This window comes from Shewanella sp. Isolate13 (assembly GCF_022398325.1).
Taxonomy (GTDB): Bacteria; Pseudomonadota; Gammaproteobacteria; order Enterobacterales; family Shewanellaceae; genus Shewanella.
In genome coordinates this window covers 1-57,671 of record NZ_JAKEVD010000011.1, presented here as the reverse complement: position 1 = coordinate 57,671, position 57,671 = coordinate 1, and the positions used below count along the sequence as shown (strand labels likewise).

Below are 57,671 nucleotides of genomic sequence, written 5' to 3'. Positions count from 1 at the left end.
GGTGAGGCCGAGCTTGGTGCAACACTCACGACGGGTAATACCGAAACCTCTTCAGTGAAGGGGCGTTTGAATATGATGCAGGAGTTGGGTAACTGGGAGAATCAATACCTACTCGAAGGCTTATATAAAGAAGATACCGGTGAGGTCACGGCCAAGCGTTACTACGGTGGCGTTCAAGGGGATTACAAGTTCGATGAAAAGAACTACATGTATATCACTGGTAACTACGAAGTCGATCCGTTTACAGGTTATGACTATAAGGCGGTTGCTTCTGCCGGTTACGGTCATAAGTTTATCGACAGCGGCAAGATGTTTTTAAGTGCTGAGGTTGGTCCTGGTTACATCTATAAAAAACTGGATGATGAGCAAACTGCTCTGCTAGGTTATGATAGCGAAGATAGTGTTGTAGCCCACGGCGCGGTTAACTTCACCTATGAATTCAGTGAAACCTCAAAGTTTACTCAGCTATTTGTTGCCGATTACGGCGATAGTTTAGAGGGGCGTTCTGAGTCGGCAATTACAGCTAATATTGTTGGCGCATTGGCAATGAAGTTCGCTGTGATCGTACGTTACAATGACAGTCCATTAGATGACAAGGAAAGCACAGATACAGAGACAAACATGACTCTGTTATACGCTTTTTAAACCTGTTGACAAAAGGCTTATATAGCCTGTTAAAAATCGATTAGAATCGCTCAAATTGTAAATAATTGTCAGCAAAAGGCATCCAGAGGGTGCCTTTTTGTTTTGTTATTGATGTTGTTTTAGGCGTTGAAATATTTCGCTCTGTCTAGGTATTAACCTATTTTGTGTCTATGTATCTAAGTGTATCGTTTATTGCTTAAAAGACAGTAAAATTAGTGTGCTAGACCTCACGAAAGCTAAATCCATTACCCGTTTCAAGCGATTTTATCACGGACTCTCGGCGCGAATGTCAGTAAACTATTTGTCAGTGATTAAGTCAGAGTTGTTAACGTGTATATAGGTCCATACCGGTTTGACGTAGAGTTAAGGGAGTTGATTCATATTGGCCCTGAGAAAACTTCTGCGTTTAAATTATCTAACATTGAGTTTTTGGTACTCGATCAGCTGCTAGCGTGCAGAGGTAAAGTTGTATCTACTGAATCAATGTGTGATACGTTTTTGCCTGAGGTTGTGACCCACCAAGATATTGCGACAGCGGTACAAAATATTAAGCGCTTTCTCAGCGCGGAACACGCATCATGGATTGAGGTCATTGCAAAGCAGGGGTATCTGCTGCATATCCACGCCAAAGATAGGCCAATACTGAACCGTGCATTACATTCGGTTTCACTTAAGAATTATCTGCTGTGCCTTATTCTTGGGATTTTCTTAGTCATCTTTTTGGTCATGAACCTTACAACGACTTCTGACATTCGTTTATCTGTGCCCGATAAGATTGAGATTACCGGCAGTGGGTCTATCTTGGTTCCTATTTATGCCTCCGATGAAGACAGAGATAATTATCACAGCCGGGTCAAAGAGTTCGCTCAAAAACTGGCGAAGTGTGACAGGCAAAAGTGGCAACGAATTTATGTTGCTCCCTCGAGTAACGGTGATGTCTTGCAGTTTGTAATGAATAATATTGCCGATGACGGCAAGGCGTGTAGAAACCTAAAAGTCACAAACGTGAATGATGATTGGAATTTTATGGACTTAGCCTGGCTTAAAGAGGCTGGAGTTTGTGAATAAGTTAATGAATAAAAGTGCATTTTCGGGTTTTAAGTCTACACCAGTATTAGCAACCCTCACCTTTATCTGTGGTCTGTGTGTGTTTCTCGAACATACCGTCGATCCGGATATGAACTCGACGCTGACCTGTAACTCAGACATTTATCGTGTTGGAGAAGGGGACAAGGGCAGTCAGCAACTGATCCTGAAAAATACTGGTCGTGGCGTTGAGGTGGCGATGAACTTTTTTAAAGGGAAGAAGCTAACTAATAGCCTTGTTGCTACCGGAACGGTTAAGCAGCTTAAGGACTCAATTCTGACCTATGAAGTGAGTTTAGCAAACGGCCAATATTTAAGGTTGTTACAAACGGAAAAGAACCAGCTGCAGAAAGATGCCGTTAAGCTCGCGGAGCAGGTGTTAGGTGATGCCAAGCGTGAGACGTTTTTAGTTAAGGTGCTAGAGATGAACAAAGCTGCCAAAGTCGTCACTGTACAGGTGCAGCCCGGTAACGGTTTATGGACTTGCAAAATTAATTAGCAGCAGTCTGTCTCAATGACTCCATTCACTTTCGTTGCCAACAAGTGCTAGCTACAAATCGTAAAATATAGGTTAGACTAGAAAGGGTCTATCTAGGCTTTTGAGTCGGTATCTCATCACTCGTAATGGCAAGCTCGAGTGACTTAACCCAGTTGCAAGACATAGATATGCCCTAGAGGCTTCTCGCAGGGGAACCGCTGGTCTATAAACGATATTAGTGATCTAAGATCTTAGTTACCTCCAAAAGTCATTTACACATAAGCTAGTCTTATTCTCTGTCGTTATGGTTTTCTCGTACGTTTAAAAAGGTAGTCGTGTCTAAAGTAAAGATAAAACAGGAAGAGTCACTTTCGATTAAGTTTATCCATCAGATGGAGCTCGGTGATAACCGTCGCCTCGATCTGTACTTTTTTCTTCCTAAAGAAATGGGCATTAATCCACAGAGCCTCAATGAGGAGGAGTATTATCACTCCTCAATTACTGGCCGCCGCTCATATTACTCATCGGGTCTACACCTTCCGCTCGTTCAGAGCCGTTTTGTGAGCCAGAAGAAACGCACGGTTGATGAATTCAGGCTTTATCTGAACTTGTTTGCCTACCAGTTTGCCGTGGCGATTGAGACCGATAGTAAAGAGTTAGCTCAGGTTGAAGATCTTGAGACCTTTTATGGTTCTCTCTTTGAACTGAGTGAGCAGGTGGTGAACCTGCTTAAGCGATTTAGGCGTAACGAACCCAGTGATGAGAAGTGGAAGTCTTACTTTGAAAATGCCGATAATTATCTGTCTTGGTTATGTGAGCAGCGTCTACTCAAGCTTCTAGCCCATGCGCCAAGAAGCAGTGACTTCACCGAAATCACCGACAAGGTTGTCGCTCTGTGCCGTGCTGAAGCCCAGTATAGAGAAGACCACAACTATAACTCGACGCAAACCATCAAAGATCCTAACCGTATTGCTAATAAGATGTTGCTTCTGCGGCGTCTTATCCAGCAGGGTGTGGTACTTAAAGAGGAGCTAAAGACGCTAGGCGTTGGCCTTAAGAAGATGACGACAGGGATTGCAACTGGCATGGTGATGTTGGTGGTCTCGGCGTTAATAATTAAGGCTCAAGGCTTTTTCAGCGGCCTGACCATTGCCTTAGTGCTGACGCTGGCGGTGATTTATGGTTTCCGTGAGATCTTTAAAGACGATATTCGAAATGCGATGTGGCGTATTATTCAACGCGGCCGACCGCGCTGGAGTCGAATACTCCGTGATACCACCAGTAAAAATACTATCGCTCGCCAGTTGGTCTGGCTTGAGTTTATGCGCAAAAAAGAGTTGCCAGAGGCTGTGTCTAAGATCCTCACTAAGCGTCATAGCCAGAATAAGATCGATGCAGAGATCTTTCACTACGGTATCCATACTCGGGTTTCTCAGAAGGATTTCTTAGCGGGATACTCTAGGATCCAAGAGCAGGTCAACTTCAGTTTTGTACCTTTCGCACGTAATCTCGAGCGGGGGAAGGCCAAAATTTATAAGGAGCAGGATGGCAAGATCAGTAACGATTCGGTTGAGCGTCGTTATCAGGTGAATTTGATTGTTGCCTTGCGTGAGGGCAAGCAAGCCTCACAGTATGCGCGCTACAAGATCACCATGAACCGTTCTGCAATTATCGAGATCACCGAGAGTGACCTGCCTTCAGGCATTGAGAGCATGGAAGAGCTGCCTTTCCAAGAGGAGCTAAAGGTGAAAGAGGAGCTAAAAGCAACAAGCCCTCTTTCTGAGTGAGGGCTTGGGAGCTTAGGTTAGAGCTTAAATCAGCGCTTAGGTCATCTGCCGCGTGTAAGCCTGGCAGATATTTTGCTCTCCAGTCTGTTTAGCACGCTTAAGCGCGACTTCGGCATTAGCGATAAACTGCTCCAGATTTTGCCCCGCCTGGTAGGAGGCGATGCCAATATGAATACCTTCCCCAAGGCCATTATCATTGAGCTTATTGAGAGTCTCGATAGCAAAGTAATGAGCCTGATCAGAGTCGGTATCCGGTAACACTACGATGAGTTTTCCGAGCTGCCAATGGGACATCTGGTAACGGTGTGGAAGATCTCGCAACAGATGAACTTCCACCTCTTTCTGGCGTGACTCTAGTTGGCCCATATCACTCATATGACTCAACATACCTTCGGCGCTGATATCTATCATGAGCAAGCTAGAGAAGTCTTTACAGTGTTGAGTCAGGTTGTTGAAATACCTTTCTAAGTCGTCTTTATGGTTGAAGATGGTGCTTCTTTGTGGCACCAAGCCACTGCCTTTTCTATTTTCGGGCTTGAGTATGGCATGTTCAAAAGAGCAAAGAATATACTCCAGCTCACCGGCGCCGTCTAAATAGCCTTTTAGGGTTGCTTGCAAGCAGTTATCTTCGATATGGCTAGTATTAGCAAAGACCTGGCCCTTCCAAGAGCCTTGGATGATCAACTGTTGGGCAATCTGTGGCCAATGCTTACTAAAATCTTCACTCAGTAGATGGTTAACGTTTAACGCCTCATTATCTTCAATTTGCAGCAGAGCTTTGAAGGCGCTATTTGATTTAACCACAAGGCCTTTGGCATCTGTGAGCACATTGGCAACAGGACCATCGTTGAGTAAGGCGTTTAGCGTTGCTTCTTTCTGGCTCTGCTTTAACTCACTGATATCTTCAAAGGTGACCAGCATGTAGCGACGTTTTTTATCTATGCTCACTTCAATCCGCACTCGGATTTTCAGCCAAGTGTAGGGAGTCGTCTCGGTATTAAGTTCACTGTGCCAGTGCTGCTCAGTGTTCATCTTATGTAGAAACTCACTGTACTGATCATCATCTAAATTCAGAATACGCTGTAAGCTGCGGTCTGAGAGATCTTCGAGAGGCAGTGTCAGTAGCTGAGATGCGGCAGGGTTTGCGATGAGTACACGGCCGCTATCATTGGCAATGATACAGCCGACGTCACTATCGAATAAACGATTAGTCATGCCGATACTGAACTCACGGGAGCGCTGCACTAAGCGGTAAAGGTGAGTTAAGAAGATAACTATGCTGGCTAATAGGGTGAGTAAAATGGCTCCCCCAATGAGAATATTGCGCCATTGAGCGAACTTTGCGGCGATATCTTCATTCTTGATGTAAGACACTAAGAAGTATTCGCGGCGGGTTTCATATTGGGTTGTTAACTCAACCTTGAGGTACACGAAGGTCGCCACATCACCGTGAAATTGACCAAAGTTACTCATTGCCATCTTGCGCCATAGAGCGGGGTAGGATTGCTTTAAACTGCCGCCCATGGTTTCAGGTAAACGGCTAATGTCTGGCTTTGATTGCGCTCCCGCATAGAGTAAGCCTTGGGTATCTAACATCAGTAATGGTGCTTGCTTGCTAGAGTAGGCAGGCTTGATGCTTCTAAGCATTGTAGACATTGAGTTATAGGCAACAAGGTAGCCACGCACACTCTGGTTAGGGTTTTCAAGCCAGGCAAACTGATACATGTAGGGCTCGAGTTGGCCGTTAATCGGGGTAAACTCTAGCGGAGAAGTATAGATCTCATTGCCGCCCATATTGCGTGTGGGGCCGAGTAATGCGGCTGGTAGGTTATCCTTGCCAAAATCATTGCTGGTGGCAAACTGGTGTTGACCTTGGGGATCATACAGGGCAATACCTAACAGTTCTGGGATGTTATCTACCAGAATATCCCAGTTAGCAAGGAGCTTTTCTCGGTTCTCTTGGCTGGGGAGTGCTAGATAGTGCTTTAGCAGTTCAGACTTTGCAAACATCTGGGTGCGAAATTGCTGGAATGTCACTTTATCAGAGATCATAGCGCCAACGGCCTGAAGCTCGCTATAGCGTTGGGTGGCCCAGTCTTCCTGCAAGCGTCGCTCACCTAAGGTGATAATAATGTTAGTCAGGATAATCACAGTCACGAGCAGCATACAGAATTGACTGGCCGCAGCTAAAATGCGTTGTTGGGACCAATGGATCCCCTGAGCACTGATTAATAGAGATTGTTTGCGGGTCAGCATCGATTGATTTTTATTGCCGTTATTATGCGCTTTATATTAACACGAATTCATCCCTCAACCAGCGTTTGTTAAACTCATTAGAACAAGATTTTACAGTGTTCTCTCGTTCCCCACTAAACTTGAATATTAGCGAGCAATGGTTTGAGATTCACCCGTTAGACGCTGCTCACAGCTTACTCAACTTAAAGGTGGCGCCTGTGGCCTCGGCTATTGCTCAGATATTCTGAGATATATGAAGACGCTCGCTAGCCAACGATGTCTAGTTCCCTTTGCTTAAAGGTGGCGCCAGTGGCCTCGACTATTTCACGACAAGCCTGGATATCAACTCCTTCTAAGCCATTGATTGCCGATATTTGCACATCTTCAATATATTGCGGGGCGAGCTTAATAAACTCGAGCAAAGCCGGGTAAGCGCCCGCCAGCTTGGGACGGCAATGTTGCTGGTATAGCGCTTCTGTATTGGCATTGAGCGAAATCGACAGACTATCAACGCAGGCGGCGAGTTCCGGTAAAATATTGCGCCTGTGGAACAGGTTGCCTAGTCCATCGGTGTTGACTCTGACCTTGCCGCCACGGAGTTTGATCTCTTTGGCCACATCAAGCAGGGTGGTTAAATTGAGGGTGGGCTCGCCATAACCGCAGAACACATACTCGTCGAATTCAGACACTTCACCTAGCTGCTCAATCAGCTCGTCGGCCTGAGGTTGGCGACTCAGATCCAATTGATATTGGTGCACCTGTTTACTGCCATTATGTTTGGGGCAGAATTGACACCGCAAGGTACAGCGACCGGTAATATTGAGGTAGCGACTATCGCGAATATCGTAAACGAGTGTTGGCTGATTATCGGTCATAAGAGCATCTTGTTGAAAATAAGACCGCCAAGCATAACGGTTAAGTCGGTTGAAATCTGTTTGCTGGATCGAGTTCTGACGCCATTGCAGCCTTCGAAAATGCGTTGATGATATAAAAAGGGAGGCAAAATGCCTCCCTTTGTTAACTTGCTTTTTGACGCCGTGTCGTTGCTCTTCCTCGGGGTCATTTTAAGAGATTAGATCTGAGCTTGCTCCTGATCCGATTTTGGTTGCCACCACCAGTGGAAGAATCGGCTAAAGCCACGTCTGATATCATTTAAGATGATGTACAGAATTGGCACCAAGATTAAGGTCACTACGGTAGAGAATAAAATACCGAACGCTAAGGATGCTGCCATAGGGATTACAATCTGTGCCTGTAGGCTTCGCTCCAGCAGAATGGGGACTAAGCCGACAAAGGTGGTGAGCGAGGTCAGGATAATAGCCCTGAAACGGTAACAACCAGAATCAACCGCCGCCTTGACAATACTGTGTCCCTCGGCGCGAGCACGGTTAACGAAGTCAACCAAGATCAGGGAGTCATTAACCACCACACCCGCCAGTGCAACGATACCACAGAGGCTTAAGATACTCATATTCAGCCCAAGGATGAAGTGGCCAAATAGGGCCCCGATCATACCAAAGGGGATCACCGACATGATGATCAGTGGCTGGCTATAAGATTTCAGCGGAATCGCCATCAGGGCGTAGATGGTAAACAGCGCGAAGAAGAAGCCTTGTAATAAGCTAATTAGCGCGCTCTGCTCATCGGCACTGCCGCCATCGAGTGCGGTAGAGATATTTGGATATTTAGCCTGAAGTGCCGGGAGGAAGTCCTTTTGGATCTCACCGACCACTTTCGATGGCTCAACCTTATTAGTGTCTGCGTTAGCGATAATGGTTATCGCACGGCGACCATCGACACGGGTAATCGAAGAGTAGGAGTCACCCAGTTGCAGCTCGGCGACTGTCGAGAAGGGTACCGCCGCGCCACTCGGTGTGCGAATAAGCATGTTCTCAAGATGACCTACGGTGCGGCGCTGCTCTAGTGGGTAGCGTACCATCACCTTAACTTCCTCTTTATTACGCAAAATACGCTGAGCTTCATAACCATAGAAGCCATAACGCACTTGGCGGGCAAGATCGGACAATGTCAGGCCTAATGCTTCGGCTTCGGGGCGGATCTTTAGCTTGATCTCTTGGCTACCGGAGGAGAAGTTATCGGAAATATCGTACACCCCTTCGTAGCTGCGAAGCTTCTGCTTTAGCTCCTCTGAAGCCTTCGATAACTGCTCAAGGTTGTTCGATGTCAGTCTAAAGGAGATATCGCCGCCAGCGTCATTGGTGCTGGCATTGATATTCAACTTCTTAACCGCGACTAACTCGGGTAACTGTTTACGCCAAGCGCTAGCGATGGCTTCGCCATCGACATCACGATCTTCACCCTTAGTAAGTTCGGCAAACAGGAAGGCGGAGGTACGCGAGCTCATGTTGATAAAGCTGTGCTTGACCACGGGGTAGCCTAGCTCCTCTTCCATCTGAGTGTTCATCGCATATAGCGCCTCTTCCACCTCTTGCACGACTTTAAGGGTATTCTCTTCTGAGCTGCCCTCATCCATATCGAGACGAACCTGGATAAAGTCAGACGGGATATCGGGGAAGAAGACCCAGCGTACCTGACCACTGAGGACCAGCGCGATGGAAAGAATAAGGACTCCAACAAAAATGGCCACCGTGTTGTAACGCTGTACGATACAGCGCTCCAAGAACGGACGATACTGGTTATGGATAAAGTACTGCACCTTGTCATTCAACCCCGCCTTTAAGCGACCAAGTAAGCCTAGTTGCTCTCTTGGTTTGCGAGGTTTCATGTGGGCAAGGTGAGCGGGCAGGATAAGTTTTGACTCCACCAAGGAGAACAGCAGACACAAGATCACTATCATGCCGATGGACTTCCAGATAATCCCTTGTGGGCCAGATACCATCAGCATAGGCATAAAGGCCGCTATGGTGGTCAGGACTCCGAAGGTGGCTGGCATGGCGACCTTCTTGGCGCCCTTGACGACGTTTTCTAGGGAGTGCCCCTTCTCCTCTATTTCCGTATAGGCACTCTCGCCGATGACGATGGCGTCATCGACGACTATCCCCAGCACCAGTATGAAGGCAAACAGGGTCAGCATATTGATCGATAGCGAGAAGGGCTCTAGCGGCATAAACAGCATGGCTCCTAGGAAACAGACCGGCAGCCCCATCATCACCCAGAAGGCCAGCTTAATCTCTAGAAATAGCGCTAGGATAATGAATACCAACAAGGCACCGTAGAACATGTTCGACAGCATCATGTTCAATCGTCCCTTAAGGTAATGGGTGAGATCGCCCCAGGTATCAAGCTTAGCGCCGACCGGCAGGGCGTCACGTTTCTGCTCTATATACGCCTTAACTTGCTCGGAGATATCCAATGCATTTTGGTCGTCGACACTAAGCACTTCGATGATAGCCGCTGGCTGGCCATTAAAGCGGGTGTACTCGAGACGTTCTTCGAAGCTGTCATTAATGGTGGCGACCTGCGGTAGCATGACTCGGCTACCATCGGGACGAGTGCTGACGACTATCTGAGAGAAGTCTTCGCCGGTATAGGCTTGCCCCTTGGTGCGCAGCAAGATATCGCCATCTTTAGCACGAATCGAGCCGCCGGGTAGATCGATAGAGGAGTTTTGCACCGCCTGTGCCACCTGAGAAAAGGTCAGGCCATACTCCCTGAGTTTATCTTCGGACAGCTCTATTCCAATCTCGTATTCGCGTACGCCGGTGACTTGGGCGCGGGTTACCGCTGGAAGCAGGGCGACCTCATCGCGAATGGTCTTGGCTAACTCTTTCATCTCTTGCAGAGATTGATCACCGTAGACCGAAATCCAGATCACATTATTCTCTGGCTTTAGACGGAAAATATTGGGCTTCTCGATGTTGACCGGGAAGGTGGAGATAGCATCGATACGCAGTTTGGCTTCATCGAGAATATCTTGCGGATCATAGCTATCTTCGACCTCAATCGTGACGTTGCCCACCCCTTCGCTGGCAACGGAGGAGATCTTCTTGATGCCATTAATATCTTGGATCGCTTCCTCAATCTTAATGTTGATCCCCTCCTCAATCTCTTGAGGGGCGGCGCCTGGGTAGGCAACGGAGATCTGCAGGTAGTTCAGTTCAAACGAGGGGAAAACTTCCTTGTTGATGATCAAGGTGCTGAATAGGCCGCCTATGATTAAGATCCACATCAATAGGTTGGCTGCCACACTGTTGCGGGCAAACCAGGCGATAATCCCTTTCTGGGTGTCGTTTTGGCCGTTCATTATTGACCACCCGCACTAGCGAGCTGCTCTTCACTGCGCTTACTCTGAGACTCTTGATTAGAGCTGGAGTCTTCGCCGATAACCTTGACTATCTGGCCGTCCTCAGCATTGCTCAGGTTTGTCAGTGATACGCGCTCACCATCGTTGAGGCTGTCCTTGATGTAGACACTTTCCAGATCGGTGCGCACCACATTGACGCTGCGAAGTTCGATACTATTGTCGCTATTAACAATAGTGACTTTATTATCCCGTACTAAATGGCGTGGCAACTTGACGATACCGTCTACGGTGCGGCCCTTAATCACAGCGGTCACAAAGGTGCCGTATTTCAGTGGTAATTGGCCTTCGACTCGGTTATCACGTAGATAGGGATCTTTGACTTCGGCAACGAGGAAAACCATACGATTTTCGGCATCGATAACCCCTTCGCTACGCACAATCTGTCCCTGCCAAGTGATCACTCGACCAGCGAGATCGGCACTTAGGCTGACATCGGTGTCGGGATTGTCGACGGATTCGAGATAAGCCAGATCATTATTCGATAGCGGCAACCTAACCTCGGCGATGCGAGTGTCATACAGTTCACCCAAGTTAGTGCCAAGAGTGACATACTGGCCAAGATCGACGTTGCGAGCCTTGATAATGCCATCGAATGGGGCACGAATAACCGTACGCTCAAGGTTGCGCTGTGCCCGAGCAAGCGCTGCCTGTTGGAACTTAACATTGGCTTGTTCTTGCTTGAGCTGTGGGAGACGTAGGCCAAGTTCTGGTGGAATGCCGCCGTCATAACCTTTCCAGTCATTCTTTGCCACTTCCCCCTTGGCGCGCTCCTCCTCTAGGGCAGCCTTAGCTTTGGCCAGAGAGGCCTGCGCTTGCATCAGATCCGCCTCGTAATCAGATGGTTCAATAACGGCTAGCTCATCGCCTTTCTTTACCACGCCACCGGCTACAAAATTAGCTGAGATAGACAGCATGCGTCCCTGTACTTCGGTGACTAACTGCGTCTTATATTTTGGCGTTACCACTCCATAAGAGGGCAGGTTGAGTGACACGGTTTGGCGTTTTACTTCGGTGACATCAACAATAGGGACGGGCGCGGTATCGGCTTTCTGCTCAGGAGCTTCCTTGGTACTAATCAGAATTTGAGCGGCGATAATAAAGGCCAGAAGAATAAAGAGAGGAGTCATTCTCCTAAGTATTGTTTTAATTTTATTTATCATCTGATCTGCTTTTCCATGCATAGACTTTTCTAATTGCATAAATTACCAGAGTCAGAGTCAAGGTAACATCTTTATTTGTAAATAATATGTTTCAGTATGTGGCGTTAAGGTTGTTCTTAAGCTTTGCTTATCGAACGCAAGGAGATGGCGAGTTGCCGAGGGAATTGGTACAAACAGAAAAGGGTCACCTGATGTGACCCTTTTGGCTAAGAAAAACGAATCTTACTTCTTCTTTTTCTTCTTGCTTTTCTTACTAAAGTTTTTGCCTTCCGGACCCGCTTTCTTCTTTCCTGGTGGCTTAGCTTCTTTGTTCTTAGGGCGTAGATCTTTAATGAAACGACGCTTCAGAGGCTGACCAATATAGCGCTCAATTTTACCGACTACGCGAATATCGTGGGCTTCAACCAATGATATGGCAGTGCCTTTGGCGCCAGCGCGGCCCGTACGACCGATACGGTGCACGTAAGTGTCTGCAGAGCGTGGCATGTCATAGTTGATAACATGGGTAATACCGTCAATGTCGATACCGCGTGCAGCAACATCGGTTGCGAGTAAGATATTGACTTCACCTTTGGTGAAACGACCTAGCGCTTGGAAACGGGCTTTTTGCTCCATATCGCCACGCATAAACGCGCAAGCGATGCCTTCTTTCTGTAGCAGGCCTTCAAGGCTAGCAACCGCTTCACGGGTCTTAACGAAGACGATGGTGCGCTGAACTTCTTCTTGCTTTAAAAGTGCAGCCAGCAAAGCAAACTTATGGGCTTTGTCATCGGCTAGATGGATCCATTGATGGATCTTGGCTTTTTCGCTGCGTGGTGCTTCAGCTTCCAGTCTAACTGGGTTTGTTAGCAGCTGATGTGAGAAACGCCCTACGTCGCTGCCTTCAAGCGTTGCAGAGAACAGCATGGTTTGCTTACGGCCTACCGACTCGATTGCAATGCTTTCAACGACAGCCGAGAAGCCCATATCTAGCATGCGGTCGGCTTCATCGATCACCAGTATTTCAACGTCTTCGGCGTTGAAGTGACCCTTATCTAGGTACTCCATCAAACGGCCTGGCGTCGCCACTAAGATGTCAACGTTCTTCTGTAGCGCTTCCTCTTGAGGACCGTAAGGAACACCACCAGTAATGATGACGGTGTCTAGGCCTAGGCCTGTGGCAAGGTGACTGGCATAGCGATGAATTTGGCTAGCAAGTTCACGAGTAGGGGTCAGGATCAATACACGCGCTCGGCCGCCATATCGACGTGGAAAGTCGATCAGGTGCTGCAACGCAGGCAGAAGAAAGCTTGCAGTCTTACCCGTACCCGTTGGCGCACGCGCCAAGATATCCCTTTGCTCCATGGCAACTGGGATTGTTTGTTGTTGTATCGTAGTGGGCTTGTTGTGGCCCATTGCTTTTAATGACTCTAACAAACAAGGGTCAAGCTGGAGATCTTCAAATTGCATGCGTGGCATCTCAATAAATAATAGCCGGACATTATAAAGCTTATAGAAGCGACTTGAAACGATTAGATCGCCAGATCCTTAAAGCTTTAAATAAAAATCCCGGCTCAATAGGTTAAAGGCTTGGCTGTACTGGCCATTTTTCTGACGAATATAAAGTTGCTGCTCGTTAATCGCTTCAAGATTGCCTGCAACTCTTGGCTCGCTAGGGCTTTTCGGATCATCTGTATTGAGAAGAGCATGACGCAGCACTAATACTTGTCGATTTGCCGCTTTACCCTCAACGCTGGCGGCCAGCAACCTTTGGCTTAGCTTGAGCTTATATTGGCTCAACTTACTCTCAAATAGCTTGACCGACTCGATAGGCAAGATCAGACTCGCCGCTCCTTGTGGCGCCAGTAGCTGTTTAATGGCGCTCAGTAAGCTATCGAAGCTTAAGCTGTCAGTATGGCGCGCCGCCGCTCTTGAGGCATCGCTCGATTGCGGCCCATTGGCAAAATAGGGCGGATTACAGATGATATGCTCAAATTGTCGCTGTGGTTCATGTTGGCAGTAGGCCTGGATATCACAGCAGATAACCTCGAGGCGATCGAGCCAATGGCTGGCATCGAAGTTTTGCTGACAGTCTAGGGCGGCATTGCTGTCGAGCTCGATGGCGGTGATCTGAGCTTGGCTGCGTTGTGCGGCCATCAGGCTTAATAGGCCGCTGCCTGCGCCAATATCGAGTATGGTCTTGGCCTGCACTAATGGTGCCCAAGCGCCCAGAAGTACACCATCGGTGCTAACGGGCATGCCGCAGCGACTGTCATCGACATGAAATAGTTTGAAGGTAAATGGCATTGCAACAAGAGTTGATTTGAACTGTTAAGCTAATTGTACGCTAATCAAGTGTATAGCGTAATCTACTAATCTAAGTTTAATTGTTAATGCTTTAAGCAAGCTTTAGCGTTTTTGCATGTAAGTGGTTACTCACTTTGAACAGCATGCTGGCTATTAAAGCGGATGTGTCAGCTTGTGGGTGCTCATGGGGTGAATGTAAGTAATGGGAGTATTCTGTTACTTGCTTGTTGCGGTTTGTATCGAGATTGGCCGTTTTTCCGTATGCCTGCTTGTTTGTTTATAGCTACTCTGTTAATAGTATGCCCCTCTTTGTTGGGTAAAAGCTCAATTTTAGAGAAGGTAAACCAGTTTTAAAGCAATTGAAGCGTTACTTTTTCCGCTGCTGTTCAAAAACTCGCCAAGAATAGGCCCTATTTACCACGGAGCTGTGTAAAGTAAAGATTACACATTTTTTTGTCATCAACCTAAGTGGTGCCTTAGGAATGTGATGGCACGAAATAATTAACTAAATAAAATTATGATGGGGCAGTAAAGTGCAGAATAATCAAATGAGTATCACGGATACGATAGGCTTAGGTTTCATGACCTTCGCGTTCTTTTTGGGGGCGGGTAACTTAATTTTCCCTCCGTTAGCGGGTTTTTTAGCGGGCGAAAATATCACCCTAGCTATGTTTGGCTTCCTGATTACTGCGGTCGGCCTTCCTCTTATTACTCTTATTGCTGTCGCTAAAGCGAACGGTAAAATAATGCAATTGCTGCCTCCCATCGCTGCGACTGCATTAGCCGTCTCTATTTTCATCATTATAGGTCCTGCGTTCGCCGCACCAAGAACTGGACTGGTTGCTTATGAAGTGGGCTTTAAGCCGTTTCTAACTGACACCAGCGCGACCTTTATGATTGCGGGCCTAACGTTCAACATCGCACAGCTTATTTATACCTTAGGTTTCTTCGGTCTCTCTATGGTATTAGCTCTGTTCCCGGGTAAGCTACTCGACAGCGTAGGTAAAGTATTAACGCCTATCCTTATCTTATTATTAGTTGGCCTAGCGATCTCTGTTATCGTGATCCCAGGTAGCGATATCGGCGCCGCAGTGGGTGATTATCAAGCTAGCCCGCTAACTAAGGGGATCTTGGAAGGCTATAACACCATGGATACCTTAGCTTCATTGATCTTCGGTATGTTGATCATCGATATCTTACGTAAGAAAGGTGTTACTGAGCCAAAAGCACAGACTAACTATTTGATTAAAGCGGCTTTGATTGCGGCGGCAGGCTTGGCATTTGTTTATGTTTCACTGTTCTACTTAGGTGCTACGGCGGGCGATTTAGCGGTTGGCGCAGAGAATGGCGGTGTGATTTTAACTAACTATGTTACCGCTAAATTCGGCGCAAGCGGCATGGTTCTATTGTCATCGGTTGTGACACTAGCTTGTTTGACGACAGCAGTGGGTCTTATTAGTGCCTGTAGTGAGTACTTTAACGAGCTACTACCAAAGATCTCTTACCGTCGTTTCGTTGTAGTGGTGAGTGTTGTGTGTGCGACCATCGCTAACGTAGGTTTAGCTCAGCTAATCAGTATCAGCGTTCCAGTACTGATGACGGTTTACCCTGTGGCTATCGCCTTGGTTGCGGTGACATTCTTAACCGAACGTTTCGCTAACCCAACGGCGGCTCACCGTATCGTACTGAGTGTGGCGCTGTTTTTCGGCATCATCGACGGCATCAAGGCCGCAGGTGTTGACGTGAGTGTATTGAACTTTATGCCACTGCATAACGAAGGTATGGCTTGGTTACTACCAACGGCTATCGCAATTATCGCTTGTATGCTAGTTAAAAAGCCAAGCGAGCAGTTAGCGGTTAACTAAAGCTAACCGTTAAAGCGATTAGTTAAAGCTAATAGCTTAAGCCAGTTCGATGGCATAATATTGAGGCGATGCTCTATGAGCATCGCCTTTTTGTTTAAAAGCCGGGGAAGAGCCGGGAAAGCTAAGATGGAAAAGAAGGTGCTAGGTGCTAGGAAAAGCAGATCCTAGGAGAAGCCAAGACGATAAAAGATGCACGGCCTGCGGACTTACGAACGTGACTGCGTCACTTACGGAACGCTGCGCTTACGGAAAAGCAAAGGCTGAAAGATAAGAGCTGAGAGCGGTCTCTTGATTGTATAGCAGGACGAAGTCCGCTCTAGCCGCGAAGCGTCCTAGATTCTAGGCCCTTCTTGATTAAATCGTAGATAGGAATGAGAAGTGGCCGATAAGTACACGCCCAATAGTATTATTGATCTGTTTTTAGATGACCTATGGTCAACCAAGGGCTTAAGTGATAACACCTTAAGTGCCTATCGTACCGATCTGCGTCACCTCGACCGTTACCTGCAAAAGCAAGGTGACGACCTAGTGACTTGTTCTCAGTTCGACATTCGCAACTATTTGGCTGAGCGCTTCGATAAAGGGTTCGCTAAGACCAGTAGCGCGCGCATGATGAGCAGTCTCAGACGCTTCTACGGCTATCTTATCGTCAAGAAACAGATCGATACCGATCCGATGGCGCTCATTGAGTCGCCCAAACTGGCTCGTAAACTCCCAGACTCTCTCAGTGAAGAAGATATCGATCGCTTATTGGCGGAGCCAGAACAAGACGACCCGATTGAGTGTCGTGACAAGGCGATGCTGGAGCTACTATACGCTACGGGGCTACGTGTATCAGAGCTGGTGGGACTGACCATGGAGCAACTAAGTTTGCGCCAAGGCCTAGTGCGCATTACAGGTAAAGGCGGCAAGGAGCGTCTCGTGCCGCTGGGCGAGCTCGCCGTTACCGAGATTGAATCCTACCTGAAGTTTGCCAGAGCCGAGCTGCTTAACGGCAAGCAGAGTGATGTACTATTTCCCTCAAAACGGGCGCAGCAGATGACGCGGCAAACCTTCTGGCACCGCATCAAACTCTATGCGCTAAGAGCCGGGATTACTACAGAGCTTTCCCCTCACACCCTAAGGCATGCCTTTGCGACTCACTTGCTTAATCACGGCGCAGACTTGCGTGTGGTGCAATTACTGCTTGGACATAGCGATCTTTCGACCACTCAGATCTATACTCATGTTGCGACCGCAAGGCTGGCGACGCTACACAGTGAACATCACCCTCGAGGCTAGTGCAAACAAACAGGTTCAATTGCGTTTACGCTTTGAATGACGATTATTGAGTCGAGGCCTAATGACTATTAGGTTAGAATTTTGAGTGTATGTAGGCGAAATCGGAGCTGCAGAATAACTTTCAGTAGTTCGCTACTTAATTGAATTATATGATGAGTTTCACGTCTGTATGATTTAGTTACAGCAAATAATTTGCTTTAACTGAGTTGAGTCTGTAACTTTTCAGCTCCAGATAAGGTCTAATCATTTATATCTGTCAGTCTGACCCTTACAAAAGAGTAGGAAAACTAATGAAGTTCACTCGAACATTTTCTTTGATTGCTGCAATGCTGATTGCACCTGCAGCCCTAGCAGCATCAAACAGCACAGGCGATGATACTGCAGCGTTGAAGCAGAAGTTAAACCAAGCGTTAAACGTTGAAGTGCTTTCGATGAAGCCATCACCTATCCCAGATTTATATGAGGCCTTCACTAACCGTGGTGTGCTGTATATCAGCAAAGATGGTTCAAAACTGTTTCATGGTAATCTTTATGATCTTGATAAGGGCATGAAGAACTTAACCGAAGCGGCGATGGCGGGTCCTCGTGTGGATATGATGAAGCCACTGGAAGAGGACATGCTGGTTTACAAGGCTAAGAATGAAAAGTACGTTGTTACCGTGTTTACCGATGTGAGCTGTGGTTACTGCCGTAAGCTACATAACGAGATGCAAGAGTATAACGACCTTGGCATTACAGTGCGTTATCTTGCCTTCCCACGTGCAGGTGTACCATCGGCCAATGCCGATGAGATGGAGTCTGTATGGTGTGCAGCAGACCCGCTTAAAGCCATGGGCGATGCCAAAAACGGTAAAGCGGTTAAACAAGCCAAGTGTGATGCGAAGATCAAAGAGCAATATGACCTAGGTCAAACCTTTGGTATTAACGGTACACCAGCGATTATTCTAGCAGACGGTACCTTAATTCCTGGTTACCAGCCACCTAAGGCACTACTACGTACTTTAGAATCAGTACAGTAATTCAGTCCTGAATTGAGTCATTGATGAAAAAGGTGAGCCTAGGCTCACCTTTTTTGTGCCCCTTTTCCGGCAGTCTTTGCTATGCTGCTACTGTTTTTAGTTTTGAGGGTTTAATCCAACGTGATCCATAAGATAGTTCGCCGCCCCAGAGTCGATGATAGCCACCTTCCCGATACGCTTTCTCCCATTTTAAAACAGATCTATGCCAGCCGTGGCGTGATTGCTGACGATTGTGAGCTGAGCCTTGGTAAGTTACTGCGACCCAACACCATGGCTGGCCTAGAACAGGCGGCTAAGATCATTGCCGATGCCATCGAGGCGCAAAAGTCGATACTTATCATGGGTGACTTCGATGCCGATGGTGCTACCTCCACCAGTGTCTGTGTGTTGGCGCTAAGGATGATGGGCGCGCAAAAGGTGGATTACCTCATTCCGAACCGCTTCGATTATGGCTATGGCTTAAGCCCTGAAATTGTTGCCGTTGCCGCCAGCAAGCAAGCAGAATTGTTGATCACCGTCGATAACGGTATCTCATCCATTGAGGGGGTAGCGGCGGCAAAAGCCCACGGCATGACAGTGGTGATCACCGACCACCATCTTCCGGGCCATACCTTGCCGGACGCCGATGCGATTGTGAACCCCAATCAAGACGGCTGCGAGTTTGCCAGTAAGTCGATTGCGGGTGTAGGTGTGGCGTTTTATCTGATGTCGGCGCTTAGAGCCGAGCTTAGAAGCCGCAACTGGTATCAGCAGCAGGGCATTAGCGAACCTAACCTTGCGCAGTTACTGGATATCGTTGCCTTAGGCACGGTGGCCGACGTGGTATCGCTCGACACTAATAACCGTATTCTAGTGGAGGCGGGTCTGCAGCGAGTCAAAGCGGGTCGTTGCCGTGTGGGGATCACAGCCTTGCTAGAAGTCGCTAAACGCACCCCGTCACGTATCGTTGCCTCAGACTTTGGCTTTGCCGTTGGGCCACGACTTAACGCCGCGGGTCGCCTCGATGAGATGGCGCTTGGGGTAGAAACCTTGCTGTGTGAAGATATGATGCTGGCTCGGCGTATGGCCTCGGAACTCGATGGCCTCAATGCCGAGCGCCGCGATCTCGAAGCCGACATGCAGCAGGAGGCGCTCAAGAGCCTTGAGAGTATCGAGCTTAACGAAGCTGAACTGCCATGGGGCATTGCCATCTATCAGGCCGATTGGCATCAAGGTGTGATTGGTATCTTGGCCTCGCGCATTAAAGATAAGTATCACCGTCCAGTAATTGCCTTTGCCGAAGCGGGAGAGGGCGAGATTAAAGGCTCGGCGCGCTCGATTAAGGGTCTGCATATGCGCGACCTGTTAGAGTTAATCAACAGCCGTCACCCTGGGCTGATTTTAAAGTTTGGCGGTCACGCCATGGCCGCAGGCTTATCGATTCAAGCTGGGCAGTTTTCCCTGTTTGCCGATGCTTATGACAAGGCGGTGCGGGAAGTGTTAGCGCCAGAGTTATTAACTGGTGAGCTAGTGTCTGACGGCGAGCTAGTGCCTGAGCAGTTTAAGCTTGAGCTTGCCAGTGAGTTAAGAAGTGCAGGCCCTTGGGGGCAGTCATTCCCCGAACCGCTGTTTGATGGCTACTTTAGAGTGATCCAGCAGCGCATTGTCGGCGAGAAGCACTTAAAATTGATTTTAGAAACCGAATGTGGCCGCGTGATGCTCGATGCCATCGCCTTTAATGTGGACTTGAAGACCTGGCCCGATGCCACGATTCAATATGCACAGGTGGTGTATAAACTCGATGTAAACGAGTTTAGAGGCAACCAGAGTCTGCAACTGATGGTAGAGCAGATAGAGCCTAAATAAGCTTATGGCGGCAAGGTATTAAGAGAGAGGGATGCACTGGTTGCATCCCTTTTTTATCGGTTTAAATAAACTCGGAAGCGATGAGGGTTAATTAAGCAGGCTTTAATGGCAAAACCGTGCTGAATTTCAATGACTCCATGGCAAAAGTTGAAGTGACATTGGTGAGGCCTGCCACTTGATTAACCAAGCGCTTATAAAAGTGGTCAAAGGCCGCCATATCTTCCACCTGTACCCGCATCATATAGTCATATTCCCCCGCCATGCGATAAAACTCCATCACTTCCGGCATGGCGTAGACCGCTTCAATAAAGGTTTCATACCAAGCATGGGAGTGATCACAGGTCTTAACCTGCACGAATGCGGTGAAATCAACGCCAATTTTACTCGGGTTGAGTAGGGCGACTCGCTTGTTGATCACCCCTTCCTCTTCCAGTCGCTTTAAGCGTTTCCAGCAAGGCGTGGTCGTTAAATTTACGGCTTTAGCTAACTCATTGAGTGACAGCGTGACATCGTGCTGCAACATGGTGAGTAGTTGTCGGTCGACTTTATCTAGTTTTACTTTTTCAACCACAAGGTTCTTCCTAATGAGTTTGTCTACTGTTGCTTAATTAAGCATTTGCATGGTTTTTGATTGTATTTTAGTAGAAAAATATTCTCTTTAGTGTGTCAATTGTAGAAAAAATGGAAAAATATTTCTTTAGTCAATCCATTACAATGAAGCAAAGATTGCAATGACCTTATTCCAAATAGTGTCGATGACTAAAAGCGAGTAGAACGATGAAGCAACACCTATGGCCTTTATTCCTTGAAGCAGTTAAACGCGATGTAGTGCCAGCTCTTGGCTGCACTGAGCCGATTTCTGTAGCATTAGCGGCAGCGATTGCCATTGATGAGTTAGGTATGAGTAAGCAAGTACTGCCATCTGAGATAAAAATAGATGTTGCTGTGTCTGCTAACTTAATGAAAAACGGCATGGGTGTGGGTATTCCAGGTACAGGTATGGTTGGCTTACCTATTGCCGCCGCAATCGGTGCGGTAACAGGTGATCGTCATGCGGGTCTTGAAGTATTAAAAAACATCAAGGGTAGCGATGTTGAGGCTGCGAAGTTAATGCTGGCTAACGAGCAAGTGACAGTCGGGGTGGCCGATGTGGCTAATGTGCTATATGCCAAAGTCACGGTGTACCATCAGCAGCAAACGGTGAGCGTCACTATTGCCGATAGCCATACTAAGGTTATTGCGATTGCAAAAAATGGCGAGCAATGTTTAGTTGAGCCAGAAGCCAAGGTAGCGGGTGATAACGGCAGTAAAGTTAACCCATTTATAGAAGCAAAACTGCAAGATATTTATGATTTTGCCATTCATACCCCGTTAGCCGATATCAGCTTTATTATGCAGGCTAAAAGCCTAAATGATGCTCTATCCATTGAAGGCCTCAGTGGTAACTATGGTCTTAAAATTGGCGCGACTTTTGTTAAAAACCAACAAAGAGGTTTATTGTCAGGCGGCTTACTGACAGAAGTCTTGACCCGCACCGCTGGCGCGTCTGATGCGCGTATGGATGGCGCTATGATGCCAGCCATGAGTAATTCAGGCTCTGGTAACCAAGGTATTGCGGCAACCATGCCTGTGGTAGTCAGTGCCGATTTTCTTAAATCCAGCGAAGAGCAAACGATACGAGCATTGATGCTGTCGCACTTAACGGCTATCTATATTAAGAGCTACCAAAATAAGCTATCAGCCTTATGCGGCGCAACCACCGCAGCAATGGGCTCGGCTGCGGGCATCACTTATTTGCTTGAAGGTGAGATTGAGCAAGTCAGTGCTGCCATTTGTAGCATGATTGGCGATGTTAGCGGGGTGATATGCGATGGCGCAAAGACGGCTTGTGCCATGAAGGTGTCTTCATCGGCAGGCGCAGCGGTAAAAGCGGCCTTAATGGCGATTGATGGCATTCGAGTCACGGGGACGGAAGGTATTGTTGCAGATGATGTAGACCAAACCATTCGTAACCTTGCGACATTGGCAAATGGCGCGATGACACAAACGGATGTGCAGATCTTAGAAATTATGATGCACAAGTAAAATAGGATTTTGCTAAAGCCCAAGTAAAAGCCTAAGTAAAAGCCAAGTCATAGTGTTTATCAAAAAGCGTTAACCTACACCCCAAGCCGAGTCGTTTCTTAGTTTAGAATCGACTTGGCTTTTTCATTTATCCAGCCGAAATACTCCCTCTGCCTAGAATAGCTTTGCCAAGAAAGTCTGCTAGTCGATTGATTTTTATACCGATTGAGGTAGAAATTGGCTTGGTGACATTGCTCACGTATTGATTTTGTTTAGTTGTGGCCATCACTAAAACTTACGAAATGTGCGCCAAGCCTCTCCAAGTTGAAATCTAAAATGTTGAAATGAATCACGTTTTTGCGCGCTCATCAGTTGAAGATTAATGACTAATAAGGTGAAGGGCATCAAACTATTGCGCCGTTAAAAGTGATTAACTCTTGATTTGGATCAGTATGGAAAAACGATGTGAAAAAATCACTGAATCGAGAGCATGTTTTGCTAAATCTACGTCAATAGCGATGAATTTTAATAAAAAAATTCTCTCCATCCTTGAGTATGCTCAGGCCAAGCAAACGCGGTACCCCTGTTTTCTCATAAACATAATTATAATTTTTATCATATCAGTGGCTATAGCCAAATTTAATGGAATTGATATATGAGTGAAGTAGTTCAAGGCGCACCAACTGGTGTTAGCCAAGCAAAACCCCTGCACCAACGCGCCAATATGACACGAGCCGAATGGCAACAAGCAACCAAGTTTGACAGTGTCGATATTGGTTGGATCGTGATGAGTATTGGTATGGCCATCGGTGCGGGTATTGTATTTTTACCTGTGCAAGTTGGTGTGATGGGGCTATGGGTATTTTTACTGTCGTCTATCATTGGTTACCCAGCCATGTATCTGTTCCAAAAGTTATTTATCAATACATTAGCCGAATCAAAAAAGTGTACCGATTACCCAGGTGTGATTGAAAACTATCTTGGTAAAAACTGGGGCATCGCATTAGGTGTGCTGTACTTCTTGATGTTGGTGATTTGGGTATTGGTTTATTCGTTAGCCGTGACTAACGACAGCGCCTCTTACCTGCATTCATTCGGGGTGACAGAGGGCAAGCTAAGTGACAATGTATTCTACGGTTTAGGCTTAATCTGCCTATTGGCCTTTATCGGTTCAAAAGGCGAAAAGCTGCTATTTAAGTTGTCTGGTTTTATGGCGGTGACTGTATTGTCACTGGTGGCAGTAATGGGCGTGTTACTGATGGCTCGTTGGGATATGGCCAATATTCCAAGTATGGGGGAATTTGGCTCAATGCTAAAAAATGCCATTATCACGCTGCCATTTACCTTAACCTCGATTCTGTTTATTCAATCGTTAAGCCCAATGGTGATCTCCTATCGTTCACACGAAAAGTCGATTGAAGTGGCGCGCTTTAAAGCAGAGCGAGCGATGAAGATTGCCTTTGCCATCTTATTCGTGGTGGTGTTCTTCTTTGCGGTATCGTTCACTTTTGCCATTAGCCAAGAACAAGCAACCGATGCGATGAACCAGAACATCTCGGCGTTGGCAATTATTGCGCAGTACTTCCCAGGCAGCTGGGCAACGATTACTGGTATCGTGATTAACATCTTTGCGGTGGTCACCTCATTCTTTGGTGTGTTCTTAGCCTTCCAAGAAGCCTGCCGTGGCATTGCAATGAACATACTACTGCGTAGCCGTAAAGAGTCTGAAATTAATAAAGAGCTAGTGAATAAACTCATCACTGTGTTCATTATTTTACTGGCTTGGTCTGCCATTGCCTTAAATGCGCCAATCCTGTCGTTCACCTCTATCTGTAGCCCAATCTTTGGTTTGGTGGGGTGTTTGATCCCAGCTTATTTGGTGTACAAGGTGCCACACTTGAACAAATATAAGGGTTGGGCAACTAACCTGATTATTGTCACGGGTGTTTTGTTGTGTATCTCACCGTTGTTGGCATTTATGTAATTACTTTTTTCGCTGATTAGCGATTGGGTAATCAAGCTGGCGCTTGGGCTTTAGTAATCAAACTTCGTTTGATGAAAGTGATTAAGTTAGACTGCGTCTAACAGCTAAAGTCGTGGCGCTTCGCCCCACATTAGGGGCATCAGGCTGCGCCTGACCTTTAAGTTAGACTTCGTCTAACAACTAAAGTCGTGGCGCTTCGCCCACACCCGAGTCAAGGGGGAAAGCGCTTGTCCCCCTTAACGAACCCTCAGCGCCCCAGACGAAGTTACATGCGTTGTATACGGGCCTCATACTTATGGATAAATTACTAACGCTTCCGATGGGGCATCCTGCCCCGCGAAAGCTAGCCAGACATCCATGTCTGGACTCACGAAATTTATTCCAACGTACTTCAGCAACTTCGATGGGGAGTCGGTGTTTTCTGTTAGTGCCGTAACTCAGTTTTGCCCCAAAGTGAGTTAGCCTTCGAATGACGGCTTGATTACATTTTTCTCTAAGCAGTAGCTACGGGGAAGTGTGGTCTATGTTGTAGCTTCATAGCTATCAATCGCCTCCAGCGGGGTATGTGCAGACACTGCTGAAGCACGCCTCAAGTACATCCTTGTAGGCTCAACGAAAACATCCCTGTTTTCGAAGGCTTAAGCCGTATCTGCACTGGATAATTTTTTTCTTCGATTTGGGCTGAAGAGTTAGTTTTCTGGCTTAAAAATGCCCCAAAGTGAGTTAGCTTTGGAATGAAGGTTGGTTACATTATTTTTGTATCCTTGTTATGGGATAGCCTGTCTGAACTTGTAGTTTCGTCGCTATCAATCGCCTCCTGCGAGGTATGTGCAGACGCTGCTGAAGCTCGCCGCTAGTACGTCTGACCTCCATGGATGGAGGGAGTGCCAAATTCAGTATGGAACTGAATTGGCCGTGTAGGCTCAACGAAAACAAACAACATCCGTGTTTAAAGGCCAGTTCGGCATCCATGCCTCTCGTTCGAGAGCTTGATAACTTCGTTATCTCTCACCCTGTTTTCGACGGCTTCAGCCGTATCTGCACTGGATAATTTTCTTCTTCGATTTGGGCTGAAGAGTTAGTTTTCTGGCTTAAAAATGCCCCTTTATTGGTTTCAGGCGATAAGCTGCACAGATTAAGAAACAAGCCAGTAGACCTACTTTTACTAATCGATAAATGACAGTTACAGATTACTTTCGATAAGACATAAATATCAATGCTCACTTTTCAATTTTTCGATCTCGTTTATTCAACACTACTCTGCTAGAGTGCTGATAAATCAATGGCTTTGGTTTAGCAAGGCTTAAATAATAGATTAGTTAAATACGTATGCGAGCTGTACGGATGCTATGTATTTAGGAATGAGAATGGCAAATGTTGAAGGTTTAATCAGTACGTGCAAGAAGTACGTTCTTGATGATAGAAATGCGGTCGTAATCAGTGAGCCGTACATCCCCTATGTGCCTGAGAATTGGAACGGGATTTTGGTTCTTGCTGAAAGTCAAAACTTATCAGTTAGTAATAGTGACTATGTTCAATCACTCTCTAGCATGTCGGCTGATGATAGAATTCAAAGGCTAGGTTATTCCTCTGAGTTTGTAGGTGTTTACCCTTGGGATGATGGGTCAATTAAATTAGCAGTTGAAGCGGCTTTGAGTGTTAGTGCTTCACAAGTCGCAGTATCAAATGCGGTGTTGTGGTCGCAAAGAGGAGGAAATGAACAAAATGTTAATCCCGATCTCGACCTTCAAAGTTTATCTTCAAAAATATGGTCTGAGCTTTTATCCATCCTTAACCCTAAAGTGGTTGTTTGTTGTGGGAAGATTGCACAGAGTGTAGTTTCAAAATCTGGTTGGGAAGGGGAGAAGATTTTATTCCGCTTGCCAGCTAAAACTGCAATGTCGCGTGTATCTGGAATGTTTACCGAGGAGGATTTATTTGATCGTTTTCCAGAAGTAAAAAAAGTCGCTGATGAAAACCCCTTATGGTTAAGTGGAGGCTATAGACAAAATAAAATATTCTTTGCTTGTCATGCGGTTAGTGTAACCCCTAAATATTACAAAGCGTTTAAGACGGATTCCCAACACTTGGTATTTCCGATTTGATTCAGTTTTAGAGTTTACAGCACAATAGTTTAGGCTCGGTGGTATCGTTGCTCACCACTTAACGCGGCATTAAATGCAATTTAGTTCAACCATGGAGAATGACCGTTGGAATTACATATCAGAGACTTACTATCTCTAGAGTATCACGGTAATAAAGTTGCGAATGGGCAACTTCGAGCCAAAGATGTAGCAAAGTACATCTCTGCTATTGATGATTTTATGGCTATAACGACCAAGCATGCATATGGGAAAGATGCCGAGCTTACTTTTGATGTGTCGGGCTTTAGAAATCAGTCGTTTGATATTGATTTTGCACTTCAAGTCGTAAATCTAGGAGCTGCTGCAATGTTTTCTTCGGGCTCTCCAAAAGACCTGATTTTGCTAGCTACAGACTGCATAAAAGCATGTATACATCTTCAAGGGCTACAGCCTAAAGAAGTACAAAAAGATACCGTTGACAAGTCAGTTCATGTGACAAACCAGCACGGTGACACGCAAGTTTTTCATATCGAAACTATTAACGTTATAGCTGACGCTAAAGCTGCTAACTCTTTAGATTGTTTCATTCGTGAACCACTTGCTAAAGGTTTAGAGGCGGTCAAAGTAAGATCTTCGATCCATAAAATTGAGGCTAATGCCGCGGCAAACGAGTGCAACTATTTCAAGCCTATCGACTTTGAAACACCTTTATTCTCAAACTCAATTAAAACTGGTTTAGTCATTGAGTCACCATCATTTAAAGATGGTAATAAATGGAAGTTCAGTGATGGACAATCTAGTTTTTACGCCGAAATTATCGATGAACTTTTTCTAGACCGCGTGGACAATGGTGAGGAAAGATTCGGGAAAAATGACATATTGTTGGTAGAAATGGATGTCATTCAAACTCAAACACCAACATGCTTAAAAGTAGAAAAAATCATAACCAAAGTTATTGACCATCAGTACGCACAGAAGCAAAGCAGTATGTTCTAAAAATTGCTTTTAATAAATTGCTATGAGTGACATGGCATATTGGGTTTGAATCAGCTTTAGTGTCTACGGCACCATGGTTTAGGTTAGGTGTTCACGTCACTCACCTTAATGCGGTTACATGCGTTTTCGAATATGAATGAGTTAAGAGACAAAATGTTTAAGTCGATAGAGTATTTGGGTGATATCAACTACTTGTCTGAATGTGATATCGACCAGTCGAAATTATCGAGTGCATACCCTGAAGTTCGGGAGGCTCTCGCATATTATTGTCCGGCATCTAGCTTTTCTAAATTAATTATCAGTCAATTAGCAATGGTTACCAGTCACCAATGTGTAGAGCTTAGAGGTAAATTGTATCCGTATCTTTTGGCGGATCTACTGGAAAGAATGAGGCTAGTTGAAGTTAACAAACCGAAGTATAAACCATTCAGAAGTAAGTCATCCCCTCTGAAAGGTTATAGTCTGTATCATGTACATCACAGTTTAAACTTCGAAGTTATATTCAATTTTAAGCGCTATTTTATACATAAGTTTCCAGAGGACGCTTTAATACATGAAGCTGTCAATGAGCTAAAAAGATCTCAACCAAAAAGAAGCGATCACTGGGCTATTTTTATTAATTCACAGATCATCAAATCAATTGAATGGAGTGCACAAAATAAAACAGGAGAGTGGCTTATTTATCAAGTTATTAACGACCAAGTACATTTCATGGCACTTGCGCTCCATGAAACTAGCGATAAGGACTTGTTTGAACTGTTAGAGCCCCACCTAAAAGTACACACTTAAGAACAAGCGTTTAAGGTTTGAAGGTACTTTGTCTAATCTGGCTTAAGTCATTTAGAGCGATACTGATAAATGATTTCTGTCCAATAACGAGCTAGGGCTTTAGTCATAACTCCAAGTGGCAAAGATTATGCCTTTCTAACTCAGTGTAGATACGGCTGAGACCGTCGAAAACATGGATGTTTTCGTTGAGCTCACAAGGATGTGCTTGCAGCGAGTCTCAGAAGTGTCTGCACATACGCCTGCCGCAGGCAATTGGAACCACGTTTGTTGGATGCCACTCTCAGTTAAACATATATCGAGTCTTTGTGGGCTTTGTTATCAAACGAAGTTTGATTTGGCTTTAAGAGGTCGGTGAGCTGCAAGCTCCAGCAAACTTTTGTCCAAAAGTGAGGTAAGAGAGTTTTATCGCTTTAGCCATAACCTAAGAGCTAATAGATCATAACTGGCTGTCAGAAAACACTTATCCCCCATCGAAGTTGCCGAAGTGCGTTGGAATCAATCGTGTGACGCCGACAGGGATGTCGGCGTAGCTTTCGCGGGGCAGGCCCTTCCTTGGCATCCTGCCATCAGGGCATTTGTGAATCCATTCACATCAGAGTCCGATCGGAAGCGTTAGCGATTTATCCATAAGTATGAGGCCTGCATCTAATGCATGTAACTTCGTCGGGGCGTCATGGTGGATGCAAGGAGGATAAGGACGAGCAGTCCTCCTTGCCCGGGTGTGGGATGGAATCCCACGATGTTTATCAAGCGCAGCTTGATTGCTTAAGGTCAGGCGCAGCCTGATAGGTGGCAAAGCCACGACCTTTTATCAAACGAAGTTTGATTCACAGTTGTTAGACGGAGTCTAACCCTCAGCCAAACCGACTTGGTAAAAACGGCGTCAGATCCAAACAGGTTTGCTCTTGGTTGATTATCTCACTGACAAGCTTGCCGGTTATTGGGCCAAGACTTAGCCCCATCATGGCGTGCCCTGTCGCTAAGGTGAGGTTGGCGAACTTATCGGCTCTGCCGATAATCGGTAGTCCATCTGGGCTACAGGGGCGAAAGCCTGACCAAAACTCATTGGGATCAACTTGGCTAGTGTCAAAATCGGGTAGATAACGCGCTGCGGATTTGGTCAGTCCCTTGATTCGATTGTGGCTGATCCCCGATGATTCTTGGCTCGATAGCACGCCGAGCTCCATGGTGCCGCCAAAGCGAATGCCGTTATCTAACGGGCTGACTGCCACTTTGGCTTCACTTAAGATAAACGGGGTGCGGCACTCAAGCTTGGCGCCCTCTTTGACGGGTGGCTTGTCGAAGCTGACACAGATCCCTTTACCTGACTGGACAGGCAGGTTCACTCTTAATTGTTTGGCAAGTTTAGGTGACCAAGGGCCATTGGCGAGAACAAACTCTTTGGCATTAATTTCATCGGTTGCGGTTTTTGCGCCACTAATCTTGTTGTTGGCACTATCTGTGATGAACTCGCTGATTTCAGTATGCTGCCTAAACTCCACTCCTTGAGCGCTGAGGTAGTTTTTCACCGTCATAATAAACTCATAGGGAGCGATATGCGCATCTTCTGGGTAGAAGCTCGCACCCATCACATCAAGATTGATATTGGGCTCAAGTAGCTGCAGAGCTTCAGGGCTGAGAACTTTCGCTTTCAGGCCGAGTTTGTTGGCTTGGATCACTGTCGTGGCCTCATCGTTTAGGCCTTGCTCTGTGTTACACAACATCAAGAGGCCGTTTTGATGAAACTCAAAATCAAGCTCAGGCACTTGGTGTAGTGCTTTATATAGCTCAAGGGATTTAAGGTTGATATCTAAAATCGCCTGCTGATTAGCGAGGGTGTGTTGCGGTGTACATTTTCTAGCAAAGGATAATAACCATTTTAAGAAGTCGATATTGAGACTTGGGCGCACGTAGAAGGGGCTTTGCGGATTAAGCATCCACTTAAGGCCTTTTTGGATCATGCCCGGCGCGGCTAGCGGAATAAAGTGACTGGGGGTGATATAACCCGCGTTGCCAAAGGAACAGGCTTTACCTATCTCATCTTTATCGATAACCACCACAGACTTACCCGCTTTATGGAGGTAATAGGCGCTGCAAATTCCGATAATGCCGCCACCTATCACAGCCACATCTTTAGCAGCCTGTTCTTTAGCCGTGCGCTTTATCTGCGTATCCGTCATCTTCTTTCCTTGATGCTGATTTTAGTGGATAACCTACAGTGCCTAGCCGAATTTAGTTTGTTCTAAATCAAGTGTTGCTAAAAAAATCATGCTAGATGAATTCTTTTAATGATGGATAAATGCAGCCCTTACAGGAGCAAAGCGTCAAAGCTAATGGGGGATAGTATTACCAACAAGATCCTTACGCATCGGCATAGCCTCAACATCTTTAACCTGTTAGTTAATCTATTGGTAAGATAATAGACTTACGTAATGAGTTCGGACTCTTGCCAAAGCGTTTACGAAACACCTTGCACAGGTAGCTAACATCCGCAATTCCCACTTCATCTGCCAAGAATGACAAACTATGGTCGGAATTAACCAGGCGCCAATATAGATGTTGTAACCGCATCTCGGCCCAGTACTCACGCGCCGTCTGTCCAAAGCAGTCTTTAAACTGCCTATCAAGCTGACGTCGACTTATCGCCAGCCTATTTGCCAACTCATCGACCGTGTCAGAGCTTGCTAATAATTGACGCATTAGACTAATGGCTCGGCCAACATGGCGTCTAACCATGTTATTTATTTGAATATTGGCATCCAGCGATTTGAGTTGGTGGCGCTGCTCTCTTGCCTCATCAACCAGCATATCCGCTAGCCCCTTTAGGGCTCTTGTTCGGCCACAGTGGCGTGATAATAACTCTACAGCCAGATCGATGGCGGCGCTGCCTCCGGCGCAGCTGATCCTTTTTCCATCGATGCAGAACAGTTGATCGGTGCGAATGTCGATTCTGGGAAAGGCGGTTCGAAACTCTTGTACGTGACGCCAGTGAACCGCCACGCTATGGTGATTAAGTAACCCGGCTGCGGCAAAGAGAAAGCAGGCATTATCGATACTGACCAGTGTTACCCCCTGAGCCGATCCTAAACGCAATAGATCTTGGTATTGCTTGGGGAGCTCTTGGCAGCTTCGAGCACTACGGCCGCCAAAGACCACTAAGTAGTCATAATCGGTTAATTCAATCTCAGCGATAGTGGTAGTGACTTCCACAGCGACGCCACTACTGGATACGAGGTGACATGGCTCTACCCCGATAATTTGCCAAGTGCAATATTGCTGTTGACTGTAATCTTCCTCATCGGCAGATAAACGCAATTTATCGATGAAACCGCCGAACGGCAACATGCTAAATTCTGGTAAGGGCAGTAGTAGGAAGCGTACATCCGGAGCGCTAACTTGGCTGTTTGAGGCTGCATTTTCGATTGTTAAATGAGACATATGACTTTTCCGTAAAGCGATGTCTAAATATTACCTTACTTTGTCTTGATTGCATCAGAAAAGTCAGATGCTTCTCCCCTATAATCCGCTCATTAGTTAGAAACAATCGCTTCATCACAGGAAAAAGTATGGCATTAGACACTTGGTTGATTTATCTCGTTGCTATTATTGGTCTGTCGCTTGCCCCAGGTCCCAATGGCCTTCTGGCGCTTACACATGGGGTAATGTATGGGCATAAAAAGGCGTTATTTACCATTACAGGCGGTGTGTTAGGTTTCGTTGTGTTAATCGCTCTTGCCATGTTCGGCATAGGTGCATTACTGCTTGCCTCAACTGATTTTTTGCTCGTTTTTAAATGGATAGGTGGCATCTACCTTATTTGGTTGGGAGTGCGCATTTGGCGTTCTCCGGCAATGGAATTGCAGCCCATAGCAAAAGGCTGTGCAATGAGTCGTTTTGCGCTATTTAGGCAGGGGGCATTGGCGGCAATAACCAACCCTAAGGTGCTATTATTTTTCGGCGCTTTCTTGCCTCAATTTATCGACCCAGAACGGCCATTGTTAGCGCAGTTTGTCGTCATGGCTGCTACGTTTGCGGTAATTGAATTTGTTGTTGAATACATGATCGCTAGGGTCGCGACTAAGCTTAGACCATGGTTAAGCCGCACTGGCAAGCGCTTCAATCAGTGTTGTGGTGGGCTCTTCACTCTGATTGGAGCCAGCCTGCCGCTATACAACAATTAATTTTGATTACTTTTACGAGGGTGATTGCAGACTGTTTTTAGAAAATGCAATTTAGCTCAAAAAACAAAGCCACTCAAATGAGTGGCTTTAGCTATAGTGGAAGGCTCTTACATCGAAGAGCGAAAATCATAAAACAATTAATAAGTAATTGTCTTAACGCCGTCAGGAGTACCCACTAGCAATACGTCTGCACCGCGCATAGCGAATAGGCCGTTAGTCACCACACCAACGATTCCGTTGATCTGCTCTTCTAGTGCTTTCGGGTTCATGATCTTCATGTTGTACACGTCTAAGATGATGTTGCCGTTATCGGTCACACAACCTTCACGGTAAACAGGGTCGCCGCCAAGCTTAACAATCTGACGAGCCACGTATGAACGTGCCATTGGGATCACTTCGATAGGTAGCGGGAACTCACCTAAGATATCGACCTGCTTAGTATTATCGACAATACAGACAAACTTTTCGGCAACCGCTGCAACGATCTTCTCGCGTGTCAGTGCTGCACCGCCGCCTTTGATCATATCCATGTGAGCGTTGATCTCATCGGCACCATCAACATAGACAGATAGCTCGTTGACGCTGTTTAGATCAAAAACAGGAATACCTAGGGCCTTCATTTTTTCTGTTGATGCTTCAGAACTTGATACCGCGCCTTGGATATCGAACTTCATTGTGGCAAGGGCATCGATAAAGTGATTAACCGTTGAGCCTGTACCTACGCCAACAATGCTGTTTTCTTCTACGTACTGCAGAGCAGCCCATCCGGCAGCTTTTTTCATTTCATCTTGAGTCATCATGAAATCCTTTGTTAAAGATAAAGTTAAAGACAAGGTTAAAACTATTGCCGACAGTATACTCGTTTAACGTGGCAAGCGCGGCTGAATTTTGCTTTAAAAGTGACGCGCAAGGCGTATCATGTTTAGCTTAAGTCGAGTGGCGGTGCTTTTTCTGCTGTGGCTAACCATTTATTGCCATTAGCTTATTCACCAATGCCGCTAGAGTGCGAGTGCTATTTGTTTAGTTGATAGTTTGATAGTTAGTGTGACCGATTGTTAGATGGAATTTTGGCGCGAACACGCGCCACTCAGTGATAAAGGAGTCGATATGGCAGGGGCAAGCTTATTAACCTTGTTAGATGATATCGCGACAATTTTAGATGATGTCGCCGCGATGAGTAAAATTGCCGCCCGCAAAACGGCGGGGGTACTGGGTGATGATTTAGCCCTTAATGCCCAGCAGGTAACAGGCGTGAGCGCCGACAGAGAGTTACCGGTCGTTTGGGCGGTGGCCGTGGGCTCGTTTAAAAATAAGTGCATGTTAGTGCCTGCGGCTATGCTGATCAGCGCCTTTATTCCTTGGGCGGTGACGCCGCTGCTGATGTTTGGTGGTCTGTATCTTTGTTATGAAGGCTTCGAAAAGATTTACCATAGCTATCACGCTAAGAAGCATCATCAAATCGATGAAACTCAGGCGACCGAAGAGGAGATAGTCGATCTTAGGGAGTACGAGGCCAATAAGGTTAAAGGTGCGATCCGCACCGATTTTGTATTGTCAGCTGAAATTATTGCTATCACCTTAGGTATTGTCGCCGACAAGAGCTTGAGTACTCAGTTTTTTACTCTAAGTGTTATCGCGATTGTTATGACCATAGGCGTCTATGGTTTGGTCGCTGGTATTGTAAAGCTCGATGATGCCGGACTCTATTTAAGCCAGCGTCCAGGTGAGAGCTTATGGAGTCGCTTTAAGCGTCGTTTTGGTTTTATGTTGCTTAACTCGGCGCCTTACCTTATGAAGACTTTGTCAGTCGTCGGTACCATTGCCATGTTTATGGTGGGGGGCGGTATTTTAACTCACGGCTGGCATTGGGTGGGGGAACAGATAAGCCATGTGGCGAGCTGGATTGCTGCCTTTGAGTTTGTCGGTCCTGTGGTTGCCTTTATCACGCCGAGTATCTTAAACGCGATTTTCGGCGTGATAGCTGGCGCTGTCGCGGTATTGCTGATGGAGCTGTTTATGAAACTTAAAGGCAGTAAAGCCGAGCAAGGCTAATAGTGTATGGGGAGGAGAGGGTTGCCAGTGACTAGAGGTGGGGCTATTTATTAACAAGCGGAGCTGTCAGATGCAAGGTGATGCGTTCACCCTAAAGCTTGCGAGCTTTAACCTATTTAACTATATCGAGCCACCATTGGCCTATTATGATTTTGAGAATATCTACTCTCAGGAGCAGTGGCATAAGAAGCAGCGCTGGCTGGCAGATTTTTTGACGCAGCATCAGCCTGATGTGGTTGGCTTTCAAGAGATATTTTCAGCCGATGCCTTAGCGTTGCAAATGACAGAAGCGGGCTATGACCATTTTGCAGTAGTCGATACGCCGACTATTGTTGATGACTATATCTGCCGCGATCCTGTTGTTGGTCTTGCATCAAAGTATGCTTTTCAAGAGGTGGTGTCGATAGAGGTGGATAGTCGACTAGCTGTCGGTCTGGGCTTGAGTGAAGGCTTTGCTTATAGCCGTAAACCTCTGAGAGCAACGGTTAAGCTGCCTGAAATTGGCCTGTGTGATATTTACGTGGTGCACTTTAAATCTAAACGTCCGCATCAAGATGAACTGCCATCGCCCAAGATCGCAAATGCGCAAGGGGTGGTGAACTTCGGTGAGCTGCTTGGGCGCAATAGCTTAGGGCAATGGGCATCGAGTATTCAGAGGGGGAGTGAGGCTGCATTACTGTTTCACAGTATGATGCAAAGGCGCATTGAGACGGGACAGCCGATGATCTTGATGGGCGACTTTAACGAGGAGTTGACCAGCTCAGTATTGTCGATATTAACTAATCGTGAGCTACGCTTTGAGAAAGAGGGCTTAGGAGATCTTAATAGCTTTCCGTTAACCGATGGTTATATGCTGTTTGAGCAGGGGCTGGAAGCACTGTTTACTCCTAAGGTTACGAGAGCAGACTCCCTCGATATGGCGCCGCCATTTATAAGAGATGCAAGAGCGGCAAGGTCGCCAACTCATTACTATGGCGCTACAGGTTCTGTACTGGACTACATTTTGCTCTCGGCGGATTTCGATCCCAGTTATCACAAGAGTCTTGCCGAGGTGTGTGATTATCACACCGAAGACCGCCACTTAGTTAACCCCAGCTTTGAGCGTGATAGTCAAAGCAGCGACCATGCTCCAGTGATCTGCACCATCCGCAGCAGAAGTTAGATTTAAAGATTTTAAAGAAGGTCCTAGGAAAAGCAGGAATTAGGAGCTAGGAAAGCTGCATTGCTGCTTGCTTTTGCTAGAATCTAGAGCGCTCGTAAACTTGCTGCTAGGACGCTTCGTGGATAGAGCGGACTTCGTCCTGCTATAAGATCAAAAGAAAGCATGGATTTAGGCTTTGCTTTTCCTGCTTTATCCGTCTCTGCTTGCACCCTCTTTGCTTTCCCAGCCTTTACCGACCTCTACTGTCTTAGCTTTCCCTAGAACCTCCCCCTTCTTTTGCAGTTAACAAACTGTTTACATCTTTGTCTTTTTCATGTCATGGTGGTGCTTTAGTATTAAAGCTGATTAGACCTCGTACCACCGAATACTATTAATACACTGGAATATTAAGGGAATAATAACAATGAAACGACCTTTCACTCGTAGAGATTTTTTAGCCATGTCAGCTAAAGGCGTGGGCGCTGCAGTTGTATCTTATGGCCTGATGGGCTGTAGCAGTGACGATGATGACAATGGCATTTATGCCGAGTTCCTCCACGGCGTTGCCAGTGGGGATCCTAGTCATGATGCCGTCATACTTTGGACTCGTGTAAGTCCAGAGCGCGATGGGGAACTCAAGGTGTCGTGGGAGGTGGCAACCGATGCCGCATTCAGCCAGTTAGTGAGTAACGGTGAAACCATGACCAGCAGCGACAGAGACTATACGGTTAAGGTCGATGCCGTGGGGCTTGAGGCTGGCACTGTGTATTTTTATCGCTTTAAAACAGGCAACAAAACCTCTCAACCAGGGATGACAAAAACCCTGCCACAGGGGGCTATAGATAGTGCCAAATTTGCGGTGCTCTCCTGCGCGAATTTTCCTGCTGGGTATTTTAATGTGTATGAGATGGCGTCAAGAATGGATGACCTTGATGCGGTGATCCACTTAGGCGATTATATCTATGAGTACGCGCGCGGAGAGTATGCCAGCGAACGCGCCGCCGAGCTTGGGCGTGAAGTCTTGCCCGAGGGCGAGTTAATGAGCTTGGCTGATTATCGCACTCGTTATGGCCAATATCGCAGTGATATCAGCTTGCAGAAGCTTCATGGCAAGACTGCATTTATCAACGTGTGGGATGACCATGAGGTCGCCAATGATAGCTGGCGTGAAGGGGCGGAGAATCATAATGATGGCGAAGGGGACTTCGATGCCCGTAAAGAGGCGGCGTTGCAAGCTTACTTCGAGTGGCTCCCCATCCGTCCATGGCGTGAGGGCAACCATGAGGAGATCTATCGCTCATTCCAGTTTGGTGACTTGGTCGATCTGCATATGCTCGATACCCGTCTGCTTGGTCGAGATAAGCCGCTGGACTACGCCGAATATATTGATCCCGCAACGGGCGGGCTAGATAGCGCTCGTTTCATGGCGGATGTAACCGACACCAATAGAACCATGCTTGGTCAAGAGCAGCAGGCTTGGCTGCAGACGGCGTTACTCACCTCAACGGCAACTTGGCAAGTATTAGGGCAGCAGGTATTGATGGGGCAGATGATGTTGCCTGCGGCAATTGCTACTCAGCAGTTGTCGATCCCTGAGTTTGGTCAGTTGGCTGCACTCGCCCAATTTGCTGCGCGCAAAGCGGCAGGCGACCCAACGCTCACTGAAGATGAGCTTAAGTATCTATCCTTCTATGGGTATAAGTTGACGCCTGAAGCGATGGCTCTGCTGCAGCTGCCATCGATCCCGTATAACTTGGATGCTTGGGATGGTTATGCCTACGAGCGAGAGGTGATTTTGGCAACGGCTAAATCACAGGCGAAGAACCTAGTGGTGATTGCTGGTGATACCCATAACGCATGGGCGAATGAGCTAAAAGATGCGGCGGGGGACACAGTTGGAGTCGAATTTGCAACTAGCTCGGTGTCATCACCGGGTCTTGAGTATTACCTAGGTATCGATGCTAAAGATATCCCCGCAACGGAGGCAGCCATTATCGATCTGGTCGATAACCTTGCCTATGCGAACTTGATGAACCGTGGCTTGATGACACTCACCTTTAACCATCAAGAGGTGCGCAGTGACTGGCGCTATGTCGACACCATCTACACCCGTGACTTTAAAGAGGATATCGAGAGAAATTTCTCTATGACCACTAAGGTCGGTACTCCCTCTTTAAGCGCCGTCACTGAGTAGTGACAGGGCTGATTGAGCCGAGACTGGCTGAGAGTAAGCGATTGCATCGCTGCTTTTAGCTCAGGGTATTTTCATCGTTTAGATTTAATACCAAGGCAACCTAATGAGGTTGCCTTAATTTTTTTAGTGATGAGAAGGTAAGTTTTCGGCTTTTTTGCAGCAATCAGGGCTATTTTAGTATAAAATTCGCGACCAAAATCAGGTGGGTGGCTAGACTTTGAGCAGTGAATCGAAACTATCGATTTACTGAGAGCGACTCTAGATCTTGGACTCGATGCTATCACCTGCCTTTTTATCGCTATCGGCTTAACTGTTTTGATCTATTCTTAGGGAATAAGGATGGATAAGTTTAGTTCGAACTTTTTGCTAACAACTTGTTTTTAATCCCTATTAAAAACACTCCTCGTCAGGGTGCTCTTGAGGCAGACAAGCGATAGCGGTAAGACTTAATTCAGATATTAATAACAAGATGGGGACGGTCAGATGTCAGAGAAACGCTTTATTACCGCACAGGAGTTGCTAGAAGATTCTTTTCGTTTAGCGGCACAAGTTTATGAAAGTGGCTTCCGTCCACAGTTTATCGTTGGTATTTGGCGTGGTGGCGCTCCAATCGGCATCGCAGTACAGGAGTTTTTCGACTTTAAGAAAGTAGAAACAGACCATATCGCAGTGCGTACCTCGTCTTACTATGGGATTAACCAGCAGAGCAAGCAGATCAAGGTGCACGGCCTGCATTATATCGTAGAAAATGCTAACGCCGGTGATGGGCTATTGATTGTCGATGATGTGTTTGACTCTGGTCGCAGTATCCATGCGTTAATGGAAAACCTAAGCGATCTGATGCGCTTGAATATGCCAAAAGATGTACGTATTGCTTGCCCATACTACAAGCCACAAAATACTGCAGTGCCATTAAAGCCAGACTACTTCATCCATGAGTCTGATGAGTGGTTAGTATTCCCGCACGAAGTTTCAGGCTTGTCTGTCGAAGAGCTTGCCGAAGGCAAGGGCGATCTGAAAAACATTAAACACCTATTTGTTTAAGCTTGTTAAAGTATAAGCTCGTTGGAGCTTGAGCAAGCAGTAAAAAACCACCGTTCGGTGGTTTTTTTATTTTCAGTGCCTAGCCTCCTGTTTTCAAGAATCTAGAACACTCGCACACTCGCACACTCGCTGCAAGGACGCTTCGCGGCTAGAGCGGACTTCGTCCTGCTAGGAACAGCAAAAGGCGGCATTGTGTTTTTTAATGTAGGTTGGGCTTTAGCCCATCTAAGATGACGGCATAAATGCTGACCTACATTAAAAGAAGGCTCTAGGAAAAGCAGGTTATAGGAGCAAGAAAGGGCAAAAGTGTTATTTGCTGAGGAGGATCGGTGTCGTTTTGCTTTTCTTTTTTCCGGCTTATCCCATCTTTGCCTTTTCGGCCTTTGCCGTCTTAGTATTTCCTAGCACCTAGCACCTAGCACCTAGCACCTAGCACCTAGCACCTAGCACCTAGCACCTAGCACCTAGCACCTAGAGCTTATCTATCTCATCTTTTAGCTGGTAAGACTTATCTGTGACGAGTTGTTCAAGGGTGGCGACACGCTCTCTGAGTTTTTCTAGCTCGGCCTTAACACTCACTAGCTCATCGAGTTCGACCCGACCTTTGTGTTTGTTGTATTCCTTTAAAGCGGCGATAGTAAAAACGCCGATGATAGCCAGTGCGGCAACCGAGAAGGGCCCCATATGTCGCTCCTTGATGAGTAGAGTGCAACTCAATTATAGCGGCAAAACAGCAGCTAGGTTTGAAATAAGGAGCGAGGAAAAGCAGGTTGTAGGGAGAGCAAAGACGGTAACAGCGAACGGCCTGCGGCCTAGGGAACGTGACAGCGTCACTTACGGAACGCTGCGCTTACGGGAAAGATAGGAAAAGCAGGTTCTAGGGAGAACAAAGACGGTAACAGCGAACGGCCTGCGGCCTAGGGAACGTGACAGCGTCACTTACGGAACGCTGCGCTTACGGAAAAGATAGGAAAAGCGGGAAGCAAAGAAGTGGACATTACGATGCCTTGCTCTTCCTGCTTATCCGGTCTTGCCTTTCCGGCTTTTACCGTCTTAGCATTTCCTAGCACCTAGCACCTAGCACCTAGCACCTAGCACCTTCTTTTCCGTACTAATGCTTCATCTTAGATTTAATCAATAAGCACTTTTGTTCATGTTGCAGAGCCTCTTTAAGGGCTCGTAGGCTTGTATCTGATAATGGCTTTTGTGTCTGGTCTGACTCAACTGAACTAATGAGCTGTTGTAATCTATTCGCATTGCCATAGCTGCAATCAGTAGGGATCAGTGACGCGTTGTAGCTGCGCATAAAAACGGGGTTTTTACTCCTGTCTAACTCGGCAAGCGAATCGAGGCGCTGCTCGGCGGTTGCGGCGCTCAGCATTTTTTGCTCACTTGGGTAAAGGTTTTCCATCACGGTACGTACCTTAGCAAATGGCAGATGTGTTGGTTGTTGAATTCGCTTTAACCACCTGTCTTTATTCGATATTTCTGGGCGAATGACCTCTGCAGCCAATGCCGACTTTTGTCCGGCGTCAGAGTTATCCGTTGCGCGCTCTTTATTTAGCCAGTAACGGCCGTTGCGGTGATTAAAGCGATTGAGCTGGATTATCATCTTCCAGCGTAGTGCCTGGTCAATCTCAACGCCTTTTATGCTTGCGGTTTGCTTGAGGAGCGCATCGATATGATTGAGGGCATCGCTGCTTCTGGCAAACTCGATATAGACTGCAAACCAGCGACGCTGAATGTCGCGGTTGCCCTTGTTGACCATCACCTTTCTCAGGCTCATCTGCTCAATGGCTCTTATCGCTTTTTTAGCATAGTGTTGATTGATAGGTGCCATTTTATCTAAATAGATGCGTGCGTTAGATAAGCTGGTTAACACCTGATCTAAGATGGTGAGATCTCGCTCGCCGGGCAAGTTAACCAGTACTGTGCCCATGTAATCATTTAAGGATTGTTCACCGCTTTCAACGCTGTCCCACAGGCTTTGCCACAGCATGGAACGCAGTAGAGGGTCTTCAACGGAGGCTAGGTAGGTCCGTGCCGTGTTAAATGAAGTCGGGTCTAGGGTCACTTTAACAAAACCCCAGTCTTGGTAATTGGGGTAAACGAGTGCAGGGCAGTGTAGGCCGATAACTTGCTTCACTTCGGTGGTTGCACCGCTATAGGTTACCGGCACACTAATGTTGTGATACAAGCGGTTTCGGCCTTGGGTGAACAGGCCTAGTTGTACCTTTTGCTCTCGTAAGGTGGGTAAGCCCCTTGGTGCAGTTTGTTTTAGACTAAAGGCGCTAATACGGCCATTGCTGCAACTATATTCCGCTTGTAGTGTGTTGACGCCAGCATTATTCAGCCAGTCTTGGCTCCACTGGCTTAAGTCTCGTTTTGAGACCTGCTCAAGGCTGGTGATAAAGTCTTTTAGCTCGGCGTTCTGGTAGCTGTACTGAGTTAAGTAGTGTTGCACCCCCTTTTGAAAGGTTTTCTCGCCTAGAAGGTGATTGAGCTGTTTCAGCGTCGATGCGCCCTTGGAGTAGGTGATGGCATCGATGTTATCGAAGGCATTTTGGCTGCTCGCGACAGGAACCTCGATCGGGTGCGTGCTGGCTAAGCTGTCTTGATGATAAGCATCTTGTTTGTTTTTAGCGTAGAAACTGCGCCAAGCATGGCTAAATTCGTCGATCTGGCTGATAGCGAGTGTCCCCATAAAAGAAGCAAAGCTCTCATTTAACCACAGACCATTCCACCACTTCATGGTGACTAAGTTGCCGAACCATTGGTGCGCCATCTCATGCATGATAACGCTTGCCAGACGCTGTTTCTCGCTGGCTGTCATCTGAGTACTTGTCAGAAAGTGGCTCTCGCTAAAGGTGATAGCGGCCGCGTTCTCCATGGCGCCATAGAGAAAGTCAGGTACCAACACTTGATCGTACTTGTTAAATGGGTAGGGGATCCCAAAGTAGTTATCGAAGAAGGTTAACCCCTGTTGGGTGTAGTTAAACCAATCTTTTTCATCGACCTGCTTTGCCACAGACTGCCTAGCAAAGAGACGCAGTGGATATTTGCCAGAGTTGTCTTGCCACTCATGGTAGGGGCCTGCATGCATTGAGAAATTGTAGGGGCTCAGCTTAGGCGACTTAGGAAATACCCAGCGACGCTGCTCACCCTGCTCGGTTACCGAGGTTTCTCTCATGGCGCTGATCACTGTCCAGCCTTTTGGTGCGGTTACCGATAGGGTATACGTTGCCTTAAGGTCGGGCTGATCGAATAGGGCAAACATCTGCTGCGCGGCAGCGGGTTCAAAATGAGAGTAGAGATAGACCTTGTCATCGACCGGATCGACGAAGCGGTGTAGCCCTTCGCCATTGCTACTGTAGTTGCGAGTGAATTGCACCTCGATAGTGTTGCTGCCACGGTTTAATAGACGTGGATTGAGTGTGATATAGCTGTTGTTGTAGTTGGGGTAGACCTTCTTGCCGTTTATGGTGAAACTGTTAATTTGGACTTGATTGAGGTCTAAACTCAACGGCTGGCTGGTGTCACTGAGTTCGAAGCTGACAGTGCTGATGGCGCTAAACTGCTGCTCGGTCAGGGTAAAGTCGAGCTCATATTCCACATCAGAAATTCGCTCGGCGCGGGCAGCGGCTACTTGCTGGCTAATATAGGGAGTAGCATCACGCAGGGCACTCAACTCTTTACTACTGACATTGGTGGCGATCAAAGAAAAACATAGCGCGGCGGCAAAACCTGTGTGCAGCAACTTCAAAACAACTTCCTTAATATTAAACCCGGTGGGCTTTAGCCCTTATTATTCTATTTAAACGCTAGCCTGATTTCGGCCTGACACTGAATAGGTATGATGGCAACAACTATCAAGCCAAGGAACCATAGCACAAGCGGCATAAGTTACCTTATTTCGAGTTGTCGCAGAAGCAATAAAATGCGTCATTTTTGTCGCAATGTTAACGACTCAATGAGCGCATAAAAAAGCCAGCGTAATGCTGGCTTAGTTAATGGAGGGGCATTCTTTAGAGAATTATAGGCCTAAGAAAGACTTAGACTTAACCTTGCGGATCTCTTTTTCATCAGACCATTCGATTAGGCCTGTCTCTAGATCCATTAGGCGCATGGTCATCTTGTAGTAAACATCTTTGGTGCTGCCATCTTGCTTAACGATGCTAGAAAGGTTGCCGTATAACATGTACTGAGCACCGATCTGACGACCGAAGTTAATTGCTGTCGATGGGTCAACCATGCCTGAGTTGTTCTGGTAGTCTAGTTGCTTGCGCACAGCATCTACCTTAGTCATGTCGATAAAGCGGAACTTACCCGAGCGTAGTAGCTTGTTGCTGATCGAATCGGTTACCGATTCAGTATCGATATGCTCAGAAGTCTTGTTCTTAATTTTATCGACGAAGATGATTGGACGATCATTCGCTGTCATAGCAACAACTGGTGGGAAGGTCAGCATACTGTCGACCATCTTAGCGGCAATAGCCTGAAGGTCAGTTGAGCCGAAGTTTTCGTTAACGGTTTCCACTTCAGTGGCATCACCGTATTCGACTTTAGATTGGCAGGCAGATAAACCTATTACCGCTGCAAGGATAAAAACGACTTTTAAATGTTTCATAGTAAGTTCCATACAAGTGATTGCTAAATGATTATTGAATAAAAACGGGTGTAATTACCAGTGTCAATTACCCAGACTAAGGTTGTACGTCCACTCTTGACTTCGATGGGATCGGCTGGATTATTGTCTAGCATTAGTGAATAACTGCCGGGCTTTACATATGAGCGAGCGATCTGTGCCTGTTCAGGCAAGGTTAACCAGCTACGTCTATCAGCCTGCTCGCTAACCACATTAAAAATTTGCATGGCGATAGAGGCGTAATCGATATCATTATTGCGCTTCTTGGTCTCACTCTCGACGCTCTGAGCCATCTCTGACTTGGCATAGATCCGCGCGGCCTGCCTAACGAGTGCAGCCGGAAGCTCCTCTTTGAGGGCGGTAATGGCGAGGGCATCGATGTTGGCGATGGGCGCGGTTTTTAGCACAGTGCCTAGACCTTGCACCTGTCCCTGTCTCACAGGCTGTCTATTGGGGTAATAGGTGGCTAAGGAGGCTGTCTGCCAATTCCCCTTAAGGGTAAAAGGCACGGTGAAACTCTGTTTCTCAGGTACGAAGCCACGCTCCAGCATGATGATGACTTGACCATCACCTTTATTGGGTAAAACCGCATCGCCCCAACGCCGCTTAAACTCATCGTACTGTGGCATAGCAAGCTGCTTTGCTAACCTGACTAAGTCTTTTTGCAGATAAGGGTTATTAGGGGTGATCTGCGCTGCCTTTCGATAGTCGATAAAGGCATCATTGGGCTCGCCTAGGATCTCGTGCAACATTCCCGTTGTGTAATAGCTATAGGCATTTAAGAAGGAGCTGGTGGTTGTGCCGGCCGCTTTACTGAGTTTATCCATCTCAGCATCTATCGTGCCGTTTGCCATGGCTTGTACCGATTTATTCGACCTTTGATAGCGAGCCTGCTCTTGGCTTTGTAGCTCATTACTGCGGCGTACTTCTACTAGTGCGCCTTGAGGGTCGCCTGCAAATAGATAGTTTAGCGCCTGATATTGGTGCAACATGATGCGCTCGTAACCGGGGCCGCGATAGGGAATAACGTTATCGTTAACGAAAAGGCTACTGGCAGTCGCCCCTGCATCACTTAGGCTGATCTTGGCCTTGTCATCGAATGCTCGGTAGGCTGACATTGCTTGCTGATAGTAGTTTTTACTGGTTTCGAAATTACCAGCAATTTGGGCGCTTCTGCCCGCTTCTTGGGCGTAGAGTAGACCATCGGCACCATCAATTTTTTCCTCGACTAATTTGGCCGCATTTTGCGGCGTGGGCGAGTTGAGTTGAGCCTTTACTGGCGCAATTTGAGAGGGATAATTGATAAAGATACTGTTAAACGCGCAGCCGCTTAGGCTTAATATCATCACCGTTAGCAGTAGTAAACTTCTCATACCTGAGTCTCTTTGGTTTGCGCTAGTTGCATCGCCTTCCTTGATAACCGTGGGTTAGGCTGCTTAGGTTTAAGTCGACTTAGTTTGAAGCCTGCTTAGTTTTAAGCTTGGTTGAACTGATCAATTGCTTCCAATAATTATAAGAGGTGAAAGCTCATTTATTGCGTGTTTATAAAAACTTACAATATTTGATGTTTATATCAAGGCCTTTATAGCGCTTTAAAGCTGAACATAAGATGAATACTTTAAACTGATGCTTAAAAAGTACACGCTCTGTTGTACTCTTTTCGCTCGATTAAATCTACTCATCTTAATGATTGAGTGTATCAATAATGGGGAGGGGGCGTTTCTTCTGCCTGACTTGCCATATTGCTTGGTTCGACAGCCTGTAGCTTATTAATAAGCAGCTTTAGCTGCTCCTGCTGAGATGCCAGTAAATTGTTGAGCTTGATAACTTGCAGGTTGAGCTCTTCGATGGTGCCGTCTTGAAAGGCGATCTTCATCTCTAACTCTTCGACTCGATTTTCTAAATTATCCAAATTGACCTCTGATGGATAGGGCTTCATTGTCTCGGCTGCTCGATAGAGCGGTCAGAGATGCTTGTTTAGCTGATTATACAACGGCAAGTCATCTTTATGGAAATTTGCTCTGTAAAAGAATGACGAAGCAAGCGGACAATAAATGGTCAGAAAGCTGAATGAAACCTGATAAAAGCATTAACAGATGCACTCGTGAATGAACTCGCTTCGATTTCTGCTGTCTTTATGGTGACGATAGAGATAATCATTGCTAAGTTAATGGGCCTAAATCCTTATATTTGCACTGCAAGCGCAGATAACAGATACAAGTCTATATGGAAAAGAGTGGTCAATAATAGCCGAGCCGCTTTTAACCAATCAGATTGGAATAACCTATTTAACTAGTATAGAGTGGTTCGCCTAAATAAAAATAAAGGTTAGTTTAACCACGTAAAAATGCTGAGGAAGCTTTAATGAAATCGATTTATAAATATTCACTAGTGGCCCTAGCAGTAGTCGGCCTAACAGCGTGTAATCAAGAGCAGGCTGTAGCGGTAGATGCTCCTGTAGAATTAAAGACTGAAGCGCAAAAAGAAGCTTACAGCGTTGGTGCGTCAATCGGTACTTACATGGCTGGCCATATTAAAGAGCAAGAAGAACTTGGTCTAAAAGTGGATAGAAGCTTGATTGTTACTGGTTTTAGCGAAGGTCTAAACAGTGAGCTGAAACTGACTCAAGAAGAGATGCAAACTATTTTGCAAAGCCTTGATGAGAAGCTAAACGAGAAGCGTCAGGCGCAGGCTGCTGCATTGGCAGAAAAGAGCCTAGCTGAGAGCAAAGCATTCTTAGAAGCGAACAAGGCTAAAGAAGGCGTTGTGACTACTGATTCAGGTCTACAGTATGAAGTGATCACCGAAGGTACGGGTGATAAGCCGTCAGCTGAAGATACGGTTAAAGTTCACTATGTGGGTACACTAACTGACGGTACTGAATTTGATAGTTCAGTTGCACGTGGCGAGCCTGCTACTTTCCCACTTAACCGTGTTATTCCTGGTTGGACTGAAGGCGTTCAGTTGATGTCAGTGGGTTCTAAGTACAAGTTTGTGATCCCTGCAGAGCTTGCTTACGGCGACCGTGACACAGGTAGTATCCCAGCGAACTCTACACTGGTATTTGAAGTTGAGTTGCTTGATATTCAAAAGGCCGATGCGCCAACTGCCGATGCGGCTCACGCACACTAATTGAGTCGTTAACGACTGAACTAAAAAAAGGACGCACTATGCGTCCTTTTTTATTCGCTTGATTTTAGTATTAAAATGCGTAGGTAACGGCAAATCCAGCATAATCGAACTGCGCATCGTTATAGTAATCACCGGTGTCGGTAGTTTGATTGATCTGCCCTGCAAATAGGGAGGTCGCCCAACGCTTGTCTAACTGATAATTGAAGCTTATCCAGAGGCTTTCTTGATCGAAGTCGGACAATCCTGAGATACGATATCCTATGCTGGTCGAGAGGCTCTCGGTAAAATGATAACCCGCCTCTATGCTCGCAGCTGGCGTGATAAATAGATCGTCATGTTCACTTAAGTTCTCACCATTGATGTTATCTAAGCGAATCGATTGCCCTACAATACTGACCCCAGCGCCGACATCGAGAACCCAGTCGCTATCTCTGAGTAGCTTGTAGACATAATCTGTACTGAGCATCCAATTGCGATAGGCTGAAACGACTTCTGAGCCTGCTTGGTAATGCTTCCCACCAAAATTAATATCTTGTTTTAATGTGGTGGTGTCGCGTGCTTCCATTGGGGCAAACCCAAATGAGAGGTATTGAGATTGATCGAGTCCCCAACGTAACTGTGCGGCGGCATAGGTGTTAGGCTCCGATTCGCGGCTGAAGTCATAAAGATCGAAACTGTCTTGACCCACTTCGTTGATCTGGTTCTTCTCGGTATCAAAGCCTCCTATTAACAGCGAGTAGCTACGCGTTAGCTTCTGCTCTTTTTGACCCCATATTTCGGCATTTTGGTTCTGTTTTTTGCTTCTAGGGCCAGTCAATCCGGGCGTGTAGCTCATTGCTAAACCAAGTTGGTACTACCACACGTGGAATCTGGAAGATTTCTGTAAAGCCTTTAACAACAAGGCGTGTGTGTATTTTCCAGAAAAATGATTCTCATCGGTCACTTTTTCTAAAAATATAGATATCAGCATATCATTTTCCAGAGTGTTTATCATTAATGGTCTGTTGTTCTTAGTAGATCATTATTCTGAGCTTACAAAATTGATTATAAGGATTATATACCAATTTTGCTTTAGATCTTTAATAAGTCTAAGCTCTGAAACTTGTCAAACAGTGCTGTTAATGCTTCCATCTCTTTTTGAAATTCATCTACTTGTATTTGATTGCTTTTCCATCGTTTAAGGAGTGTTTTTTGCTTGCTTAATAACATGCTTTGAATATGAGTTGCTTTATTTTTAACTTCTCTACGCTTACGAATATATACACGGTTAGTTCGATTTAATAACATTTTACCAATCATGTACTTTATAGGGCCTTCATTGTTTTTACATTGAATCAATCCGTCACGATCAACTTCAAGATATTCTGTAATATCAACTTGAAAGCGGTCTAAATAACCTTTTTTATGTAAAAAAGTTGCACCGTTTTCCGTATCTTTGCAACCTTTCCAATCATTGGTCTTTAGTACATTGCATTTTTGGCATGATAAGTGCAGGTTGAATGGATGAGTTTTTAAAATTCCATTGAACTTTTCACCAAATACGTCCATAGGTCTAAAGTGATCCAATGAAAAGTGTTCCCCTCCACATTCATCTACATGTGCATCGCAATATACACACCTATGCTTGCAGTCTCGCGCAGTATTATCGTAATTTGTTTTACAGTTATATGTAGCGTAGAACTCACCTTCAGCTTTATAGTACTCTGATATGTCTCGCCTTTCTAAAGGCGGAAAATATAAGCTATTCATCATTATCCGTCTTTAAGTTATTGTAAATATCATCTAATTCATCTGAAGCAGCCTTTAACTCAGCCAGTGATTCTTCGCTAATTAGCCTCTCATCAACCAGTGCTTTACTACGGCCAATATTTAGAGCGTCAAACTCCTTTATTTCGTCATTTGACAAAGTAGAGAAAATAGATTTTTCAAAAAGTTCATCAAACCTTTTTGCCTGCGTAGACTTTATATCTGCATAAGTATTTATATGGCGTAAGAAACGTTTTTTAAGGTTTTCTTCTTCCTCATCTGAGTCCCAGTCATTCTTGTCAATAACAAACTCAACATCACCAAAGTATTGCTCAATTTCACCAGCATAACTTGTCAGCATATATATTGGGATTTTTGTATCAATAAACCTAATTTGCTCAACTAATTCACTTCCTGTATAGGTCGCAACACCTGAATGCTTGAGCTTTTCGTCGATTAGGTAAGTCACTTTATCTGGTATTGTATCTAAGGTAAGCATCATTTCTTTTAATGAAGGTTTTACATCTAAACATACGATTTCGAATAACTCTCCGAACATCATTTGCATTGACAGCTCGTAAGTCGCTCTTATATCGGTATCATCATCAATAAATACTATTTTGTTCATATTTAGTTATCCTGTAATACTTCAATGTAGAAACCAGCGCCACCAAGTTCAGAATATTGCTGTGCAGTAATTGCTCCTGAAGACATGTGGTCTTCTACTTGACCTTTAATTATTGATAAACCCATGCCTGTACCTATTGAGTTACCTTTATTATCAATTTTTCGACTGTGCATCGGTAAGAAAATAGTATCCTCTTGCCCCGCCTCCAATCCACAACCAGAGTCCATGAAGGCAAGCTTGAGTCTGGTTCCTCCTACACGTTCAAACAACACTTCAATTCTTCTCTCATCTCTCGGAGTGTCTTCTAATGCCCATGTAGAATTAGTTATTAAGTTAATAGCGATACTTTCCCAATCAATTGCATATGAACGGACATTGAAATCTTCTTTCTTAATTCTGACAAACTTAAAGCTCCACTGAAGCCCCATTTTTTCAAACGTCGCAGCCATCATGTCAAAAATATAGTTGAAAGTATCGGGGACATTTACTTTTGTGCGAGTACGTTTATCCGGCTTAATATTGTTAATCGCTAATTTAGAGAAAGTGTCAACATAATGTGCACCAATGACCATACGGTTAGTTATTTCTACTAGTTGCTTAAGATCTATGTCTTTACCTGTATCTTTTGCTATATCGATTACTTTTGTGAGTGCCCTAGCATTTTTTAGAGCTAAAGCTGAATGAGTGCGTATTTCGTGCCCAAAGCTCACAGTTAATACACCTAAGGAGGCAAGATTTGAAAGAGTATCTTTTTGCTCTTCTAACTTTTCGCGCTCTTTCTTCATGTACAAATAATATTCGTCGAGAGCAGTTTGATGCGCTACTTTAGCTCTTTCTAGATCTCGAAGTTTTTGATTTAGTACTTTAGCAGGGGGGGCTTTCTTCTTATTTTTGTTTTTCTTTTTTGAAAATGCTCTAACTTTATCTATAGCTTCGTTTAGTTCGGAATCTTTTTCTTTAACAACTTTTTCTAGCTCTGCCGCTAGGTCTATGTCGTCATTGTCTTGAGCATTTTTGTGCGCCAAAAATTCAAAAGTAGAAATGACTTTTAAAACGAACGTTCGTAACTGTAGGTATGCTTCGTTTTCAACGATACCCTCTCTGTTTGCTTGGTCATTTAAAATTGCGTTGGTTGTTTTGGAAATGCTAACCGCACCAATAATCTGACTTGGACCAATTCTCCAGCCACCCTGCTTTATACCACCTGGACTAGCTGCTTTTCTGTACCCCAAATCAAGCCAATCCCCCTTTCCTGTAGGTTCACCATATGGTCTTACTCGAAAGTCATCACGATAAATTCGCACCCCCCGGTTTAGCTCCATAAATTTCGACCAATTTCGGGCAGACATGTCAACTTTAGAAAAAAACTCCTTACTTCGCACCATGTAATGGAATTCAAAGCTTAATGGTCCAAATAAAGGTTTATCTCCTTGCTTTGATATCCAATTTCTCCATGGTGTCGGAACCTGTTCGATTTTTTCTCCTGTAGAATTATTCTTAAAGGATAGTTTAACCCTATTGTTATCATCTACAGCAGCTTTTACTTCCCAACTAGCGGCCTTCAGTAACTCTTGAGTATCAACAATCTCAGGAGGAAGCTGAGTATTATTAAGAGTTTGGTGAAGAATAACTGAGAAGTCATTAGCGGTACTATATGGTGAAATTAAAAGTCTAAGTTCTTGCTTTAAATCTTCAATAAAACCAGAAGTCCAATTGTCCTTAAGCCCAACTAGAACCATGTAGGTACCAGATTGTTCTGCCGAAGTAAAAATGTCACCATACTTCCCTGAAAGTGGCAAATCTTGCTCATAAATATCGTGTTGAATTTCTGATATCGAAGCATTGGTTTTTTCGTACTTTCTCCAGTCTACAACTAGCTGAATGATTGAATTGCTACCTTTTTTTTTCGTAAATAAGATAACTTTCTTACTTAGCCTATCAAGACCTAATCTCCCCAGCCCTTTAGCCCCGGTAAGAATTCGTTTTTTATTTATTGAAAGCTCTATGCCATTTTTAAAATCAGTCCCTATCTTTAACCAATGGTCAGCGATAGTCTCAGTATCCATTCCATTCCCATCATCCCTAATCACTAATGTTGATAGAGCCGGTGAGTCTCTTAAGTAAAATTCGACATGAACATCTTCAGCATCTGCGTCATAGCCATTTTTGATAAGCTCTGATACTGCTACTGTTGAGCTAGAAATGCTTTCACGACCAAGCTGCATAGGTACACGAGCTGACATATCAAACGGTTTTTTACCTAATTGTCTACGTGCCATTATCTTTCCTCTGAATATGGGATGTCTTTTATTACACCAACAGTTAGGTGGCGTAGCCTTATACGTTCATTTAAAAAGTCATTAGTTTGTTGGCATTGTAAGGTTCGGATGAGTCTTTTACATGTGTTGATTTTCCCATCTTTGGGTTTAACAACAATCATATGATTTTCGATTGCTACAGGCTCTCTAAGGTTAATAAAAGTAGCTGATGCTCGCACTTTATCTGATGGGCTTGATGTTCTCTTTATAACTACAAGTGGAGGCTTGAGAGCTTTTCCTAGAAATTTTCTTGTTTCAGTGACAGATGAGATAACTTCCCACTGAGGACAATTCTTGGGATAAAAATAAGGATACTCGGTTCCTTCTTTAGGATCTCGATAAGCAACCAGAGGGCCAGTTCGCACGTCAAAAAAATCAGCAATTGAAGATGTATTAATTTTAGGTTTATACCACTGTATCTCAGCGATGTTACTTTCTAAAAGTCCAGATAGAAGAAATACATCAACATCAGTCTTGTTATTGAAGCGCCCCCAAACCTCTGCTGTTGCTATCATTGAGCCAGAGACAAATTCACGAAACGCCTGATACCGACTACCGGAACGTAATACATCAGGTAACACGGCACTGATATTGCAGCCCTCTTGTAAAATCCTCAGGTACTTATCAAATATAATTCCTGCTGCGTTAACCTTTCCATCTTTCCAATAGTTTTCTTTAGGGGAGGTCCAGATTGTAAATGGAGGGTTCATGACGACGTGAGTTACAGTTTCAAGTTTTTCTTTACCAACAACCAAGGCATCTTGTACTTTTATATTGGGGAGTAGTCTAAAAGCGTCTTCTAATTCACAATCTTGTTTAACTCCTCGATTTAATGCTTCGATAATTAGCCTAAGTTTAGTGGCTTCAATGAAGTGGATATGAATATCAAAGCCCCATAGTACAGAGCCCCAAGCTCGCAATGTGGCTGAAAGAGTCGCCTCTACCCCGAGCTTTCTAGAAGCCTCAATTAGTAAATTACCTGCACCACAAGTTGGATCTAATACAACAGAACTAAAAGTAATCGGCGTTCGAAATGCTGATACTGTTTTTGAAGCAAGCTTCTGGCCTGTAAAAAAACTTCCCGCCTCACGCATTTCTTCTATCGTGAACAGCTTTCTTAAAATAGAGTCAATATTGTCAAGATCAACTAGCTGACGAAGCTGTTTTTCATTTGGTGATAGAAATATATCGCGCATTGCTGCGTTATGTGTGAAAAGTGGGCTCATATTACTAATATCTGCAGAAAACTGAAGTTGATTCTATCATCAAATTATAGAATGTCCTACTGTTGGGTTTCTGTAAGTTATTGATAGTGATTAAAATAAAACTTGATTAAAATCAATCATTCTGCAGGCTGTAATATGTTTTTTATAGTCAATTGAGTATATTGGCGACAGTATGAATTTAGACTTTGACTACCTACTTAAGGCATAAAAAAATGCAAGAAAGCTATAATAAGAACGTTCCGGATGTCTTGGATACAGCTCAGCTTACACGTATCGAATCAGTACACAGAGGATTCCTATATCAGCACTTGTATACGGTAGGTTGTTTACTTTTAGCGCAGGAGGCTGAGGTCGAGTCTATAATGGTTGAGCTTGATGAGGATATTGAACTTGTTACCGAGCAAGGGCGAATCTATGTGCAGGTTAAAACCCGTTCAAAGCCAATCATACCAAGCGAAATTTCTGGAGCATTAGAGCGTTTTAAAGATTTGCGAAAAGAGCATGATGAAGGACGGCGAAAAGGAAAGGCTTCATTTGTTTTCGTCGCGAATCAGTCGCCTAGTATTCAGCTCCAGAAGGTTATCAATGACAAGAAATTGCCTCCGGATGTTGTTTTCATTTGCCCTCAGTCTAATAGTGATAAATTCTCGGTACTTCCGCCAGCTTGGGAGTCGCTTACTGATGCTGTCGCATGGTGTATATCTTTGGCAGAGAAACTGAATTTTTCATTGTTGTCCCCTGAATCCCTGATATGGAAGCTAGCCGGACTGGCACAACTTGCAGCCACTGGGAATACAGCGGAAAAACAGCATGTATTTCACACTAAAGATCTGCCTACTTTATTTGAACAACTTATCGTTCAGTTACAGGATTTCCCTTCTCCACCTGTGTACTATTGGCCTCAAAAGCATGAGCCACCTCTGATATCAGACGAGCGAGTGCGTATTATTTGTGGTTTATCCGGTGCTGGAAAAACCACATGGGCTGCGCAGTCGGCTCAGCACTGCTTACAGTTATGCGCCTATTATGACACTGGTGACATTCCAGGACCGGCCTTAGCTAGCACGTTGGTTCGAGAGTTGGCGGCAAAGTTTGCAAAGCCTAATAGGGATGAACTGCGAAAAATTTTTCTGCCAGGTGTTAGTGGTTTTGAGGCGCTAAGAGCGTTCGACTCATTCTTGGGTCAGCAAGAGGCTACTCTAATACTTGTTTTAGATAATGCACATCGTATTCCTGTAGATAATCTACGAGATATTCTAAATGCAACTCAAAACCTTCGTTTTGTTCTTCTGTGTCAGCCACATGATAATGTCAGAGAGTTGGAGGCGATTATGGGGCTTCAACGTAAAACACTTTTCGGGTGGGATATTGATACTGTGGCCAAAGCTGTGGATGAGCTTGGTGGTTATGCCACTGCTCAAGGTTATGAGCAGTTACGTATTTATACTGGTGGCTTGCCCCTGTATGTTCAGAGTGCAGCAAAGGTTGCAATCTCAGAGTACGAAGGAAATGTAGATACATTGTGCGCTGAACTCCAGCAGCAGGAAAATAGCGTAGAGACTCCCCAGGAAGTTATTTTAAGTCGCGTTTATCAAGGGTTCGAGAAGTTAGTTCAAGATTCGCTGGCATTATTCAGCCTGGCAGATGTGGGATTGAGTCGTGATGAGGTTTCTGAGCTTCTTGTCAATTCACTAAAAGTATCTACAAAAGGTGCTGCCACAATTCTTAAAAAGATGCGAGCCACAGGAACTGTCGAAATTTTTGGTAACCAGATGCTAAAGGTACATGACGCCGTCAGAGCGTTGGGGTTGCAGCATTTAGAGCTTATGGAGACGGAGGTAAAAAATAATGCTTTACTGGCATTGAAAGAGTTGCTGGTAGTGAGCCTCCATAAAAATCGAGATACATCTAGATTTGCACTGCTGACGCAAATTTATATCAAGCTTAACGATATCAAGACACTTATCGACCTTTCTGGCGAAGAGCTTTTTTATGAAATGGGTATTAACGTTGACATACTGGCAAGTTTGGAACGTGCATTGACTGCAGATACGTTGAAACCTCTTGATAAGTTTTGGGCATTGGATGGAATCGCCTTCTATGAAATAAAGGTAGGCAAGCCTGAAAAGCTTATCCAGCGCTTTGAAGCCATGGAAGCTCTTCTTGTTGAGCATGAGTTTGGTTATGGAGAGCAAACCGCATATGTGATGAAGCGGATATTATTCTCGGCAGAAAATGGTGATGCACACGAGGTTAAGAGGCTTGTAGAAAAATTTAGTACCAATATCCCTAATGCAGATCATGAACGTATTTTTGATTATAACCATGCCATAGCCCTTTGGAGGTTAAAAAAATACAAAAAGGCTGACTCACTTTGTTTGAAAGTCATTGAGGGATATTACGACTTACTCGGTATCTCCTCTCAAGACGTTATAGGGAAAAATTCGGATGTACTATGGACTGTCATCGACCGACCTGAAAATGTTCATGAGTATCTAAAACATCTTGCTGATGCACTGGAGTTATACGCTACAAACCGTGAAGCATGGGGGAGACCAACTCCATTCGCCCGTATTCATTCGATGAAGTTTTATAATATGGTGGGTGCAGGAGATTCTATGGTTCGAGTAGGGCAGGATCTAGCTGACCAATTTGTTTCAATGAAAGACTTCACTGGGGCTAGGGAGGTCATGGAGCAGCATGTTCTACCAGTTGTGAATAAAGTTGGTTTGGTCGGTAAGCTTGTTCAGGTCAGAAGCCAATATGCGGTTATCTTAGCACTTGACGGGCAACATGAGGACGCCATTGCCGAAATGCGACGATTGGAGCCATATTTTGAGGGATTAACAGGCGATCAACGTCAAGAATTTGAAGAGCAATCAAAATATATTTCTCATATATCCGATGTGGGATCGAGGTCTACTACTAAACAGCTGTTTGGTAAAGTTGGAAGAAATGAAGAATGCCCTTGTGGTTCAGGACTGAAATATAAAAAATGTCATGGAGCCTGACCATCGATATTTTAAAGTTTCTCGGTCTAACTTAGACTTCAGAGATCTCAAGTTTAAATCTCATTTATGGTGGCACCATAAATGAGAACCCTAATTAGAAAGGTGAATTAAAAGTTGAAATAATCTTCTCTCTAAATCTGCCTAAGAGCTCTATTGATAAGTTGATTGAGCTGGTGAATTGAGCACCTTTAATCGTTATATTCGGTAATGAACAGGCCTGTTCATTACCGAAAGTATCCCCCATACTCAATGCCAAGCAATGAGGAAGATTGGGAAGGTGACTAGATTTTTGCTCATTGATTGACCCTATGAATTCTACACCGTCTTTAGGTTTTGAGTCTCTGAGTACAACATTGCTATTAGGGAGCTCCAATTCAATTCTATGTCCAAACTCGGCTAGTTTGGGTTCTGCAAAAATGAAGAGCCATGCTTGTTGGTCAATAGCCTCCGTTATTCGCAAAATACGACCTAGAATTTGCCTAAAATACAATTCAGTTTTTACTCGACTTAGGTGGCAGCACACCTGTAGCCTAGGAATATCAGTGCCTTCGCTTACCATTCCAACACTTACGATCCAGTGTGTATTATCATGCCTAAATTCGTTGATTATGTCTGATGGTTTAGTTTCTTGGTAAGTGACTATTGTCGCTGTTTGGTGGAATGTATTTGTGAGTATTTTTAAAATATAGGATGCATGTTCAATTGAGGATGCAACGACTAGCCCGGCAGCATCAGGGTTTAATTGCCTGATACTCTCTAGCTTATCTATTGCTAGGTTTAAAATGTGGTGAATCGCTAAATCATTTTTGATGACCGATTGATATGAAATTGAAGAACCTTTGAAAAGATCGTCAAAACAGCTGAAAGTTTGGATTTCATTATCTTGGCTTGTAATTGATAGTTCTTCGTTATCAATTAATACAATTTTTGGGTTCCGACAAACACCATCCCTCACGGCTTCTCTTAGGCCATAAATATAGTCACATTGAATTTGGTTATCAGGGTCTAGATATCGAGATAATACAATAGGGGCATGATCAGAGCGCCAAGGTGTACCTGTTAACGCTAAGGTATATTGCGCTTGATCTTGTATGTTGAGTAAGATCTCCTCTCCCCAAGCGTTGGCATCTTCAAGAGTACTACCAGAGCAATGATGGATCTCATCAAAGATTACCAATACACGGTTTCTTCTTAGCAGCTGCCAAAAATTTTCTTTGAAAGAGAGCATACCTTGGTAGGTATATGAACAGCCTACTGAACCAATTACACCATCGAAGCGGCATTCCAGTCGGTGTGAAAATGTTTTTTGAATACCTTGTGAGATGTTTACTGAAGGAGAAAAGCACAATACAAAATCAATAAGATCTTGCTCGAATAATTTTGCTGCTACCTCTGCCGCCATAATTGTCTTCCCCGCCCCTGGAGTAGCTAAGCAAAGGAAGTGTCTTTGATTGGCATGAAAGTGCTCTAGAGCGCGATTGACGCACTCTAATTGCCATTGTCTTAATTGCATTAGAGTGACTTCTGTTGGTGCGAAAGTACTGATTTAATAGCTTTGATTTGCCCAAGTAGCTTCGAGCTATTTTCTCTAGCCAGCATGTACTGCGACTCAAGGTGTTCCTTCATCTTTGGGAAGGATTTGTATAGCCGCATATATTCTTCAGACTCTCCAATGCTAGTCAGCAGATCGACTTCTGATTGCTGAAGGCGTTCTTTTAACTGCTGGACAGTACCTTGTTCAGTATTATCTAGCAATTTTTCTGGGTGCCGGTCATCGTTACTTCGTTCATTTATCACGAAGTTAGTTTGATAGAATTGCTGCGCCTTTTGATACGTTGCGTTTTTTGAGTCCTCGCTCTTATTCTTTTTTAAAACGCCTTTCTTAACGAGTCTATTGACCTGTCGATAGATAAATTTATATGCATCGCTAACACTCTGGTTGTTAGTCGAGGCTTCCAAAAATCTATCGCGTAACTGCACGACTTGGAAATTATTAAAGCTCTCGTCCTGGAGAATAGTATGCAACTTAGTGCATATTTTGATTGAAACTTTCGGCATGACTTTCTCACAAGGTGTTAATCACTAGCTCTAGGGAGTAAAAAAACATAACAAACTAAATACGGATTATAATCCGTGGCTTTATAAGCCGCAACTTTGGATAGTCTTTATCTTTAACGAGATGAAAAATGAAAGACTTAGCGATCCAATTTGGCTTGAATTTACGGAACAAACGCAAAGAGTTGGGGATATCTCAAGATAAATTGGCGCTTTTAGCGGAGATCGATCGCAGCTATGCAGGTCGAATTGAGCGCGGAGAAGTGAATATCACGCTCGAAAAAGCGTATCAGCTGGCAGAAGTTTTAGAATGTGATGTTAGAGTACTCTTGCCGTAGCTGAAGTTATGGTTGATCTGAAATTTTTCAATTAAATAATAAGATCGCTATTGAACTCCCCAGTTCTATTA

Annotated in this window: 43 protein-coding genes (1 of these 43 running past the window's edge); 21 read left to right on the top strand and 22 right to left on the bottom strand. The window is 45.2% G+C overall.

Features of this window, described 5'->3' with window-relative positions; translation table 11 throughout:
* From L1D44_RS09550 to L1D44_RS09535, 4 genes are all read left to right on the top strand, one after another.
* Positions 1–645, top strand: partial view of a DUF481 domain-containing protein gene (locus tag L1D44_RS09550; protein WP_239890138.1) — the 3' portion only. It extends 96 nt beyond the left edge of the window; 645 of the gene's 741 nt are visible here — the last part of the coding sequence; its start codon lies beyond the left edge, outside the window; it ends in the stop codon at positions 643–645.
* Positions 646–975: 330 nt separating this feature from the next.
* Positions 976–1,713 carry a CadC family transcriptional regulator gene (locus L1D44_RS09545; RefSeq protein WP_239890136.1) on the top strand — a complete coding sequence of 246 codons (738 nt, stop codon included), beginning with the start codon at positions 976–978 and terminating at the stop codon, positions 1,711–1,713.
* Entirely contained in the window at positions 1,706–2,230 is a 525-nt protein-coding gene (locus L1D44_RS09540; RefSeq protein WP_239890134.1) for a hypothetical protein, read from the top strand. Before L1D44_RS09545 ends, L1D44_RS09540 begins: the two co-directional genes overlap by 8 nt.
* Positions 2,231–2,544: 314 nt before the next feature.
* On the top strand, positions 2,545–3,996 hold the full coding sequence (locus L1D44_RS09535) for a hypothetical protein (protein WP_239890132.1): 1,452 nt from the start codon (positions 2,545–2,547) through the stop codon (positions 3,994–3,996).
* Positions 3,997–4,032: 36 nt separating this feature from the next.
* Here L1D44_RS09535 and L1D44_RS09530 read toward each other — a convergent pair whose 3' ends face one another.
* The 6 genes from L1D44_RS09530 to L1D44_RS09505 all read right to left on the bottom strand — a co-directional run bounded on the left by L1D44_RS09530 (position 4,033) and on the right by L1D44_RS09505 (position 13,962).
* The gene (locus L1D44_RS09530) at positions 4,033–6,252 is read right to left on the bottom strand and encodes a PAS domain-containing protein (protein WP_239890131.1); all 2,220 of its coding nucleotides are present in this window, start codon (positions 6,250–6,252) and stop codon (positions 4,033–4,035) included.
* A 245-nt stretch (positions 6,253–6,497) separates the two neighbouring features.
* A complete protein-coding gene (locus L1D44_RS09525; RefSeq protein WP_239890129.1) occupies positions 6,498–7,106 on the bottom strand; it encodes a TatD family nuclease-associated radical SAM protein in 609 nt (202 codons plus the stop codon).
* 197 nt (positions 7,107–7,303) lie between these two features.
* Positions 7,304–10,456 (bottom strand): efflux RND transporter permease subunit, encoded by a 3,153-nt coding sequence (locus L1D44_RS09520; RefSeq protein WP_239890127.1) that lies wholly within the window; start codon positions 10,454–10,456, stop codon positions 7,304–7,306.
* A complete protein-coding gene (locus L1D44_RS09515; protein ID WP_239890125.1) occupies positions 10,456–11,676 on the bottom strand; it encodes an efflux RND transporter periplasmic adaptor subunit in 1,221 nt (406 codons plus the stop codon). Before L1D44_RS09515 ends, L1D44_RS09520 begins: the two co-directional genes overlap by 1 nt.
* Positions 11,677–11,898: 222 nt before the next feature.
* Entirely contained in the window at positions 11,899–13,125 is a 1,227-nt protein-coding gene (gene srmB, locus L1D44_RS09510) for an ATP-dependent RNA helicase SrmB (RefSeq protein ID WP_220769487.1), read from the bottom strand.
* A gap of 78 nt (positions 13,126–13,203) precedes the next feature.
* On the bottom strand, positions 13,204–13,962 hold the full coding sequence (locus tag L1D44_RS09505) for a methyltransferase (protein ID WP_239890123.1): 759 nt from the start codon (positions 13,960–13,962) through the stop codon (positions 13,204–13,206).
* A 548-nt stretch (positions 13,963–14,510) separates the two neighbouring features.
* Between L1D44_RS09505 and brnQ the strand changes: the two genes are divergently transcribed.
* The 4 genes from brnQ to recJ all read left to right on the top strand — a co-directional run bounded on the left by brnQ (position 14,511) and on the right by recJ (position 19,972).
* A complete protein-coding gene (gene brnQ / locus L1D44_RS09500) occupies positions 14,511–15,827 on the top strand; it encodes a branched-chain amino acid transport system II carrier protein (protein WP_239890226.1) in 1,317 nt (438 codons plus the stop codon).
* A 378-nt stretch (positions 15,828–16,205) separates the two neighbouring features.
* Positions 16,206–17,108 (top strand): site-specific tyrosine recombinase XerD, encoded by a 903-nt coding sequence (xerD, locus tag L1D44_RS09495; RefSeq protein ID WP_239890121.1) that lies wholly within the window; start codon positions 16,206–16,208, stop codon positions 17,106–17,108.
* A gap of 290 nt (positions 17,109–17,398) precedes the next feature.
* Positions 17,399–18,127, top strand: a complete 729-nt coding sequence (dsbC, locus tag L1D44_RS09490) for a bifunctional protein-disulfide isomerase/oxidoreductase DsbC (RefSeq protein WP_239890119.1) — start codon at positions 17,399–17,401, stop codon at positions 18,125–18,127.
* Positions 18,128–18,247: 120 nt separating this feature from the next.
* Complete coding sequence (gene recJ, locus L1D44_RS09485; protein ID WP_239890118.1) at positions 18,248–19,972, top strand: single-stranded-DNA-specific exonuclease RecJ; 1,725 nt, start codon at positions 18,248–18,250, stop codon at positions 19,970–19,972.
* Positions 19,973–20,063: 91 nt separating this feature from the next.
* Here recJ and L1D44_RS09480 read toward each other — a convergent pair whose 3' ends face one another.
* Positions 20,064–20,543, bottom strand: a complete 480-nt coding sequence (locus L1D44_RS09480; RefSeq protein ID WP_345773631.1) for an Lrp/AsnC family transcriptional regulator — start codon at positions 20,541–20,543, stop codon at positions 20,064–20,066.
* Positions 20,544–20,749: 206 nt separating this feature from the next.
* Here L1D44_RS09480 and L1D44_RS09475 point away from each other — a divergent pair, with 206 nt between their 5' ends.
* From L1D44_RS09475 to L1D44_RS09455, 5 genes are all read left to right on the top strand, one after another.
* Positions 20,750–22,057 carry an L-serine ammonia-lyase, iron-sulfur-dependent, subunit alpha gene (locus L1D44_RS09475; protein ID WP_239890116.1) on the top strand — a complete coding sequence of 436 codons (1,308 nt, stop codon included), beginning with the start codon at positions 20,750–20,752 and terminating at the stop codon, positions 22,055–22,057.
* 703 nt (positions 22,058–22,760) lie between these two features.
* The gene (locus tag L1D44_RS09470; RefSeq protein WP_239890222.1) at positions 22,761–24,020 is read left to right on the top strand and encodes an amino acid permease; all 1,260 of its coding nucleotides are present in this window, start codon (positions 22,761–22,763) and stop codon (positions 24,018–24,020) included.
* Positions 24,021–25,387: 1,367 nt separating this feature from the next.
* Complete coding sequence (locus tag L1D44_RS09465; protein ID WP_239890114.1) at positions 25,388–26,125, top strand: hypothetical protein; 738 nt, start codon at positions 25,388–25,390, stop codon at positions 26,123–26,125.
* Between the two features lie 105 nt (positions 26,126–26,230).
* Positions 26,231–27,100: a hypothetical protein gene (locus tag L1D44_RS09460; RefSeq protein ID WP_239890113.1), complete on the top strand. Its 870-nt coding sequence runs from the start codon at positions 26,231–26,233 to the stop codon at positions 27,098–27,100.
* Positions 27,101–27,253: 153 nt separating this feature from the next.
* The gene (locus L1D44_RS09455; RefSeq protein WP_239890111.1) at positions 27,254–27,889 is read left to right on the top strand and encodes a hypothetical protein; all 636 of its coding nucleotides are present in this window, start codon (positions 27,254–27,256) and stop codon (positions 27,887–27,889) included.
* Between the two features lie 854 nt (positions 27,890–28,743).
* Here the strand turns inward: L1D44_RS09455 and L1D44_RS09450 are convergent.
* Together L1D44_RS09450 and L1D44_RS09445 are read right to left on the bottom strand one after the other, a co-directional pair.
* Complete coding sequence (locus tag L1D44_RS09450) at positions 28,744–30,069, bottom strand: FAD-dependent oxidoreductase (RefSeq protein WP_239890109.1); 1,326 nt, start codon at positions 30,067–30,069, stop codon at positions 28,744–28,746.
* A 220-nt stretch (positions 30,070–30,289) separates the two neighbouring features.
* The gene (locus L1D44_RS09445; RefSeq protein WP_239890108.1) at positions 30,290–31,327 is read right to left on the bottom strand and encodes a helix-turn-helix domain-containing protein; all 1,038 of its coding nucleotides are present in this window, start codon (positions 31,325–31,327) and stop codon (positions 30,290–30,292) included.
* Positions 31,328–31,455: 128 nt separating this feature from the next.
* Between L1D44_RS09445 and L1D44_RS09440 the strand changes: the two genes are divergently transcribed.
* Positions 31,456–32,070, top strand: coding sequence for a LysE family transporter (locus tag L1D44_RS09440; RefSeq protein WP_239890107.1), 615 nt, complete (start codon positions 31,456–31,458; stop codon positions 32,068–32,070).
* Between the two features lie 137 nt (positions 32,071–32,207).
* On the opposite strand, the gene rpiA is transcribed toward L1D44_RS09440, so the two are convergent.
* Entirely contained in the window at positions 32,208–32,867 is a 660-nt protein-coding gene (gene rpiA, locus L1D44_RS09435) for a ribose-5-phosphate isomerase RpiA (RefSeq protein WP_239890220.1), read from the bottom strand.
* A gap of 310 nt (positions 32,868–33,177) precedes the next feature.
* Here rpiA and L1D44_RS09430 point away from each other — a divergent pair, with 310 nt between their 5' ends.
* The 4 genes from L1D44_RS09430 to L1D44_RS09415 all read left to right on the top strand — a co-directional run bounded on the left by L1D44_RS09430 (position 33,178) and on the right by L1D44_RS09415 (position 38,501).
* On the top strand, positions 33,178–34,122 hold the full coding sequence (locus L1D44_RS09430; RefSeq protein WP_239890218.1) for a DUF808 domain-containing protein: 945 nt from the start codon (positions 33,178–33,180) through the stop codon (positions 34,120–34,122).
* A gap of 70 nt (positions 34,123–34,192) precedes the next feature.
* Positions 34,193–35,284 carry an endonuclease/exonuclease/phosphatase family protein gene (locus L1D44_RS09425; protein ID WP_239890105.1) on the top strand — a complete coding sequence of 364 codons (1,092 nt, stop codon included), beginning with the start codon at positions 34,193–34,195 and terminating at the stop codon, positions 35,282–35,284.
* Positions 35,285–35,687: 403 nt separating this feature from the next.
* On the top strand, positions 35,688–37,457 hold the full coding sequence (locus tag L1D44_RS09420) for an alkaline phosphatase D family protein (RefSeq protein WP_239890103.1): 1,770 nt from the start codon (positions 35,688–35,690) through the stop codon (positions 37,455–37,457).
* A gap of 483 nt (positions 37,458–37,940) precedes the next feature.
* Positions 37,941–38,501, top strand: a complete 561-nt coding sequence (locus L1D44_RS09415) for a phosphoribosyltransferase family protein (RefSeq protein WP_239890101.1) — start codon at positions 37,941–37,943, stop codon at positions 38,499–38,501.
* 471 nt (positions 38,502–38,972) lie between these two features.
* Here the strand turns inward: L1D44_RS09415 and L1D44_RS09410 are convergent, their stop codons facing one another.
* The 5 genes from L1D44_RS09410 to L1D44_RS09390 all read right to left on the bottom strand — a co-directional run bounded on the left by L1D44_RS09410 (position 38,973) and on the right by L1D44_RS09390 (position 45,058).
* Positions 38,973–39,185, bottom strand: a complete 213-nt coding sequence (locus L1D44_RS09410; protein WP_239890099.1) for a hypothetical protein — start codon at positions 39,183–39,185, stop codon at positions 38,973–38,975.
* Positions 39,186–39,612: 427 nt separating this feature from the next.
* Positions 39,613–42,219 (bottom strand): aminopeptidase N, encoded by a 2,607-nt coding sequence (gene pepN / locus L1D44_RS09405; RefSeq protein WP_239890216.1) that lies wholly within the window; start codon positions 42,217–42,219, stop codon positions 39,613–39,615.
* A gap of 315 nt (positions 42,220–42,534) precedes the next feature.
* Positions 42,535–43,128 carry a penicillin-binding protein activator LpoB gene (gene lpoB / locus L1D44_RS09400; protein WP_220770628.1) on the bottom strand — a complete coding sequence of 198 codons (594 nt, stop codon included), beginning with the start codon at positions 43,126–43,128 and terminating at the stop codon, positions 42,535–42,537.
* A gap of 23 nt (positions 43,129–43,151) precedes the next feature.
* Complete coding sequence (locus L1D44_RS09395) at positions 43,152–44,519, bottom strand: hypothetical protein (RefSeq protein ID WP_239890097.1); 1,368 nt, start codon at positions 44,517–44,519, stop codon at positions 43,152–43,154.
* Between the two features lie 326 nt (positions 44,520–44,845).
* Entirely contained in the window at positions 44,846–45,058 is a 213-nt protein-coding gene (locus tag L1D44_RS09390) for a SlyX family protein (RefSeq protein ID WP_220770630.1), read from the bottom strand.
* A gap of 452 nt (positions 45,059–45,510) precedes the next feature.
* Between L1D44_RS09390 and fkpA the strand changes: the two genes are divergently transcribed.
* Positions 45,511–46,278: an FKBP-type peptidyl-prolyl cis-trans isomerase gene (gene fkpA / locus L1D44_RS09385; RefSeq protein ID WP_239890095.1), complete on the top strand. Its 768-nt coding sequence runs from the start codon at positions 45,511–45,513 to the stop codon at positions 46,276–46,278.
* Positions 46,279–46,348: 70 nt separating this feature from the next.
* Here the strand turns inward: fkpA and L1D44_RS09380 are convergent, their stop codons facing one another.
* The 5 genes from L1D44_RS09380 to L1D44_RS09360 all read right to left on the bottom strand — a co-directional run bounded on the left by L1D44_RS09380 (position 46,349) and on the right by L1D44_RS09360 (position 52,196).
* Positions 46,349–47,113: a hypothetical protein gene (locus L1D44_RS09380; RefSeq protein WP_239890093.1), complete on the bottom strand. Its 765-nt coding sequence runs from the start codon at positions 47,111–47,113 to the stop codon at positions 46,349–46,351.
* 236 nt (positions 47,114–47,349) lie between these two features.
* Positions 47,350–48,030 carry a hypothetical protein gene (locus L1D44_RS09375; protein ID WP_239890091.1) on the bottom strand — a complete coding sequence of 227 codons (681 nt, stop codon included), beginning with the start codon at positions 48,028–48,030 and terminating at the stop codon, positions 47,350–47,352.
* Positions 48,020–48,652 (bottom strand): hypothetical protein, encoded by a 633-nt coding sequence (locus tag L1D44_RS09370; RefSeq protein WP_239890089.1) that lies wholly within the window; start codon positions 48,650–48,652, stop codon positions 48,020–48,022. Before L1D44_RS09370 ends, L1D44_RS09375 begins: the two co-directional genes overlap by 11 nt.
* Positions 48,653–48,654: 2 nt before the next feature.
* Positions 48,655–50,931, bottom strand: a complete 2,277-nt coding sequence (locus L1D44_RS09365) for an ATP-binding protein (RefSeq protein WP_239890087.1) — start codon at positions 50,929–50,931, stop codon at positions 48,655–48,657.
* Complete coding sequence (locus tag L1D44_RS09360; RefSeq protein WP_239890085.1) at positions 50,931–52,196, bottom strand: N-6 DNA methylase; 1,266 nt, start codon at positions 52,194–52,196, stop codon at positions 50,931–50,933. Before L1D44_RS09360 ends, L1D44_RS09365 begins: the two co-directional genes overlap by 1 nt.
* 212 nt (positions 52,197–52,408) lie before the next feature.
* On the opposite strand from L1D44_RS09360, the gene L1D44_RS09355 reads away from it, so the two are divergent.
* Positions 52,409–55,207, top strand: coding sequence for an SEC-C metal-binding domain-containing protein (locus tag L1D44_RS09355; protein ID WP_239890083.1), 2,799 nt, complete (start codon positions 52,409–52,411; stop codon positions 55,205–55,207).
* Between the two features lie 94 nt (positions 55,208–55,301).
* Here L1D44_RS09355 and L1D44_RS09350 read toward each other — a convergent pair whose 3' ends face one another.
* Positions 55,302–56,720, bottom strand: coding sequence for a DEAD/DEAH box helicase family protein (locus L1D44_RS09350; protein WP_239890081.1), 1,419 nt, complete (start codon positions 56,718–56,720; stop codon positions 55,302–55,304).
* The gene (locus tag L1D44_RS09345) at positions 56,720–57,265 is read right to left on the bottom strand and encodes a response regulator (protein ID WP_239890079.1); all 546 of its coding nucleotides are present in this window, start codon (positions 57,263–57,265) and stop codon (positions 56,720–56,722) included. Before L1D44_RS09345 ends, L1D44_RS09350 begins: the two co-directional genes overlap by 1 nt.
* A gap of 128 nt (positions 57,266–57,393) precedes the next feature.
* Here L1D44_RS09345 and L1D44_RS09340 point away from each other — a divergent pair, with 128 nt between their 5' ends.
* On the top strand, positions 57,394–57,600 hold the full coding sequence (locus L1D44_RS09340; RefSeq protein ID WP_239890077.1) for a helix-turn-helix transcriptional regulator: 207 nt from the start codon (positions 57,394–57,396) through the stop codon (positions 57,598–57,600).
* Positions 57,601–57,671: the final 71 nt, after the last annotated feature.

Bases quoted from the DNA above. Each gene is read 5' to 3' on its own strand.
- L1D44_RS09530 (WP_239890131.1), bottom strand. From the start codon at position 6,252: ATGCTGACCCGCAAACAATCTCTATTAATCAGTGCTCAGGGGATCCAT.
- L1D44_RS09525 (WP_239890129.1), bottom strand. From the start codon at position 7,106: ATGACCGATAATCAGCCAACACTCGTTTACGATATTCGCGATAGTCGC.
- L1D44_RS09520 (WP_239890127.1), bottom strand. From the start codon at position 10,456: ATGAACGGCCAAAACGACACCCAGAAAGGGATTATCGCCTGGTTTGCC.
- L1D44_RS09515 (WP_239890125.1), bottom strand. From the start codon at position 11,676: ATGATAAATAAAATTAAAACAATACTTAGGAGAATGACTCCTCTCTTT.
- srmB (WP_220769487.1), bottom strand. From the start codon at position 13,125: ATGCAATTTGAAGATCTCCAGCTTGACCCTTGTTTGTTAGAGTCATTA.
- L1D44_RS09505 (WP_239890123.1), bottom strand. From the start codon at position 13,962: ATGCCATTTACCTTCAAACTATTTCATGTCGATGACAGTCGCTGCGGC.
- brnQ (WP_239890226.1), top strand. From the start codon at position 14,511: ATGAGTATCACGGATACGATAGGCTTAGGTTTCATGACCTTCGCGTTC.
- dsbC (WP_239890119.1), top strand. From the start codon at position 17,399: ATGAAGTTCACTCGAACATTTTCTTTGATTGCTGCAATGCTGATTGCA.
- L1D44_RS09475 (WP_239890116.1), top strand. From the start codon at position 20,750: ATGAAGCAACACCTATGGCCTTTATTCCTTGAAGCAGTTAAACGCGAT.
- L1D44_RS09470 (WP_239890222.1), top strand. From the start codon at position 22,761: ATGACACGAGCCGAATGGCAACAAGCAACCAAGTTTGACAGTGTCGAT.
- L1D44_RS09465 (WP_239890114.1), top strand. From the start codon at position 25,388: ATGGCAAATGTTGAAGGTTTAATCAGTACGTGCAAGAAGTACGTTCTT.
- L1D44_RS09455 (WP_239890111.1), top strand. From the start codon at position 27,254: ATGTTTAAGTCGATAGAGTATTTGGGTGATATCAACTACTTGTCTGAA.
- L1D44_RS09450 (WP_239890109.1), bottom strand. From the start codon at position 30,069: ATGACGGATACGCAGATAAAGCGCACGGCTAAAGAACAGGCTGCTAAA.
- L1D44_RS09445 (WP_239890108.1), bottom strand. From the start codon at position 31,327: ATGTCTCATTTAACAATCGAAAATGCAGCCTCAAACAGCCAAGTTAGC.
- L1D44_RS09440 (WP_239890107.1), top strand. From the start codon at position 31,456: ATGGCATTAGACACTTGGTTGATTTATCTCGTTGCTATTATTGGTCTG.
- rpiA (WP_239890220.1), bottom strand. From the start codon at position 32,867: ATGACTCAAGATGAAATGAAAAAAGCTGCCGGATGGGCTGCTCTGCAG.
- L1D44_RS09430 (WP_239890218.1), top strand. From the start codon at position 33,178: ATGGCAGGGGCAAGCTTATTAACCTTGTTAGATGATATCGCGACAATT.
- L1D44_RS09425 (WP_239890105.1), top strand. From the start codon at position 34,193: ATGCAAGGTGATGCGTTCACCCTAAAGCTTGCGAGCTTTAACCTATTT.
- L1D44_RS09420 (WP_239890103.1), top strand. From the start codon at position 35,688: ATGAAACGACCTTTCACTCGTAGAGATTTTTTAGCCATGTCAGCTAAA.
- L1D44_RS09415 (WP_239890101.1), top strand. From the start codon at position 37,941: ATGTCAGAGAAACGCTTTATTACCGCACAGGAGTTGCTAGAAGATTCT.
- L1D44_RS09410 (WP_239890099.1), bottom strand. From the start codon at position 39,185: ATGGGGCCCTTCTCGGTTGCCGCACTGGCTATCATCGGCGTTTTTACT.
- lpoB (WP_220770628.1), bottom strand. From the start codon at position 43,128: ATGAAACATTTAAAAGTCGTTTTTATCCTTGCAGCGGTAATAGGTTTA.
- L1D44_RS09395 (WP_239890097.1), bottom strand. From the start codon at position 44,519: ATGAGAAGTTTACTACTGCTAACGGTGATGATATTAAGCCTAAGCGGC.
- fkpA (WP_239890095.1), top strand. From the start codon at position 45,511: ATGAAATCGATTTATAAATATTCACTAGTGGCCCTAGCAGTAGTCGGC.
- L1D44_RS09380 (WP_239890093.1), bottom strand. From the start codon at position 47,113: ATGAGCTACACGCCCGGATTGACTGGCCCTAGAAGCAAAAAACAGAAC.
- L1D44_RS09375 (WP_239890091.1), bottom strand. From the start codon at position 48,030: ATGATGAATAGCTTATATTTTCCGCCTTTAGAAAGGCGAGACATATCA.
- L1D44_RS09370 (WP_239890089.1), bottom strand. From the start codon at position 48,652: ATGAACAAAATAGTATTTATTGATGATGATACCGATATAAGAGCGACT.
- L1D44_RS09365 (WP_239890087.1), bottom strand. From the start codon at position 50,931: ATGGCACGTAGACAATTAGGTAAAAAACCGTTTGATATGTCAGCTCGT.
- L1D44_RS09360 (WP_239890085.1), bottom strand. From the start codon at position 52,196: ATGAGCCCACTTTTCACACATAACGCAGCAATGCGCGATATATTTCTA.
- L1D44_RS09355 (WP_239890083.1), top strand. From the start codon at position 52,409: ATGCAAGAAAGCTATAATAAGAACGTTCCGGATGTCTTGGATACAGCT.
- L1D44_RS09350 (WP_239890081.1), bottom strand. From the start codon at position 56,720: ATGCAATTAAGACAATGGCAATTAGAGTGCGTCAATCGCGCTCTAGAG.
- L1D44_RS09345 (WP_239890079.1), bottom strand. From the start codon at position 57,265: ATGCCGAAAGTTTCAATCAAAATATGCACTAAGTTGCATACTATTCTC.
- L1D44_RS09340 (WP_239890077.1), top strand. From the start codon at position 57,394: ATGAAAGACTTAGCGATCCAATTTGGCTTGAATTTACGGAACAAACGC.